This is a genomic window from Pseudomonas sp. AF32, from assembly GCF_022342325.2.
GTDB lineage: Bacteria > Pseudomonadota > Gammaproteobacteria > Pseudomonadales > Pseudomonadaceae > Aquipseudomonas > Aquipseudomonas uvaldensis.
Genome location: NZ_RQJK02000010.1, coordinates 114411 through 172081, shown reverse-complemented (window position 1 = coordinate 172081; position 57671 = coordinate 114411). Strand labels below are relative to the sequence as shown.

General features: G+C 62.3%; 46 protein-coding genes (2 of these 46 cut by a window edge). 30 read left to right on the top strand and 16 right to left on the bottom strand.

Annotated features, from left to right (window positions below; translation table 11 throughout):
• The 5 genes from EGM97_RS11945 to mqo form a co-directional block, all read left to right on the top strand.
• Positions 1–1696 carry part of the coding region annotated (locus EGM97_RS11945; RefSeq protein WP_477788805.1) for a non-ribosomal peptide synthase/polyketide synthase on the top strand (this coding region is incomplete at its 5' end). The annotated region extends 19489 nt beyond the left edge of the window, so 1696 of the 21185 annotated nt are shown.
• An 80-nt stretch (positions 1697–1776) separates the two neighbouring features.
• A complete protein-coding gene (macA, locus tag EGM97_RS11940; protein WP_238964590.1) occupies positions 1777–2928 on the top strand; it encodes a macrolide transporter subunit MacA in 1152 nt (383 codons plus the stop codon).
• 2 nt (positions 2929–2930) lie between these two features.
• Positions 2931–4892, top strand: a complete 1962-nt coding sequence (locus EGM97_RS11935) for a MacB family efflux pump subunit (RefSeq protein ID WP_238964591.1) — start codon at positions 2931–2933, stop codon at positions 4890–4892.
• Positions 4893–5033: 141 nt separating this feature from the next.
• Positions 5034–6251: an acetyltransferase domain-containing protein gene (locus EGM97_RS11930; RefSeq protein WP_238964593.1), complete on the top strand. Its 1218-nt coding sequence runs from the start codon at positions 5034–5036 to the stop codon at positions 6249–6251.
• A gap of 389 nt (positions 6252–6640) precedes the next feature.
• Positions 6641–8284 (top strand): malate dehydrogenase (quinone), encoded by a 1644-nt coding sequence (gene mqo / locus EGM97_RS11925; protein WP_238964595.1) that lies wholly within the window; start codon positions 6641–6643, stop codon positions 8282–8284.
• Between the two features lie 153 nt (positions 8285–8437).
• Here mqo and EGM97_RS11920 read toward each other — a convergent pair whose 3' ends face one another.
• Entirely contained in the window at positions 8438–9289 is an 852-nt protein-coding gene (locus EGM97_RS11920) for a CAP domain-containing protein (RefSeq protein ID WP_238964597.1), read from the bottom strand.
• A 254-nt stretch (positions 9290–9543) separates the two neighbouring features.
• Between EGM97_RS11920 and EGM97_RS11915 the strand changes: the two genes are divergently transcribed.
• Positions 9544–10770 (top strand): RtcB family protein, encoded by a 1227-nt coding sequence (locus EGM97_RS11915; RefSeq protein WP_238964605.1) that lies wholly within the window; start codon positions 9544–9546, stop codon positions 10768–10770.
• An 11-nt stretch (positions 10771–10781) separates the two neighbouring features.
• Positions 10782–11411 carry a hypothetical protein gene (locus EGM97_RS11910; RefSeq protein WP_238964607.1) on the top strand — a complete coding sequence of 210 codons (630 nt, stop codon included), beginning with the start codon at positions 10782–10784 and terminating at the stop codon, positions 11409–11411.
• A 22-nt stretch (positions 11412–11433) separates the two neighbouring features.
• Here EGM97_RS11910 and mhpT read toward each other — a convergent pair whose 3' ends face one another.
• Positions 11434–12645 carry a 3-(3-hydroxy-phenyl)propionate transporter MhpT gene (mhpT, locus tag EGM97_RS11905; RefSeq protein WP_238964608.1) on the bottom strand — a complete coding sequence of 404 codons (1212 nt, stop codon included), beginning with the start codon at positions 12643–12645 and terminating at the stop codon, positions 11434–11436.
• A gap of 309 nt (positions 12646–12954) precedes the next feature.
• On the opposite strand from mhpT, the gene EGM97_RS11900 reads away from it, so the two are divergent.
• Positions 12955–14262 carry an OprD family porin gene (locus tag EGM97_RS11900; protein ID WP_238964609.1) on the top strand — a complete coding sequence of 436 codons (1308 nt, stop codon included), beginning with the start codon at positions 12955–12957 and terminating at the stop codon, positions 14260–14262.
• A gap of 59 nt (positions 14263–14321) precedes the next feature.
• Here the strand turns inward: EGM97_RS11900 and EGM97_RS11895 are convergent, their stop codons facing one another.
• Positions 14322–14810 (bottom strand): MarR family winged helix-turn-helix transcriptional regulator, encoded by a 489-nt coding sequence (locus tag EGM97_RS11895; protein WP_238964611.1) that lies wholly within the window; start codon positions 14808–14810, stop codon positions 14322–14324.
• 213 nt (positions 14811–15023) lie between these two features.
• On the opposite strand from EGM97_RS11895, the gene EGM97_RS11890 reads away from it, so the two are divergent.
• The 4 genes from EGM97_RS11890 to EGM97_RS11875 all read left to right on the top strand — a co-directional run bounded on the left by EGM97_RS11890 (position 15024) and on the right by EGM97_RS11875 (position 20354).
• Positions 15024–15854: a p-hydroxycinnamoyl CoA hydratase/lyase gene (locus tag EGM97_RS11890; protein WP_238964612.1), complete on the top strand. Its 831-nt coding sequence runs from the start codon at positions 15024–15026 to the stop codon at positions 15852–15854.
• Between the two features lie 84 nt (positions 15855–15938).
• Positions 15939–17387: an aldehyde dehydrogenase gene (locus tag EGM97_RS11885; protein WP_238964613.1), complete on the top strand. Its 1449-nt coding sequence runs from the start codon at positions 15939–15941 to the stop codon at positions 17385–17387.
• Between the two features lie 111 nt (positions 17388–17498).
• Positions 17499–19376 (top strand): feruloyl-CoA synthase, encoded by a 1878-nt coding sequence (locus EGM97_RS11880; RefSeq protein ID WP_238964614.1) that lies wholly within the window; start codon positions 17499–17501, stop codon positions 19374–19376.
• A 264-nt stretch (positions 19377–19640) separates the two neighbouring features.
• On the top strand, positions 19641–20354 hold the full coding sequence (locus EGM97_RS11875; protein WP_238964616.1) for a GntR family transcriptional regulator: 714 nt from the start codon (positions 19641–19643) through the stop codon (positions 20352–20354).
• 33 nt (positions 20355–20387) lie between these two features.
• Here EGM97_RS11875 and EGM97_RS11870 read toward each other — a convergent pair whose 3' ends face one another.
• Together EGM97_RS11870 and EGM97_RS11865 are read right to left on the bottom strand one after the other, a co-directional pair.
• Positions 20388–21338 carry a PDR/VanB family oxidoreductase gene (locus tag EGM97_RS11870; RefSeq protein WP_238964618.1) on the bottom strand — a complete coding sequence of 317 codons (951 nt, stop codon included), beginning with the start codon at positions 21336–21338 and terminating at the stop codon, positions 20388–20390.
• Complete coding sequence (locus EGM97_RS11865) at positions 21335–22420, bottom strand: aromatic ring-hydroxylating dioxygenase subunit alpha (RefSeq protein WP_238964620.1); 1086 nt, start codon at positions 22418–22420, stop codon at positions 21335–21337. Before EGM97_RS11865 ends, EGM97_RS11870 begins: the two co-directional genes overlap by 4 nt.
• A gap of 214 nt (positions 22421–22634) precedes the next feature.
• Here EGM97_RS11865 and EGM97_RS11860 point away from each other — a divergent pair, with 214 nt between their 5' ends.
• The 4 genes from EGM97_RS11860 (at position 22635) to EGM97_RS11845 (ending at position 30039) form a co-directional block, all read left to right on the top strand.
• Complete coding sequence (locus tag EGM97_RS11860; RefSeq protein ID WP_053156813.1) at positions 22635–23060, top strand: GlcG/HbpS family heme-binding protein; 426 nt, start codon at positions 22635–22637, stop codon at positions 23058–23060.
• A 222-nt stretch (positions 23061–23282) separates the two neighbouring features.
• The gene (locus tag EGM97_RS11855; protein ID WP_238964622.1) at positions 23283–24119 is read left to right on the top strand and encodes an AraC family transcriptional regulator; all 837 of its coding nucleotides are present in this window, start codon (positions 23283–23285) and stop codon (positions 24117–24119) included.
• A 53-nt stretch (positions 24120–24172) separates the two neighbouring features.
• Positions 24173–24775 (top strand): LysE family translocator, encoded by a 603-nt coding sequence (locus EGM97_RS11850; protein ID WP_238964624.1) that lies wholly within the window; start codon positions 24173–24175, stop codon positions 24773–24775.
• A 137-nt stretch (positions 24776–24912) separates the two neighbouring features.
• Entirely contained in the window at positions 24913–30039 is a 5127-nt protein-coding gene (locus EGM97_RS11845; RefSeq protein WP_238964625.1) for a leucine-rich repeat domain-containing protein, read from the top strand.
• 36 nt (positions 30040–30075) lie between these two features.
• Here the strand turns inward: EGM97_RS11845 and EGM97_RS11840 are convergent, their stop codons facing one another.
• A complete protein-coding gene (locus EGM97_RS11840) occupies positions 30076–31014 on the bottom strand; it encodes a class I SAM-dependent methyltransferase (RefSeq protein ID WP_238964626.1) in 939 nt (312 codons plus the stop codon).
• A 58-nt stretch (positions 31015–31072) separates the two neighbouring features.
• Positions 31073–31753, bottom strand: coding sequence for a murein L,D-transpeptidase catalytic domain family protein (locus EGM97_RS11835; RefSeq protein ID WP_238964711.1), 681 nt, complete (start codon positions 31751–31753; stop codon positions 31073–31075).
• 165 nt (positions 31754–31918) lie between these two features.
• On the opposite strand from EGM97_RS11835, the gene EGM97_RS11830 reads away from it, so the two are divergent.
• On the top strand, positions 31919–33490 hold the full coding sequence (locus EGM97_RS11830) for a L,D-transpeptidase family protein (protein ID WP_238964627.1): 1572 nt from the start codon (positions 31919–31921) through the stop codon (positions 33488–33490).
• Here EGM97_RS11830 and EGM97_RS11825 read toward each other — a convergent pair.
• On the bottom strand, positions 33487–34128 hold the full coding sequence (locus EGM97_RS11825) for an NAD(P)H-dependent oxidoreductase (RefSeq protein ID WP_238964628.1): 642 nt from the start codon (positions 34126–34128) through the stop codon (positions 33487–33489). The genes EGM97_RS11830 and EGM97_RS11825 overlap by 4 nt on opposite strands.
• A 113-nt stretch (positions 34129–34241) precedes the next feature.
• Here EGM97_RS11825 and EGM97_RS11820 point away from each other — a divergent pair, with 113 nt between their 5' ends.
• The 3 genes from EGM97_RS11820 (at position 34242) to EGM97_RS11810 (ending at position 38218) form a co-directional block, all read left to right on the top strand.
• Entirely contained in the window at positions 34242–34868 is a 627-nt protein-coding gene (locus EGM97_RS11820; RefSeq protein WP_238964629.1) for a TetR/AcrR family transcriptional regulator, read from the top strand.
• Between the two features lie 190 nt (positions 34869–35058).
• The gene (locus EGM97_RS11815) at positions 35059–36585 is read left to right on the top strand and encodes an alpha-amylase family glycosyl hydrolase (RefSeq protein WP_238964630.1); all 1527 of its coding nucleotides are present in this window, start codon (positions 35059–35061) and stop codon (positions 36583–36585) included.
• 10 nt (positions 36586–36595) lie between these two features.
• Positions 36596–38218 (top strand): alpha-amylase family protein, encoded by a 1623-nt coding sequence (locus EGM97_RS11810; RefSeq protein ID WP_238964631.1) that lies wholly within the window; start codon positions 36596–36598, stop codon positions 38216–38218.
• Here EGM97_RS11810 and EGM97_RS11805 read toward each other — a convergent pair.
• The gene (locus EGM97_RS11805; RefSeq protein ID WP_238964632.1) at positions 38192–38605 is read right to left on the bottom strand and encodes a CBS domain-containing protein; all 414 of its coding nucleotides are present in this window, start codon (positions 38603–38605) and stop codon (positions 38192–38194) included. The two genes, EGM97_RS11810 and EGM97_RS11805, sit on opposite strands and share 27 nt — an antisense overlap.
• Positions 38606–39153: 548 nt before the next feature.
• On the opposite strand from EGM97_RS11805, the gene nirB reads away from it, so the two are divergent.
• From nirB to EGM97_RS11790, 3 genes are all read left to right on the top strand, one after another.
• Positions 39154–41715, top strand: coding sequence for a nitrite reductase large subunit NirB (gene nirB, locus EGM97_RS11800; RefSeq protein WP_238964633.1), 2562 nt, complete (start codon positions 39154–39156; stop codon positions 41713–41715).
• A complete protein-coding gene (gene nirD / locus EGM97_RS11795) occupies positions 41715–42092 on the top strand; it encodes a nitrite reductase small subunit NirD (protein ID WP_238964634.1) in 378 nt (125 codons plus the stop codon). The genes nirB and nirD overlap by 1 nt, the downstream gene beginning before the upstream one ends.
• A 149-nt stretch (positions 42093–42241) precedes the next feature.
• Positions 42242–42682, top strand: a complete 441-nt coding sequence (locus EGM97_RS11790) for a CBS domain-containing protein (protein WP_238964636.1) — start codon at positions 42242–42244, stop codon at positions 42680–42682.
• Positions 42683–42733: 51 nt separating this feature from the next.
• On the opposite strand, the gene EGM97_RS11785 is transcribed toward EGM97_RS11790, so the two are convergent.
• Genes EGM97_RS11785 through EGM97_RS11770 form a run of 4 tightly spaced genes read right to left on the bottom strand, consistent with a single transcriptional unit; the run spans position 42734 to position 47341 of the window.
• A complete protein-coding gene (locus EGM97_RS11785) occupies positions 42734–43186 on the bottom strand; it encodes a response regulator (protein WP_053156770.1) in 453 nt (150 codons plus the stop codon).
• Positions 43183–45495 carry an ATP-binding protein gene (locus tag EGM97_RS11780; RefSeq protein WP_238964638.1) on the bottom strand — a complete coding sequence of 771 codons (2313 nt, stop codon included), beginning with the start codon at positions 45493–45495 and terminating at the stop codon, positions 43183–43185. The genes EGM97_RS11785 and EGM97_RS11780 overlap by 4 nt, the downstream gene beginning before the upstream one ends.
• A complete protein-coding gene (locus EGM97_RS11775) occupies positions 45492–46160 on the bottom strand; it encodes a response regulator (protein ID WP_238964639.1) in 669 nt (222 codons plus the stop codon). The genes EGM97_RS11780 and EGM97_RS11775 overlap by 4 nt, the downstream gene beginning before the upstream one ends.
• Positions 46157–47341 carry a GAF domain-containing sensor histidine kinase gene (locus tag EGM97_RS11770; RefSeq protein WP_238964640.1) on the bottom strand — a complete coding sequence of 395 codons (1185 nt, stop codon included), beginning with the start codon at positions 47339–47341 and terminating at the stop codon, positions 46157–46159. The genes EGM97_RS11775 and EGM97_RS11770 overlap by 4 nt, the downstream gene beginning before the upstream one ends.
• 216 nt (positions 47342–47557) lie before the next feature.
• On the opposite strand from EGM97_RS11770, the gene EGM97_RS11765 reads away from it, so the two are divergent.
• The 4 genes from EGM97_RS11765 to EGM97_RS11750 all read left to right on the top strand — a co-directional run bounded on the left by EGM97_RS11765 (position 47558) and on the right by EGM97_RS11750 (position 52193).
• Positions 47558–48079: an SgcJ/EcaC family oxidoreductase gene (locus EGM97_RS11765; RefSeq protein WP_238964641.1), complete on the top strand. Its 522-nt coding sequence runs from the start codon at positions 47558–47560 to the stop codon at positions 48077–48079.
• A gap of 169 nt (positions 48080–48248) precedes the next feature.
• Complete coding sequence (locus tag EGM97_RS11760) at positions 48249–48758, top strand: sigma-70 family RNA polymerase sigma factor (protein ID WP_232775896.1); 510 nt, start codon at positions 48249–48251, stop codon at positions 48756–48758.
• The gene (locus EGM97_RS11755) at positions 48758–49702 is read left to right on the top strand and encodes a FecR domain-containing protein (RefSeq protein ID WP_238964642.1); all 945 of its coding nucleotides are present in this window, start codon (positions 48758–48760) and stop codon (positions 49700–49702) included. Before EGM97_RS11760 ends, EGM97_RS11755 begins: the two co-directional genes overlap by 1 nt.
• 67 nt (positions 49703–49769) lie before the next feature.
• On the top strand, positions 49770–52193 hold the full coding sequence (locus EGM97_RS11750) for a TonB-dependent receptor (protein ID WP_238964643.1): 2424 nt from the start codon (positions 49770–49772) through the stop codon (positions 52191–52193).
• Positions 52194–52229: 36 nt separating this feature from the next.
• Here EGM97_RS11750 and EGM97_RS11745 read toward each other — a convergent pair whose 3' ends face one another.
• Positions 52230–52631: a hypothetical protein gene (locus EGM97_RS11745; RefSeq protein ID WP_082339896.1), complete on the bottom strand. Its 402-nt coding sequence runs from the start codon at positions 52629–52631 to the stop codon at positions 52230–52232.
• Positions 52632–52893: 262 nt separating this feature from the next.
• Between EGM97_RS11745 and EGM97_RS11740 the strand changes: the two genes are divergently transcribed.
• A complete protein-coding gene (locus EGM97_RS11740; protein ID WP_238964644.1) occupies positions 52894–53955 on the top strand; it encodes a zinc-binding metallopeptidase family protein in 1062 nt (353 codons plus the stop codon).
• A 231-nt stretch (positions 53956–54186) separates the two neighbouring features.
• On the opposite strand, the gene EGM97_RS11735 is transcribed toward EGM97_RS11740, so the two are convergent.
• Together EGM97_RS11735 and EGM97_RS11730 are read right to left on the bottom strand one after the other, a co-directional pair.
• Positions 54187–54666 (bottom strand): nuclear transport factor 2 family protein, encoded by a 480-nt coding sequence (locus tag EGM97_RS11735; RefSeq protein ID WP_232775891.1) that lies wholly within the window; start codon positions 54664–54666, stop codon positions 54187–54189.
• A 41-nt stretch (positions 54667–54707) separates the two neighbouring features.
• Complete coding sequence (locus EGM97_RS11730) at positions 54708–55295, bottom strand: TetR/AcrR family transcriptional regulator (RefSeq protein WP_238964645.1); 588 nt, start codon at positions 55293–55295, stop codon at positions 54708–54710.
• A gap of 137 nt (positions 55296–55432) precedes the next feature.
• Between EGM97_RS11730 and pssA the strand changes: the two genes are divergently transcribed.
• Both pssA and EGM97_RS11720 read left to right on the top strand, forming a co-directional pair.
• Positions 55433–56776 (top strand): CDP-diacylglycerol--serine O-phosphatidyltransferase, encoded by a 1344-nt coding sequence (gene pssA / locus EGM97_RS11725; RefSeq protein ID WP_238964646.1) that lies wholly within the window; start codon positions 55433–55435, stop codon positions 56774–56776.
• Positions 56777–56787: 11 nt separating this feature from the next.
• Positions 56788–57671, top strand: partial view of an AraC family transcriptional regulator gene (locus EGM97_RS11720; RefSeq protein ID WP_238964647.1) — the 5' portion only. Its footprint extends 133 nt past the window's final position; the window shows 884 of its 1017 coding nt (coding positions 1–884); it begins with the start codon at positions 56788–56790; its stop codon lies beyond the right edge, outside the window.

Here is a 57671-nt window from a genome sequence, read left to right as displayed (position 1 = left end):
GGTGCATGAGTTCAGCGGCCTGGATCTCTATTTCCCGGCGTTGGGCAAATACATCGACGAGGACATCCCGGTCTATGGCTTGCCTGCCGTGGAGTGGGGCGAGCCGCAGTTGCAGACAATGGAGTGCATGGCTTCGCGGTTGGTGGGCATCATCCGTTCGGTACAACCGCAAGGGCCTTACCGCCTGGCCGGTTGGTCCTTCGGCGGGGTCCTGGCCTACGAGACTGCCATCCAGCTCATCGGCCTGGACGAAGAGGTCGAGTTCGTCGGCCTGATCGACAGCTACCTGCCGCGACTGGTGGACCAGGGGCGTGAACGCTGGGCCCTGGACGAAGCCCACAAGCTCCATCTGCTGGACCGCTGCGACGTGTTCTGGAGGGCCTCGTCACCGGGTGAGGAGGTGCTTGCATCGATCCTGGGCAAACTGGCCGACTTGCAAGGGCAACTGGACCATTTCGAGTTCGAAGCCCTGGTGCAGCATTGCCGCGAGCAGGGTGTACTGCCACCTGAACTGGCGGTCTACAGTGCCGCCCAGCTCTGGCAGTACCTGGATCGCGAGGTCGCCCACGGTCACGCGCTGGCCCATTACATGGTGTATCCGATTTCGATACCGGTGCACCTGTTCGTGGCCGAGGAGCGCAAGGACGACGCACCTGAACACGCCGGCTACCTGGGGTGGGACGCTGTCCTGCCGAAAACGCAGTTACATTGCGCCAAGGTACCGGGCAATCACCAGACCATGATGCAGGCGCCGCACGTGCAGGCGCTGGGCCAGGCCATAAGCGATGCCCTTCACACCGTGACGTCACGTCCGGTTTCCTCGACGAAGCGTGCGTTCCAACCATTGCTGACGATCCAGGGCGGGCGCGCTGACCGGGCTCCGATTTTCTGTGTGCCGGGCGCGGGAGACAGCGTGACCGGTTTCATTGGCCTGACCGATGCCTTTGGCCCGGACTGGCCGATCCATGGCTTGCAGCCCCGAGGCCTGGATGGCAGCACGGAACCCTTCGGCCTGGTGGAAACCGCGGCACAGGCGTACCTCGAGGCAATCGACAAAGTGCAACCCGAAGGGCCGGTGCATTTGCTTGGACATTCCTTCGGTGGCTGGGTCGTGTTCGAGATGGCGGCCCGCCTGCATGCCCGTGGTCGCAAGGTCGCTTCGCTGACCCTGATCGACAGCGAGTCGCCGGGGGGCAATGGCGTGGTGGGCAGGCCTTATACCGGCACGGGGGTGCTGAACCGACTGATCGAGGCGATGCAACTGGCCTCGGGCAAGTCGCTCGGGATCGATGCCACGGTGTTCGGTGCCCAGGACGATGCGGCACAGATGCGCCTGCTGCATGCCGGCATGGTCCGCGCCGGAATGTTGCCGCAGCGTTCGGCGGTAGACGCGATGCGGGGGCCGGCGCGGGCCTTCGGTACGGCCCTGCGCACGGTCTATCAACCGCAACACCAGTACACCGGGCCGGTGCGGCTGGTGCTGGCGAACGATCCGACCCTGGATACGGCCGGCAACCAACGCGAACAACAACAAATGATCGAAGGATGGCGCAAGCATGTGCCCGACCTGAGCATCTGGTACGGGCCGGGCAACCATTTCACGATTCTCAAGGCTCCCCATGTCCACAACCTGGCTGCCTGGTGGCACGACAGCCTGCCCGTACCCGATGAGGAGGAAGCCAGCGATCTTGTCTAGCCGTGCCCCCTTCGGGCACTTACCTGGAGCCCGGTGCCGTACTGGCCGGGCCTGAATTAAACACGCACATAGAGTCATTTATGGAAAAGTCGAAGTTTCGCAAAATCGCTATCGTGCTTGTCCTGGTCGTGGTGACCGGTCTGGTTTTCTACAGCGCCCAGTCACCGGGAAAACCGCCGGAGTATCTGACTGCCACGGTCGAGCGCACCGACATCGAGAACGCGGTCCTGGCCACCGGGACGCTGCAGGGCGTCAAGCAGGTGGATGTCGGTGCCCAGGTGTCGGGCCAGTTGAAGTCACTCAAGGTCAAATTGGGCGACAAGGTCAAGAAAGGCCAGTGGCTGGCGGAAATCGACCCGCTGATTGCGCAGAATGCGCTTCGCCAGGCACAGGTCAATGAAGAGAACCTGATGGCGCGCCGGCAAGCCACCGCGGCCCAGCTCAAGGACGCCAAAGCCACTTACGAGCGCTATAAGGTGCTGCAACCGGACGACGCGATTTCCAAGCAGGAGTACGAAACCGCCGAGTCCAACTACCGGGTGGAAGCCGCCAACCTGTTGTCTCTCGATGCCCAGATAAAGGACGCCCGGATCCAGGTGGAAACGGCACGGGTCAACCTGGCCTATACCCACATCGTGGCGCCCATCGATGGTTATGTCGTAGGCATCGTGACCCAGGAAGGCCAGACCGTGATTGCCGAGCAACTGGCGCCGGTGCTGCTCAAGCTGGCCGACCTGGACACCATGACGGTCAAGGCACAGGTCTCCGAAGCCGATGTGATCCATATCGTGCCCGGGCAGGAGGTGTACTTCACCATCCTCGGTGAAGCGGAGAAACGCTACTACGCCACCCTGCGAGGCACCGAGCCGGCGCCGCAGAACTTCCTCGAAACCCAGACCGCCGGCACGCCCAAGCAGAACACTGCGGTGTTCTACAACAGCCTGTTCGACGTACCGAACCCTGACCATCGCTTGCGCATCTCGATGACCGCCCAGGTCCGTATCGTCCTGGACAAGGCCAAGGCGGTGCTGACGGTTCCGGTCGCGGCCCTGGGCGCGAAGAACCAGGACGGCAGCTACGTGGTCCGGGTGCTGGACGCCGAAGGCAAGGCGCAGCCCCGCAACGTGCGAACCGGCATCAATAATAACGTCCGGGCCGAAATCAAGGACGGCCTGGCCGAGGGCGACAAAGTCGTCATTGGCGAGCCGACCCCAGCCGTGGCGGGGGCCTGACCATGACGCGACCACTGTTGGAACTCAAGGGGATCACCCGCAGCTTTCAAGCGGGCGAAAAGGCGTTCATCGCGCTCAAGGACATCAACCTGACGATCAACGCCGGAGAAATCGTAGCGATCACCGGAGCGTCCGGTTCCGGTAAATCCACTCTGATGAATGTACTTGGCTGCCTCGACCACCCGAGTTCCGGCAGTTACAAGGTGGATGGACGCGAGACCGGTTCGATGGATGACCATGAGCTGGCGGTCCTGCGCCGCGATCACTTCGGGTTCATCTTCCAGCGTTACCACCTGCTGCCTCACCTCAGCGCCTTGCACAACGTCGAGATGCCGGCCATCTACGCGGGCGCCGCCGAGTCGCAACGCCACAGCCGGGCCGGGGAGCTGCTCGGTCGCCTGGGACTGGAGGGCCATCTGGCCAATCGACCGAGCCAGCTCTCCGGCGGGCAGCAGCAGCGGGTGAGTATCGCCCGGGCCCTGATGAATGGCGGCGAGATCATCCTGGCCGACGAACCCACCGGTGCACTGGACACCGCCAGCGGTCGGGAGGTGATGAAAATCCTGTTGGAGCTCAATGCGGCGGGGCACACGGTCATCATCGTGACCCACGACGACAAGGTTGCCGCCCATGCCCGGCGCATCATCGAAATCCGCGACGGCGAGATCGTCAGCGACCGACCCAACCCCCAGCGTCCACTGGAAGAACTGGCGCAACCGCAGGCACGTCCGGCCAGGGTCAAGCCGACGAACCGCCTGCTCGCCAGCTTCGGGCTGTTCAGCGAGGCGTTCAACATGGCGTGGGTGGCGCTGGTGTCTCATCGGATGCGCACCTTGTTGACCATGCTGGGGATCATCATCGGTATCACTTCGGTGGTCTCGATCGTGGCCATTGGTGAAGGGGTCAAGCAGTATGTCCTGAAGGACATCGAAGCGATCGGCAGCAATACGATCGAGATCATGCCTGGGGCCGACTGGGGGGACAGTCGCTCGACCGCCATCGAAACTCTGGTGTTGTCCGATGTCACGGCCCTGAGCGACCAGTACTACATCGACAGTGCCACCCCGAACCTGGGGCGCAACCTGTTGTTGCGCTATGAAAACATCGACGTCAATGCCACCGTCAATGGCGTGAGTTCTAGCTATTTCCAGGTGCGTGGAATCAAGATCGGCTCGGGGGTAAAGTTCAGCGAAGACGATGCCCGGCGCCAGTCGCAAGTGGTGGTGATCGACCATAACACCCGCCAGCGGCTGTTTGGTCCGAACACGGATCCGCTGGGCAAGGTGATCCTCGTCGACAACCTGCCTTGCACGGTCATCGGTGTGACCGAAGATCGCAAGAGTGTGTTCAATACGAACAAGAACTTGAATGTCTGGATGCCCTATGAAACCGCGGCCGGTCGATTGCTGGGCCAGCGCTTCCTGGACAGCATTACCGTACGGATCAAGGACGGGCAGCCGAGCAAGGCCGTGGAGGATAACGTCGTCAAGCTCCTTGAACAGCGCCATGGGATCAAGGACTTCTTCACCTATAACCTCGACAGTGTGTTGCAGACGGTGCAGAAGACCAGCCAGTCCCTGGCGCTGCTGCTCTCGTTGATCGCCGTCATTTCGCTGGTGGTGGGCGGTATCGGGGTGATGAACATCATGCTGGTCTCGGTGACAGAGCGCACCCGTGAGATCGGCATCCGCATGGCCGTCGGGGCCCGTCAGTCCGATATACGCCAGCAGTTCCTGGTGGAGGCGGTGATGGTGTGCCTCTTGGGAGGGACGATCGGCATCGCCTTGTCGTTCGGCATCGGCTATGTGTTTTCGATTTTCGTCCAGGAATGGCAAATGGTGTTTTCGATGGGGTCGATCATCACTGCGGTTGTCTGTTCGACGGTGATCGGCATCGTGTTCGGCTTCGTGCCTGCGCGCAATGCGGCGCGCCTTGACCCGATCAATGCCCTGGCGCGGGATTGACAAGGACGCGGGTGACGCAGGCAAGTGCAGGGGCGAGTCTGCTCGCAAGAGATGTTTTTGTGTTATGTTATCCGCTTTCGTTTGGCAGGAATTCTCATTCCTGCCTTGCGCGGACCAACGACCTTCGCCCCGAGTACTGCCATGAGCCTACCTTCAAGCGTGACGAGCCCGTCCGGCGTCCGTGCGCCTGCGCTTGCAACCCCCGCTGCAACCTCCGCTGTAACGACCAATGCCCGCATGCTCGCCATCGACGCCCTGCGCGGTTTCGTCATGCTGCTGATGCTGGTGGATCACGTCCGCGAGACCTTCTTGCTGCACCGTCAGGTCACGGACCCCATCGATGCGCTGAGCGTGACGCCGGACCTGTATTTCACCCGTTTGCTCAGCACACTTTGCGCACCCGTGTTCATTTTTCTGACCGGTTTGTCGGCCTGGCTCTACAGCCAGAAGCACACGGCCGGCGAGACTTCGCTGTTTCTGCTCAAACGTGGCCTGTTCCTGGTGTTCCTGGAAGTCACCTTCGTGTGTTTCGCCTGGAACGCCGAATTCCCGCCCAAGACACTGTGGTTGCAGGTGATCTGGTGCATTGGCATCTGCATGATCGTCCTGGCCGCCTTGCTGCACCTCAAGCGCAGTTGGTTGATCGTCCTCGGCGTGGCCATTGTCGCCGGCCACAACCTCCTCGATGGCGTGGTGCTGGGGCCTGATTCACCGTTCTTCGTGCCCTGGTCGATTCTTCACCAGCGCGCATTCATCGACATCACCGAGTTCACCCGGGCGCGTACCACGTATCCGGTATTGCCGTGGATCGGTGTGATCCTGCTGGGCTGGGCCATCGGGCCATGGTTCGGCAAAGAGGCGGCGCCGGCCGTGCGTTTGCGTCGCCTGCTACAGGTTGGCCTCGGGCTATTGCTGGCCTTCGTCTGCATCCGCTACCTGAACGTCTATGGCGACAAGCCCTGGGTCCAGACCGGCGATGCGCTGCGCACCGTCATGAGCTTCTTGAGCGCGACAAAGTATCCGCCCTCGCTGATGTTTCTGCTGCCGACCCTGGGCGTGGGCCTGATTCTGCTGGCGCTATTCGAGAAAGCCCGGCAACGGGGCGTCATTGCGCTGTTGGCGATCTATGGTGGCGCGCCGATGTTTTTCTATCTGCTGCACCTTTACGTGCTCAAGGCGCTGTACTTGATAGCGGTTGCGATCTGGGGTACCAACCAGGGTGCCTACTACGGCTTCGACCATCTGCCGATGGTATGGCTGTGGAGCGTGCTGTTGGGTGTCGTGCTGTTTTTCCCGACGCGCTGGTTCGCAGCGCTCAAACAACGTCGTCGCGATATCACGGTCCTGAAATACTTCTGAGTGACAAGATTCCCGTGGCTCCCTCGTCGAGGGGAGCCCATCGGGGCCATCAAATTGCCCCAATTTACCCAGTGCTTTTGTCAGGAATATGAAAAAGAGGCTTCGGTCTGCTTGTTTCATTATGTAAACTCCCCCCCGCTGCGACAATCGGGCACGGCCAGGCCAGACCCGATCAAGACCGTTTTGCAGTGTCCCTCACCCAGCTGAAGCCAAGACCTACAAGAAGTCAGTGCCGGAGAGACATAAAACCGAGGCCGCTGTTACGCGGCCCTGTAGGTCCATCCTCCAGTCCATTCGAACCAGACACGCTGGCGTTGCCGGCCATGGGCGTGGTCTATCCTTGAACAGGACCGGGGGGCGGAATGGCGTTCCATCCTAGGGATACACACATGTTGAAGAAAACACACACGGCGCTGCTGGGCCTGGCGATGGCGATGGGTCTTGCGACCACGCACGCCGCCGAGCCAAAAAAAGTGGATGTCCTGCTCATTGGTGCGGGCATCATGAGCTCGACACTCGGCGTTTGGTTCAATGAGCTGGAGCCGGGCTGGACCATGGAAATGGTCGAGCGCCTGGACGGTGTTGCGGAAGAAAGCTCCAACGGCTGGAACAACGCCGGTACGGGTCACTCCGCCCTGGCCGAGCTGAACTACACGCCGGAAGACAAGAACGGCAAGGTCGACATCTCCAAGGCCATCGAAATCAACGAAGCCTTCCAGATCTCCCGTCAGTTCTGGTCCTGGCAGGTCAAGCAGGGTGTGCTGAAGAACCCGCGCTCGTTTATCAATTCCACACCGCACATGAGCTTCCTGTGGGGCGACGAGAACATCGCCTTCCTGAAAAAACGCTATGAAGCTCTCCAGGCCAGCCCGCTGTTCGCCGGCATGCAGTACTCCGAAGACCCTGCGCAGATCAGCAAGTGGGTTCCACTGATGATGCAAGGGCGTGACCCGAGCCAGAAGGTGGCCGCCACCTGGAGTCCCCTGGGTACCGACGTGAACTTCGGTGAAATCACCCGTCAGTTCGCTGCTTATCTGCAAACCAAGCCGAACTTCTCGCTGAAACTGTCCAGCGAAGTGGAAGAGATCACCCGCAACGAAGACGGCACCTGGCGCGTTTCGTACAAGAACCTGAAGGACGGCACCGAAACCGAGACCGACGCCAAGTTCGTCTTCATCGGCGCTGGCGGCGGTGCTCTGCACCTGCTGCAGAAGTCCGACATTCCGGAAGCCCGTGAATACGCAGGCTTCCCGGTGGGCGGTTCGTTCCTGGTGACCGAAAACCCGACCGTCGCCCAGCTGCACCTGGCCAAGGCCTATGGCAAGGCTTCGGTTGGCGCGCCGCCGATGTCGGTTCCGCACCTCGATACCCGCGTGCTCGACGGCAAGCGTGTCATCCTGTTTGGGCCATTCGCGACGTTCTCCACCAAGTTCCTCAAGAACGGCTCGTACTTCGACCTGCTGACCAGCACCACCACCCACAACGTGTGGCCGATGACCAAGGTCGGTATTGAACAGTACCCGCTGGTCGAGTACCTGGCCGGTCAACTGATGCTGTCGGACGAAGACCGCTTCAACGCCCTGAAGGAGTACTTCCCCGAGGCCAAGCAGGAAGACTGGCGCCTGTGGCAAGCCGGCCAGCGCGTGCAGATCATCAAGCGTGACGAAGAGAAGGGCGGCGTCCTGAAACTCGGCACCGAAGTGGTCGCTTCCCAGGACGGCAGCATCGCCGGCTTGCTGGGTGCCTCGCCAGGCGCCTCGACTGCCGCGCCGATCATGCTGACCGTGCTTGAGAAAGTCTTCAAGGACAAGGTCGCCACCCCGGCCTGGCAGGAAAAACTGCGTCAGATCGTGCCGAGCTACGGCACCAAGCTCAACGACAGCCCCGAGCGTGTGGCTCAGGAATGGGCTTACACCAGCGAAGTCCTGCAACTGGACCCGCCGCCGGCCATCGGCAAGCCAGGCACCACCACGGCACCGGCGAAGCCCGCCGCTGCCCGCGAAAGCAACCCGGCGGCCGATATGGCGCTGTAAACCGGACGCTGTCTGGTAAGGTATAAGAACGCCGCTCATTGAGCGGCGTTTTTTATTTGGAGACGGTGGGTCAGGACCTTGATGTTGAATGTACCGCCGCAATCGCGAGCAGGCTCGCTCCCACAGTTATTTTGCGACGGCTTCAAGATTCAGCTATTGGGTACCAAACATCGCCGTCCAGTAAATCCCCGCATCGCTTTTCGGGTCCATGGCATAACCGGCGCCCAATTCCCGGTATTGCGGATTCATCAGATTGGCGCAATGCCCAGGGCTCGCCAGCCAGCCGTCCACCACCTTGAGGGCGGTGTCCTGGCCGGCGGCGATGTTCTCCCCGATCTGTTGGCCGAGATAGCCGGCCAGTTCGGCGCGGTCCCCGGGCATGCGGCCGTCCCGGTCCTTGTGGTCGAAGAAGTTATTGTTGGCCATGGCGCGGGCGTGGGTCACTCCAGCGAGGGCCAGGGTGGCGTTCCACGACAGCGGTGTGGTGGCCGAGAAGGCTTCGGTGCCGCAGCGGCGCGGCTGTGCGCGGGCACTGTTGATCAGCTTCAGCAGTTTCTGGCCTTCGGCCTGCCAGTCACCCAGGCGCGCCGACAGCAGCGGGCGCGCCAGCACAATGCGCCACTCGCGGTCCATGCGGCTGACCCCGATGTCGACGAACTGCGGGTCGAGCACGACCTGACAGAAACTCTCCTGCACGGCTTTCATCGCCGCCTGGGCATCCCGCGGGCCTGACAGGCTGATGGCCTGCACATTGACCATCGGATAGGCTGCCCGGGCCAGCGCTTGCTGCAGATCGCCGATGCCGTTGGCCGACAGGATCAGCCGCGAATCCATGGCCAGGGGTGGCAGTTCCAGCGAGGCCTGGCCGGCGCAGCTCTGGGACTGGCTGCGGTAGAGATTGATGGATTCGACCAGTTGCGTCTCTTCGGTGGCGGTGGCCCCGACGGCGAATGCCAGGCCGAGCGATAGCACGACCAGACGCATGGCGGATGAAATGGCACGCATGTAAATCTCCCTTGAGCGGACGGCGCCTATGATGCGCAATTTTTGCCCCCTTGGGGCAACGGTTTCACGCTCTATTGAAATCCCTGGAGTGACGCCGCCTGGCACCGCTCGGGATACTCCTCAAATCATGGGATCAATTTTGCGCCGAATAAGTCCGTTACCGTGGCTGCAATTTCATCTGGACGACAATCGCCCTGAATCTGCCTTCATGACCCGTGTCAAACTCGTGGAAGGCCAACGACAGAATCCGAATCATGCAAAAGAGCACCTACGAACTGCTGGAAGTCGCCAACGGCAAGCCCGTCAAGCTCTGGACCCAAGGGGTGCCGGTGGAAGCCGAGGCCCGCCAGCAACTCATGAACACAGCGAAGATGCCGTTCATCTTCAAGCATTTGGCGGTGATGCCCGATGTGCATCTGGGGAAAGGCTCGACCATTGGCAGTGTGATCCCCACCGTGGGGGCAATCATCCCCGCTGCCGTCGGGGTGGACATCGGCTGCGGCATGATCGCCGCCAGAACCTCGCTTACGGCTGCCGATCTTCCGGACAACCTCCACGGTTTACGCAGTGCCATTGAAAAAGCCGTGCCCCACGGGCGTACCGTCAGCCAGGGTGGGCGGGACAAAGGTGCATGGAACAGCGTTCCACAGCAGACCGACAGGGCCTGGGCTGCGCTGGCCGAGCGGTTCAAGGCGATCACCGACAAGTACCCGAAGCTGGCCAAGACCAATCATCGTCAGCACCTTGGCACCCTGGGTTCCGGTAACCATTTCATCGAGGTCTGCCTGGATGAGGCCAACCGGGTCTGGTTCATGTTGCACAGCGGCTCGCGCGGCGTGGGTAATGCCATTGGCAACCTGTTCATTCAATTGGCCCAGGCCGATATGCGCCAGCACCTTGCCAATCTGCCGGACCGTGACCTGGCGTATTTCGAAGAGGGAAGCCGGCATTTCGACGATTATGTCCAGGCGGTGGGGTGGGCCCAGGATTTCGCTCGTCAGAATCGCGCACTGATGATGGATGCGGTGATACACGCCACCCGCCAGGTCATCCGCAAGCCGTTCGACGTGGCGCTGGAAGCCGTCAACTGCCACCACAATTATGTGCAGAAGGAACGGCATTTCGGGCGTGACGTCCTGGTGACCCGCAAGGGCGCGGTGTCGGCGCACAAAGGTGAGCTGGGGATCATTCCCGGCTCGATGGGCGCCAAGAGTTTTATCGTCCGGGGCCTGGGCAACGAGGAGTCGTTCTGCTCCTGCAGCCATGGCGCAGGGCGGGTCATGAGTCGTACCCAGGCGAAAAAACGCTTCACCGTCGAAGATCAGGTTCGCGCCACCGCTCATGTGGAATGCCGCAAGGATGAGGCCGTGATCGACGAGATACCCATGGCCTACAAGGATATCGACCAGGTCATGCATGCCCAGCGTGAGCTGGTCGAGGTGCTGCACACGTTGCGCCAGGTGGTCTGTGTCAAAGGTTAGCGGAGCCCGTCATGTTGAATGTGATTGAAAGACACGCCAGCGCTGCCTTGCGCCAGCGCATGGAAAAGGCCGGTTGCGCCTTCGATTTCCTCGTGCTCGCCCCCGAGGCCGGCGAGGCGATCTCCCCGGCGCTTCATCGCCGGGCCGTGGATCAGTTGTTCCAGTCCATCAGGAACCTGTGGCTGGAGCGGCATCGCGAGTTGGTGCGCGATCCCCGCTTTGCCGGCGCCGCGCCTCCCGATATGAGCTGGGATCTGGACAAGGCCATGCCCAGGCCTCTGGATTCGCAAGAAGTCGCCCAACTCCTGCACGTGGACAAGGATGAACGCAATCCACCACCTTTCGCCCTGTACCAGGCCTATTGCGAGCCGCCTTACGGCACCCGTTTCGTCGATGACAGCCCACAAGCACTGTTCAAGGACTGGCTCGATCTGCTCGGGCTCGAAGTCGGTGTCGAGGTGCTGACCTGGGTCGATAACTTCAACGTCGACTGGCTGGCCAGCGACGAACCCGATCCGGCGCGCGATCCCTGGAGCAATTACTTCGAGGATGGGCTGGAGTGGTGGGGCGTGTGGTGCCTCAGTATCTGGAATCCCCGCCGCCGCCTGTTGAGCGTGCTGGCGGCCAGCACCACGGATTGAATTAACAACGGCCTGGCATGCGTCAGCGCACCGCATGCACCTCACCTGCCGGCACGGCGCGAGTCATCACGCTGATGGCCGCCAGGGCGGCGACCACCAATCCTGGCGACGTCGCCAGCAGCACACCCGTCGTGCCTGCCCCGGCCGCCAGGATCTGCCCGGCGGCCAAGGGACCGGCCACCGAACCCAGGCGTCCAATGGCAACCGCCGCACCGACGCCAGTCGCCCGTACGGCAGTGGGATAGGAGGGGGGCGCCAAGGCATAAAGCACCAGCTGCGCGGCCATGACGAACAGTCCGGCAGCGAAACCGGCCATGCTCATCGGCACGATGCCGACCGAAAAGCCCACTCCCGCCAGGGCACTCAACAAACCGGCGTAGACGAACAGCACCACCTTGATGCCATTGCAACGGTCCAGCAACAAGCCGCCGATCAGCGAACCGAGGGCTCCGCCGATATTGAACAGCATTTGTACCAGGCCAGCCTGGGGCTTGCTGAAGCCTTGTTCCACCAGCAACGTTGGCAGCCAGTTGAGCAGCATGTACATCACCGTCAGGGTGAAGAAGTAACTCATCCAGAGGGCAAGGGTGGTCCGGCTGCGACCCCCGCCGAACAGTGCCTGGCCAGTAGAGCCACGGGCTTGTGACTCAGTCGCTCGCGCCTGGCGAAAAGCGCTGGACTCCGGCAGCCACAACAGCATCAACGGCACCGCCAGCAACGGCGCCAGGCCACCGATGAAAAACGTCATCTGCCAGTGTTCGCCCGACAGCATGGCGACCACCGCCGCCAACGCTCCCCCTAGCGGAACCCCCGCGTACATCACGCTGATCGCCGTGCCACGTCGTTGTTCGCCCACGGCCTCGGCGCACAAGGCAATGAGGTTGGGCAGGGCGGCGCCAAGGCCCAGGCCGGTCATGAAGCGCACCAGTAGCAGGCTGGAGACGTCTTCTACGTGAGCGGTGCCGAGGGAAAAGACCCCGAACAGCAATACAGCACTGATCAGGATTTTCTTGCGACCGATGCGATCGGCGATCCAGCCGCCGAAGAAAGCACCCGGCAGCAAACCGATGATGCCGGCACTGAATACCCAGCCCATCATCTTCGGGTCCAGGGCAAACGTCTGTCGCAGACCGGCGGCAGCGGTGCCGGCCGATTGCAGGTCGAAACCCTCGATCAACGCAACGATAAAACACAAGGCAATGGTCAGCGTTGCACGACGCGCCGAATGGTTCATGACAAGTCCTCTTATTGTTTTTGTCGGGGCGCCGGTTATCGAACCGGCTTGCAGCGGAATTTAGATTAACAAAGATAACTAAAAAACGATTGATATTTGTCGATGCTTTATCGATGGCAATTTATTCAGGAAAATCAGTGGCTTGATTTTGGAAACCAATAAGGCGGAAAAATAAGTTAATTATATTAATGTTCGATTATCGGTCATTTCTGGTTGACGGCCACCGCGATGGATTTCCATTCTTGCGTCCGGTATCCCTGCTCGCCAGTAGGGTTTCGATCAAAAAAACAACAATAACGGACTTCGAACATGGCCAATCTTTCCCGGGGCGCTCGTGCATCGGCCCCTGTCACGCACCTCGCTCCATTGCTGGCCAGCCTCGGGCTGAGCCTGTATTCGGTCACGGCCTCGGCTCAAGGTTTTCTCGACGACAGCCATGGCACCCTGACGCTGCGCAATTACTACATGGATCGCGACTACAAGGATGATGGCGCCAAGACCGCCGCCCGGGAGTGGGCCCAGGGTGTGATCATGAACGTGGAGTCGGGTTATACGGCGGGCACTGTCGGTTTCGGCCTGGATGCCCGCGGTTTGATGGGGATCAAGCTCGACTCTTCGCCCGATCGCAGCGGCACCGAACTGCTGCCGGTGTCCAGCCGCGACAGGCGCGCTCCGGATGAGTATTCGCGCCTGGCCCTGACGGGCAAGCTGCGCGTCGGCCAGACCACCGTGAAAACAGGCGACGTATCGATCTTCCTGCCGTTTGCGTTCGCCAGTCCCTCACGGCTGCTACCGCAGACCTTCCGCGGCACGACGCTCAGTTCAAAGGATTTCGACGGATTGACGCTCAATACCGGCTACATCGACCGCATCAACCGGCGCGATTCCACCGACTATCAACCGATGAGCATTGCGTCCCCCAATCGGCGTTTCAACGGTGCGGCCACTTCGTCCCACCTGGTTTATGCCGGCGGTGATTACCAGGTCGATAAGGCGCTCAGCCTGCGGGCCTATCATGCCGAAGTGGCGGACCTGTACCGGCAGGACACTCTGGCGCTGTTGCATGACCTGCCGCTTGGAAACGGGGTGCTGACCACTGATCTGCGCAGCTTTTTCAGCGCTGAAGACGGTGCCGCCAAGGCTGGAAAGGTGGACAACCGCAACGTCTCGGCGTTGTTCGGCTACCGCTGGGGCGGACATCGCGTCAGCCTGGGCTACATGCATGCCAGTGGCGATACCGCCACGCCTTATGTGTCCGGCACCGAGCTGATGGGCTTGAGTGAAATGACCATGAGCTCGGATTTTCTCAACGCACGAGAGCGTACCTGGCAGGCGATTCATGACTACGACTTCGCCGCGGTGGGCGTGCCGGGCCTGAGGACTCGATTGCGTTATGTGCGTGGCGATCACATCGAGCTGGCGGCCTTCGAGGCCGAGGATCGCAAGGAGCGGGAGTTCCAGATGGAGCTGGGGTATGTGATCCAGAGTGGCCCGCTGAAAAACGTCGGGCTGCTGGCGCGCAAGTCGATCTACCGCAACGACTTTCCGGCGGCTGCGGCGTTTCGTGACGAGAACCAGACCCGATTCCTGGTGACCTACAGCGTGCCGATCTGGTAGGGCCCGACGCGACGGTGGCGAGGTGGTTCATACCCTCGCCAACGTGTGTATCGGGGCGTCTATGACTGATAGACCTTCTTCAGCAAACGCAGCAGTTGCTCCCGCTCCGCGCCCGAAAGGGCGGCCGTGGACTCCAGATCACTCTGGGAGGCGATCTGCTTGAGTTCCTTGAGCAGGGTTTCGCCGGTCTTGCTCAGGAATATCCCGTAAGAGCGCTTGTCCGGCTTGCAGCGCACCCGTACGGCCAGTGCCCGACTTTCCAGTTTGTTCAACAGTGGTACCACCTGTGGCGGTTCGATTGCCAGGGCCTTGGCCAGGTCGGCCTGCATCAGGCCGGGATTCTGGTCGATGATCGCCAGGGCGGAGAACTGGGCGGGCCGCAGGTCGTGGACGGCGAGCCGGCCGATCAGGTTCTGGAACAATTTCAACTGAGCGCGGCGCAAGGCGTAACCGATCAGGTCGTCCAGTGCGGAGTCCAGTGGCGCCTGCGCGCCGGCGACATCAGCCACGGCCTCGGCGGCTTCGGCAAGTTTTGCAGACTTGGCCATTGAAAAAAGCATCCTCAAGGTGAGTGATTAACAAGGCTATCCAGTTTGCCGGGGTTGTGAGGCGCTGGCTACGGTCGATTGAATATTCGTCTATCCGGCGTACAGCGAGTCGGACGTCCTGATTCAGATAAATCGATTAATAGTTAATTGACATAACTAGTTTTGCGGTTTAGCTTCTGCTCATCTTCAGCCCAGAACAAGAGAGCATGCGTCATGAGCAATTACGAAGGTCGCTGGACAACCGTCAAGGTGGACATTGAGGAGGGCATTGCCTGGGTTACCCTCAATCGTCCGGAAAAACGCAACGCCATGAGCCCGACCCTCAACCGTGAAATGGTCGACGTGCTCGAAACCCTCGAACAGGACCCAGCCGCCGGCGTGCTCGTGCTCACTGGCGCGGGGGATTCCTGGACCGCAGGCATGGACCTCAAGGAGTACTTCCGCGAGGTGGATGCCGGGCCGGAAATCCTCCAGGAAAAGATCCGCCGCGACGCCTCGCAATGGCAATGGCGACTGCTGCGCATGTATGCCAAGCCCACCATTGCCATGGTCAATGGCTGGTGCTTTGGTGGCGGCTTCAGTCCGCTGGTGGCGTGCGACCTGGCGATCTGCGCCGACGAAGCCACGTTCGGCCTTTCGGAAATCAACTGGGGCATCCCGCCCGGCAACCTCGTCAGCAAGGCCATGGCCGATACCGTCGGTCACCGTCAGTCGCTGTACTACATCATGACCGGCAAGACGTTCGACGGGCCAAAGGCGGCCGAGATGGGCCTGGTCAATGAGAGCGTGCCCCTGGCGCAACTGCGCGAAGTCACCGTGGCGCTGGCGCGCAACCTGCTGGAGAAGAACCCGGTGGTGCTGCGGGCTGCCAAGCACGGGTTCAAGCGCTGCCGCGAGCTGACCTGGGAGCAGAACGAAGACTACCTGTACGCCAAGCTCGACCAGTCGCGCCTGCTGGACAAGGAGGGCGGTCGTGAGCAGGGCATGAAGCAATTCCTGGACGACAAGAGCATCAAGCCGGGGCTGCAAGCCTATAAGCGCTGAACGGCGAGGGCTGGCGACTGTCCGTCGAGGGCCCTCGACGCTACTGTGAACGTATTCCGATAAAGACAATAAAGAGGAATCACCATGCTGGACGTGCCATTGTTGATCGGCGGCCAGTCGTGCCCCGCCCGTGACGGTCGGACTTTCGAACGTTGCAACCCGGTGACCGGCGAAGTCGTCTCGCGCGTGGCCGCTGCCACTCTGGAAGACGCCGACGCGGCGGTCGCGGCCGCGCAAGCCGCGTTTCCCGCCTGGGCCGCGCTGGCCCCCAATGAACGCCGTACCCGTCTGTTGCGAGCGGCCGAGCAGTTGCAGGCCCGCAGCGGTGAGTTCGTCGCCGCAGCTGGCGAGACCGGTGCAATGGCCAACTGGTACGGTTTCAACGTGCATCTGGCGGCCAACATGCTGCGTGAAGCCGCGGCCATGACGACCCGGATCAATGGCGAAATCATTCCCTCGGACGTGCCCGGCAGTTTCGCCATGGCCCTGCGGCAACCCTGTGGCGTGGTGCTGGGCATTGCGCCGTGGAACGCTCCGGTGATCCTCGCCACCCGCGCCATCGCCATGCCCTTGGCCTGCGGCAATACCGTGGTGCTCAAGGCTTCGGAAATCAGCCCGGCGGTGCACAGGCTCATCGGTCAGGTGTTGCAGGATGCCGGCCTGGGCGATGGCGTGGTCAATGTGATCTGCAACGCGCCGAAGGACGCTCCGGCGATTGTCGAACGCCTGATTGCCAACCCCGCGGTGCGTCGCGTCAATTTCACCGGTTCGACCCATGTCGGGCGCATTGTCGGTGAGCTGTCGGCCCGTCATCTCAAGCCGGCCCTGTTGGAGCTGGGTGGCAAGGCGCCGTTTCTGGTATTGGCCGACGCCGACCTGGACGCTGCGGTGGACGCGGCGGCCTTCGGGGCGTATTTCAATCAGGGGCAAATCTGCATGTCCACCGAGCGGCTGATCGTTGACGCGAGCGTAGCCGATGCGTTTGTCGCCCGTTTGACGGCCAAGATCGCCACGTTGCGCGCCGGCGCCCCGACATCCCCCGATTCGGTGTTGGGTTCGCTGGTGGATGTCAGCGCCGGCCTGCGCATCAAAGGCCTGATCGACGATGCCCTGGACAAAGGCGCGACGCTGCTGGCAGGCGGTCAGTTGGACGGCAGCATCCTGCAGCCGACCTTGCTCGATGGCGTGACTGCGCAGATGCGGCTTTATCACGAAGAGTCATTCGGCCCCGTAGCGGTGGTGTTGCGCGGCGAGGGTGATGAGGAGCTGCTGCGCCTGGCGAATGACTCCGAGTTCGGCCTGTCGGCAGCCATTTTCAGCCGCGACACCGCCCGAGCGCTGGCCCTGGCCCAACGGGTCGAGTCGGGCATTTGCCACATCAACGGTCCGACGGTGCACGACGAGGCGCAGATGCCCTTCGGCGGCGTCAAGTCCAGCGGTTACGGCAGCTTTGGCGGCAAGGCGTCCATCGAGCATTTCACCCAGTTGCGTTGGGTGACGATGCAGAACGGACCCCGGCATTACCCGATCTGAAATCCGCCGCATCGCCGGCCATCCCTAATAACGACAAGATCGCAGCCAGACGCTGCCGCGCTCCGCTCGTGTGAAATGCGACCCGAGCGCGCCTTGGTGGAGGAAATGTACGTGAGTTCCGAGTTCAGATCGTCCTCCCGACCCGGCCCCGGGCGTTATCGCCAGGTGTCGATTGGTCACCCCGCCGTTGAGGTCAGCGAGGAGCAGGGCATCCTCCATATGCGATCCCTGGAAACCCTGGCCCCGTTGCCGGCGCGTTTGCTCGATCGGTTGGTGCATTGGGCCGAGAGGCGCCCGCAAGAGACCTTCATCGCTGCCCGCGTGGCCGGTGGTGAGTGGCGCCGGGTCAGTTATGCCCAGATGCTCGACAGCGTCCGGGCCATTGCCCAATGCCTGCTGGGCTACGGCTTGTCCGCCGACAAGCCGCTGGTCCTGCTTTCAGGCAACGACATCGAACACCTGCAAATGGCCCTCGGCGCGATGTACGCCGGCATTCCCTATTGCCCGGTGTCGCCGGCCTATTCATTGTTGTCCCAGGATTTCGCCAAGCTGCGGCATGTCTGCGACCTGCTGCAACCGGGGCTGGTATTCGTCAGCCAGGCTGCGCCTTTCGAGCGGGCGATCAACGCGGTGTTGCCGGCAAACATTCCGTTGGTCACAGTAAGCGGCGAGATACCTGGACGAGCCCGGACAAGCTTCGCCAGCCTGCTGGCGCAACCCGGCGGTGCCGAAGCCGAACGGGCCTTCGCCGCGACCGGCCCCGACAGCATCGCCAAGTTTCTCTTTACCTCGGGCTCCACCAAGTTGCCCAAGGCCGTGATCACCACCCAGCGCATGCTCTGCGCCAACCAGCAAATGCTGTTGCAGACCTTCCCGGTGTTCGGCGAAGCCCCGCCTGTGCTGGTGGACTGGTTGCCGTGGAACCACACGTTCGGCGGCAGTCACAACGTCGGTATCGTGCTGTACAACGGCGGCACGTTTTACCTGGACGACGGCAAACCCACCGCCCAGGGTTTCGCCGAAACCCTGCGCAATCTCAAGGAAATTTCCCCCACGGCTTACTTGACCGTGCCCAAAGGCTGGGAGGAATTGGTCAGCGCCCTGGAGCAGGACGGCGAACTGCGCGAACGCTTTTTCGCGCGCATCAGTCTGTTCTTCTTCGCGGCGGCAGGGTTGTCCCAGAGCACCTGGGACCGGCTCGACAGAGTGGCTGAACAGCACTGTGGCGAACGGATCCGCATGATGGCGGGGCTGGGTATGACCGAGGCGTCGCCGTCCTGCACCTTTACCACCGGGCCACTGTCCATGGCCGGCTACATCGGGCTGCCGGCACCGGGTTGCGAGGTGCGCCTGGTGCCGGTGGACGGCAAGTTCGAGGGGCGCTTTCGCGGGCCGCACATCATGCCCGGCTATTGGCGCTCGCCACAGCAGACCGCCGAGGTGTTCGACGCGGACGGCTTCTACTGTTCGGGCGATGCGATCAAGCTGGCCGATCCAGGAAACCCACAGTTGGGGCTGATGTTCGACGGGCGAATCGCCGAGGATTTCAAACTGTCTTCCGGTGTCTTCGTCAGCGTGGGACCGTTGCGCAATCGGGCAGTGCTGGAGGGCACCCCGTACCTGCTGGACCTGGTGGTGACCGCGCCGGATCGCGAGTGCCTGGGGGCGTTGGTGTTCCCGAGATTGCCCGAATGCCGACGCCTGTCGGGCCTGCCGCCGGACGCCAGCGACGCCCAGGTGCTTGCCAGCGAGCCGGTGCGCCAGTGGTTCGCCGATTGGCTGCAACGCCTGAACCGTGAAGCCAGCGGCAATGCCAGTCGTGTGGAGTGGATTGCTCTGCTCGACGAACCGCCGTCCATCGACCGGGGGGAAATCACCGACAAGGGCTCGCTCAACCAGCGTGCGGTGTTGCAGTGGCGAGCGGCGAAAGTCGAGGCGCTGTATCGCGGAGAAGATGCCTCGATCCTGCGGGCGGGGGACAGCGGCTGAACATCAGGGGCCGGCCAACGCTTCGGGAGCAAGGCTTGCCCGCGATGGCGGTGGGGCAGCAACATTGATGTTGACTGATGTTCTGCTATCGCGAGCCTGCTCGCGATAGCGGTCCGCCGGACAAGCTGATCTACCTGCCCCACCGCCATCTCGGGCAAGCCTTGCTTCCACAACGATTTCCTCCACGTCTATTACACCCCCGCCGTGACACCCAGTCCCAGGCCTTCTACTATGGCGGCTGTCTTTTTCCCTGGAAGTCTGTGGATGAGTAAGCCCGGCCAAACGGTGCTGGTTGCATTGCGCAAGATGATCGCCTCCGGTGAGTTGGCGGCCGGTGAGCGGCTGATGGAGATTCCTACCGCGCAGTTGTTCGGTGTTTCGCGGATGCCGGTGCGCATGGCGTTCCGGACCCTGGAGCAGGAAGGGCTGCTGGTGCGTTTTGGCGGTCGGGGTTTCCAGGTGCGTTCGGTCAGCGCCGAGGACATTGCCGGTGCCGTCGAGGTGCGCGGCGTGCTGGAAGGCCTGGCGGCCCGGCAGACGGCCGAGCGCGGCCTGTCCGAAGAGGCTCGTGCCACGCTCGAACGATGCCTGGTGCAGGGCGATGAGTTGTTCGCCAAGGGTTATGTGACCGAGGAAGACCTGGAGGTCTATCACGACCTCAACATGCGCTTTCACCAGGTGATCGTCGAAGGCAGCCACAACCCGGCGATTGCCGACGCGCTTGCCCGCAACGACCATCTGCCATTCGCTTCGGTCACTGCACTGGCGGTAGACCGGCAGAACATGGCCGGCGAGTATCGTCGTTTCAACTATGCCCACATGCAGCATCACTCAGTGTTCGACGCCTTGATCCATCGCCAGGGCGCACGGGCCGAGGCGATCATGCGCGAACATGCCAACGCCACCTTGCGCTATGCCGAGGTATTCGGTTCGACCCTGGCCGATGAGCGGATGAAGGTGATCCTTCGTCCGGAGTGAACATGGATGCCTTTGTGGGGGGTGTTCAAAGGGTTAAAGATCCAACACCAGCACCGCTGTCTTCGATCGCGAACAGCAAGGCGTGAACTGATCGTTGCACGCCTGTTCGGCCTCGGTGAGGAACAGGTCGCGATGGTCCGGCACGCCTTCCAGCACCCGGGTCAGGCAAGTGCCACAGACCCCTTGTTCGCAGGAGATCGGAATGTCGATGCCATGGCTTTCCAGCACCTGCACCACGCTGCGGTCCGCCGGGATCTCGAACATCTGGCCACTGCTGGCAAGCTTCACCGAAAAGCGCCCATCGTCGCGTGTGTCGGTGGGCGTGGCGGCGAAGTATTCGCGGTGCAGGCAGGTGTCTTTCCATCCCAGGGCCCTGGCGGTGTCCAGTACATGTTGCATGAAACCGCCGGGGCCGCACACATAGAGATGCACATCGTTATCGGGTGCTGACAGTATCCGGGCGGCATCCAGCGCCGTTTCAGGCGCTTCGTCGAAATGCAGGAACACCCGGTCGGCATACGGCGACTGGCGCAGGCGCTCCAGGAAGGCCGCCCGTTCCCGGGACCGGGCGCAGTAATGCAACTCGAACGATGCGCCACTCTGGGCCAGCTGCTCGGCCATGCACAGGATCGGCGTGATGCCGATGCCTCCGGCAAACAGCAGATGGCGTCGGGCCTGGGGGGCGAGGGGAAACAGATTACGCGGTTCGCTGATGTGCAACCGTGCGCCCGGCAGGATCTGTTCATGCAAACTGCGGGAGCCGCCTCGCGACGTCGGGTCCTTGAGTACGCCGATGAGGTAGCGATGCCGTTCCTCTGGATGGTTGCACAGCGAGTACTGGCGAATCAGGCCGCCGGGCAGGTGCACATCGATATGGGCGCCGGCGGTGAACGTCGGCAGCGGCCCCCCATCGACAGGTGCCAGCTCGTAGCTGCAGATGTCCAGGGCTTCGTCGCGCCGGGCAGTGACCTGGACCTCGATCATGGCCGCTGCTCCCCGAGTTGAGGTTGGCGGGTGTTGGCGATCAATGCGGCCTGGGTCTCCTGTTCACGAGCGATCCAGCGCTCCAGCACCCGCCGCGATTGTACGCCGCCGGCATCGATGTTCAGCTTGAGCAGGTTGCGTTGCGGGTGATCCAGCAGATTGCGCTGTTGACGCTCGAGCATTTCCAGGTCTTCGCTGAAAATCTTGCCCTGGCCCTCACGAATGGTGGCAGTGAGGGCTTCGTCCTGAGGCTGGAAATGCCGGGCCATGCCCCAGAAGTACCAGATGGACGTCTCGGTTTCCGGTGTAATGAAATCCACCACGATGCTCGACGCCTTGAACTGTGGCGCCGCGTGGTAGCCCCCGTTGCCGGCATGGGCGACGCCGACTTCGATCATGACATGGCTGGGTGGGGTGAAGCGGCAGATCTGCCAGCGGTCCACGGGCACGTCGTCTGCCAGGTTGTTGCCACGCAAGGCCATGCGCCAGAAGGGCGGGGCCATGATTTTTTCCATGTGCCGGGCGGTGATCACCTCGTCGCCTTCCACCGTGGTGACCGGTGGCGCTTCATCGATTTCCTTCTGGCCGATGCTCGACGCGTGCACGTAGGTTTCGTGGGTCAGGTCCATCAGATTGTCGATCATCAGACGGTAATCGCAATTGATATGAAACAGGCCCCCGCCATAGGCCCATTCGTCGTTCTCTGCCCATTCCAGCGGATGGATCAGCGCCGGATCGGCCTGTGCCTGGTCACCGGGCCAGACCCAGATAAACCCATGACGTTCCTGCACCGCAAAGGTCTTGTTGCAAGGGAAACCGCGTACGCGCTGTCCCGGCATCTCGACGGTCTTGCCGTCGCACCCCATCACCAGGCCGTGATAACCGCACACCAGATTGCCATTCTCGACATACCCCAGGGATAGCGGGGCGCCACGGTGAGGGCAGAAGTCTTCCACGGCAGCGACGTTGCCTTCGTGTCCACGGTAGAAAACCATTTTTTCACCGCAGATCTGTCGACCCAGTGGTTTGCCGGCGATTTCATCGGGGGTGCACGCAACGTACCAGGCGTTCTTGGGATACATGAGGGATCTCCAGGGCGATTTTGTTTTTGTGGATCCATTAAGTCTCTTAACTAGTTTTGATGTCAATGGTTTCCTGATGCAATCGAAGTTTTTCATCTTTTAATGGATCCATTGGCGCAAAACCGACTTGTTGAACCAATTCGTACGGGGTTGGCTCGAAAGGGTGCGAGGGCCATACTTTCACGCACCCTTGCGTTGCACTGCGGAGTGATTGATGAAGAATCAAGCGGTACTGACTGAACAGGATGTCGCGCAATTGCTGGTGGCTGCCAAGGAGCTGGCGCACCAGCGTCAATGGGCCGTGTCGGTCTGTGTCGTGGACGAAGGAGGCCATCCGTTGGGGCTGTTGCGCCTGGACGATGCGTCACCGTTATCGACCTACATTGCCCTGGAAAAAGCCCGCACCGCTGCCATGGGCCGGCGGGACAGCAAGTTTTACGAAGACATGATCAATGGGGGGCGCCACGCCTTCCTCAGCGCACCGCACCTGCATGGGATGCTCGAAGGTGGCGTGGTCATTCGGCACGACGGACGGTGCATCGGCGCCATTGGTGTGTCCGGGGTCAAGGCTGAACAGGACGCCGAACTGGCGCGGCTGGCGGTAGGGACCGTGTTGCCGATGCTTTCGCCCGATGCTTGATGAGGCATCGACAGGCGTCGATCTGTGGGAGCAAGCCCTGCTCGCGATGGCGGAGGGTCAGCAAAGATGTGACTGATACAACGTCATCGCGAGCAGGGCTCGCTCCCACAGAATTTGCTTTTATAGAATTCGCTTCCACAGCGCGATTGCACAAATGTTCCAGACGCCGTCCCCCGCAGCGGTTAATCTGCTGCGAGCCGATGACTCAAGACAGGGCGACTCATGACTTCGCGTAACTGGATCGATCTCAAGCAGGACGCCACGTCCGGTATCGAGACCGTGCGCGCGCATTTCGAAGGGCATGCGTACGACCCCCATTGGCACGATGCCTACCTGGTGGGCGTGACCGAGCAGGGCGTGCAGCAGTTCCATTGCCGTCGCCAGCAGCACAACAGCACGCCAGGCCAGGTGTTCCTGCTCGAGCCGGGCGAGATTCACGACGGCAACGCCCCCCACGCCAGCGGTTTTACTTACCGTACGTTGTATCTGCAGCCCCACTGGTTAGAGCGGGAGCTGCGCTCGCTGTTTGACGTGGCGCCGGATAACGCGCAACTCGGCTTCGCCGCCACGCTTGCACAGGATCCGCAATTGGCCCACGCCACGGCCGTTGCGTTCCAGAGCCTGCACCAGCAGGAAATCCGCATCGTGCGCCAGACCGCCCTCGACACCTTGCTGGCTGACCTGACCCGGCATCTGCACTGGCGGGCACGGATCAATCCCGATCCACGGCTGCCATTGGTGGCGCAGCAAGCGCGTGATTATTTGCACAGCCACCTGAGCGATGACATCGGCCTGGATGACTTGGCACGGGCCACCGGCGTGGATCGCTTTCGCCTGACCCGTGCCTTCAAGGCCGCGTTCGGACTGGCGCCCCATGCTTATCTGATCCAGTTGCGACTGGCCCGCGCCAGGCGTTTGCTGGCACGCGGCGAGAGCGTCGTGGCGGTGGCCGCCTCGCTCGGGTTTGCCGATCAGAGTCACTTGGGCCGCTGGTTCCAGCGTGCCTATCGCATGACTCCCGCGGACTACCGCAAGCGCTGCTCAAACGTTCCAGACTGAACGACGCCTCATCGGGATGATCGAGCCACGATCATTCACCGAGACGTTGTTCCATGGACCAGTTACTGCCGTTTGCCTTGTTCGCGTTTGTCGCCTCCATCACCCCGGGCCCCACCAATATCCTGGTCTTGAGCCACAGCTCGCGCTTCGGCCTGCCGACTACCGTGCCGATCATCCTGGGGGCCTGCGCGGCAGCGGCGTTGCTGGTGCTATTGGTCGGCACCGGGCTGGGGGATGTGTTGACGCGCCATGGGACGATCCAGGCAGTGCTGTCCTGGGCCGGCATCGCCTGGTTGAGTTGGATGGCCTGGCAGATTTTCAGCGCACCGGCCCAGGCCATCGACCCCGAGCAACCCGTCGAAGGCCCTCGGCTCGGGCTGGCTGGGGCGGCGGCGTTGCAGTTGGTCAACCCGAAGACCTGGATGATGGCCCTGGCGGTGGTCAGCGTTTTTGCCGGCAGCGAGATCGAACGCACAGCGCGGGTGCTCTGGTTGTCCCTGGCGTTCTTTGTGATTTCGATTCCTTGCATGACCGTCTGGGCCTACCTGGGACTCGGCGCTGCGCGATTCTGCCGCTCCGCCGAGGCGATGGGCCGGTTCAACCGGGTCATGGCGGTGTTGTTGCTGGTGTCGGCGTGGCTGACGCTGGTGGTGTGAGGGACGGGGTGGTCTGCAACCCCTTGCAACGGTTGGAGGGTTCCCAAGGACAGGTGTTTCCGAGAGCATCGTCCGCGCCTCGGCTCAGGTTCGTGACCTGACCGATTCCCAATCGCCCCCAAGGATGGAGGTTCACCATGTCTACCCTCGATACCCATGTCGAGTTTATCCAGGCCAGGCTGCCCGCCTGGCTGAAGAAAGCCTCACGGCCCCGGCAGGAGCGCTTCAGGACGCTTGCCCGGCAATTGCAGCGCGACAGCGACGCGCTCAACGCGTTGCTGATCGGCCTGACGCCTCCGGAGATTTTTGCCGCGAACCTGTTGCAGGCCCAGCCGGAGGTGCAGGCCTGGCGTCCGTTCAATGGCAGCCGGAGCGCGGCGGCCGCGGTACGTCGGGCGCGGGTCAAACGCGGTCCCTACGTCACCGATTCATCGCTGTCGGTGATCGAGGCTGCCATGCGCAACTATCCGCCGGCCGATGCGGTTGCCGGCAGTGATTTCGACAAAAAGGGTGAGTTGTACATTCAGGGCCGGCGTGGCGAGTTTTATCGCTGGGGCGCGCCCTCTGACACGACGGCGCTGCCGACCACGCCCGCCGGCTTCGCGGCGCTCTGCCGGCGTGTGGATGTGGGCGGCGCGTACCAGCGCCTTCTGGAAGACCATTTGCCACGTATCGGCACCGAGGTTCCTGCCGTTGCCAGGGCCTACATCACCTATGCGCGCAGCCTGCTGGCCTATGACGCTTATGAAGCGAAGCTGGACGGACGCCTGGACGAAACCGGAGAGCGCCTGCTGGCCCATGCCGGGGTGCGGCTGCACGACGCCGTTGTCGCCCTCGGCTGTGAGGTCAAGTCGCTCCAGGTGCTGACGGTGCCGCTCTTCGGTGCCCGCGTGTATTGGGGGCTGGAAGGGGACGCCCAGGGCAATCGCCCTGTAGTCCTGCACTTGCCCCATGATGCGGTGGCGCCCGTCAAGCAGTTCCACAGCGTCCAGGCCATGGCGGCGCATTTGACCGAACGGCTGCGCAAGCGCAGTTACCGCGAGAGCTTGATGCGTTATTTCCCGGAGCGCCTGCGGGCGCGTATCGGCGCGACCCTGCACGATCAGGTGGAGTGGGAGATCAAGGATAACCCCAATCTCTTCCAGGAGATTCACGCCCGTATCGAAGGATGGCGCGAGGGCGAACCGGGAGAGGGGGGAGACAGTCGTCGCGTTCGCGTGCCAACTCCCCGTGTAGCCTGGGACGTGGGCGACGTGCGCGGGGATCACTGGCACGACCGCTACCGTGAATGGCGCGCCCACACGCTGGCCAACGCTTCAGCGCTGATGGTGCCGACCCGTGACCTCGACTGGCAGGCCTGGATGGCCCGGCTCGAGTACTGGGAAAGCCTGGCCGAGCGCTCGCTGATGCTCGCCGCCAGCTTCATCCCGTTTTGTGCCCCGGTGGGGATGGCGGCGGCAGCGGTGGGCGGCGTCCGCCTGATCTATGAAGTATTCGAGGGCATTCAGGCCTTCAACGAAGGACACGCTCAGGAAGGCATCGATCATATCTTCAACGTGTTGTTCGGCATCGCCCAAGGCGCTTACCTGGGGTTCGTCGGCGGCGCAATGGAGCCCATGCCGATGCGTGACGGTAGCACGCGACTCTGGAATGGCGATCTCACCCCTTACCGGGCACGTCGCTTGCCGCCTGTGGAAGCCGAGCAGGATGCCTGGGGGGTCTGGCGCACCGAGGACCAAGCGTGGGTACAGGTCGAAGGGCATTATTACGAAGTGCAGGGCAGGCGCGATGCAATGAGCCTGCGCTTACCCGCCGAGCACCGGGGCGTGACGCCGCTTCTGGAATGGAGCCGTAGCCGCGGCTGGCAGTGGGCGCACCGCAACCCGCTGCAGCGGAGCAGTCTGGAGCTGCTGCGAAATTTTGCCGAGACGCCCGGCGAACTGGACGACGACAGAATGCTTATTGTGCAAAGGCAGGCCGGCGCCAGCGAAGAGCACCTGCGGTACTTGCAAATGAACGGGCAGCCGATGCCGGCGCTGCTCGCCGATGCCCTGGATGAAGCCCGTAACTGGCAGTGGGTGCAGCAGGCCATCGGGCATTTGCGCCGCGGCGAATCGCCTGGGGCCTTGCATTATCAGATCGCCCATACACTTGCGGACTTGCCCGGCTGGCCAGGAAAACTGGCGCTGCGCTACCGGGATCGCCTGGGGGAGCATCTCAGGGGGGAAGCCGCCGCTACGCGAATCCTGGACCTGAGCAGCATGGATCTGGCGCAGGACGCCTGGGCCGATCATATCCTCGCCGGCCTGAGCGTGGATGAGCGGGACAGGTTATTGGGGCAAAGCACCATTGGCCCGCGCCCGGCCGAGCTCAGCGACCTGTTGGCGGGGCACTGGGCCGATCATCTGGAGCGCCACGCCGGGCAGTTGAGTTCGGCCATGGTCCGACCCGATGAACTCGATCCGCTGGCGGCCCCCGTGGCCCAGGCCTTCAAGAGCCTGTCGCGTTCCATGGCCAACGAACTTGCCCGGCAATCCCATGGCCAGGAGCGGTTGCGTCTGCGGGAGGGCCGGGTAACGGGAAGCCTGGGCAAACTGTGCGCGCAGGCCCAGGATGAACTGCGCCTGACCCGAGTGCTGCGTAACCTGGAGCGCGGCGAAAGCAGTGCCGACCGGGACCGGATCGTCATGGGACTGCTGGGCGATCTACCGGAATTGCGAGGCAAGCTGCACCTTCGCCTGTTCTCGCGAGAGCTGGAGCAGCCGCTGGAAATGGGCGTGGACGGGCCGTTGAAAGTCATTCGTCAGGACGGCGGAGAATACCTTTCTTTCGACGAGGAAGGCGTTGAACTGGCTGCGGTCCCGAGCCTGGAGGAAGCCTTGCTCAGGGCAATGTCGGACGAGGCTCGCAATGCGCTGGGCTTGAACATCTGGGACGCGGCACGGTTTCGCAGGAAACTGCTCGACCTGGCCCTCGACGATCGACAAGGCCTACGGCCGTACCTGTCGCTCAAGCGCCTCGATAGCGGTGCATACTCCCCGCAATGGCTGAACGGGAGTTTGGGTTATCCGCTCAGCGGCCGTGGGCGGTTGCCATTGCTGCGTTGGCGCGCGAGCCTCGCGGCGCGTCTGGAACAGTTATTTCCCTACTACGCCGGTGATGCCCTGGAAAGGCTTCAGTGGAGCCTGAACGAGCAAGCCGAGCGCGAAGGTATCAGCCTGGATGATCTGGTTACCCGGTTGAGCAATGAGTGGGCCACCCTGGATACCGCGTTGCAACAATGGGAGCTTTTCGAGGGCGTCCATCATCCCGTCGAAAATGAGTACGCACGTGCGGATGTGCTCTTCAGTCGCCAGAGCGTGGCGAAGGAAATCCGTCGTGCGTGGCGGCGTGAACCCGAGCCGGGCAGGGACGACAGTGAACTGATACTGCGCCTGTCCGGATGGGACATCGGTCGGCTGCCTCCCGTCAGTGTGCGTTTCGACCACATCGAGGAATTGACCCTGGCCCATATGAACCTGGACCAGGACCCCTCGGATTTCCTGAGGTTGTTCCCCAATCTCGATACTTTGCGCCTGCATGGCAATAAACTGACCGCGGTGCCCGTGGCGGTGGGAGAGTTTGCGTCGTTGATAGAGCTTTCGCTGGGGGCGAATCCGCTCAACATGGATGCCAGTGTCTTTGCTCCGCTCCTGGGTGAAGACCGTGCCGTCAGCCTGCGGCAGTTGCACTTGTCGCAGATAAGCAGTGCGGGGGACGTCGTGGGCAGCGCACATCTGGTCGTGGCGATACGCCGTCTGGCTGAGCTGCCTGCCCTGCGTGAGCTGGTCTGGTCGGACAACCTGAACTTCACCCTCGAGGAGCTGCAGGCCATCACCGCTTTGCCCGGACTGCAGGGTTTGGACCTGGTGCGCTGTGGCCTGCGCCTGGATGAAGAGGGCAGCGCGTTTCTGCGTGCCGCCACGGACCTGCAGGATTTGCGCTTGAGTGGCAATAATTGCCGCGAACTGCCTGACCTGCCGGAACTCACATCCCTCACTGAGCTGGAGCTGGCTAACGCAGGGCTCGACCGGGTACCGCCCCTGGCGCTGAGGGTGCTCTCAAGGCCCTCGAGCGATCCGATTTTCGTTGACCTGAAAGGGAACCGCATCACCCACATCCAGGATGATCTGATCCCCGCCCTTGAGGCCATGCCAAGGGAGAATGTGCTCGGGTTGTGGTTGGAGGATAACCCGTTGCCCAGCGCGCAGATTCAGGCTCTTCGTGCCTTGGACGCAGAAGCTTTCCGTTATACCGTCGATGACTGGCTTAACCTCTTTCCCGATCTTCAGCGAGCCCTGGAAGCCGCTCGCGACGACGCCGGGGGACGCCGTTTCATCGATTGGTTCAGCGGGGCCATCCGCGATGCCGATGCCGAAGCGCCCGGCGGACTGTCACTTGGCGAGCGCCAGAGGGCCGCGGCCATCCTGCAGTTCTATATTGGCTCCCCGGCGATTTACCCGGAACTGGTCACACGGCTGGCGGATTTCGATCTACAATTGGGCCAACTGCGTACGCGCCTGCAAGCGCGCGTCCTGGACAGGCAACAACCGGATATCGCCGAACTGGAGCTGCATTTCCTATCGTTCGAGTCGATCCAGCGCTCGCGACTTGAACCCCAGAGCGTACCTTTCGCGGGGTTCCTGGCAGACCACTACAGCTATTGGAACCAGGTGCTGACGACCCGCTATCCAGAGGCCGCGCAGCGTTACGCAGCGATTACCCGCGAGGCCTACATCGACTGGCTCAGTGACGCTCAGGACACCTTCAACAGCAACGACCAGACGCCTCGGGTAGGGGAGATGACCTGGCGTCCCTACCTGGGCTTGATGTCTCATGAATGGCCCGAAGGACTGGCTCTCTGGGACCGGGTGGAGGAGGATCTGGTGGATGCTTTCAGCGAGCCCGTGGACCCGTCCCGTTGGCCTCGGGTACTGCTGGATAATCTCGTCCGGCCGGAAGCGGACCTGCCCAGTGCCCTGGAAGAAGTACCGCAAGCCAACGGAACCGTGTGGCGCCGCGTCGGCCTCGAAGGCGTGGCGGATGTGAACTGGGCCGCCGGGGAGCCCGTAATGCTCACCGAAGACCAGTTGCGGCGAACCATGGCGATCTATCGTTCGGTCAAGAGCCGGGAGATCGAAGTGCTGGTGCGTCGCCTGACCACTGAGCTGGTGGATCCCTGGTGGCCGTTGCGACCGGCACCGCCGCCAGCGGCAACCGTCTGATGGAGCTGCCTGGCTATCGCCCATGGGCAGCGGCTGTCAGGTGGCCTGGAACACCAGGGCTTTCAGGCCACAGGCGATATCCGCATCGGGAAACTCCGGCGGATTCTCCAGGCGCCGCACGAAGGCCAGCCCCGGTGCTTCCCGGGTAACGCCTTCGATGAGGAAGTCCGGGCCTGTGGCCGGATCGTTGCTGCAGGCCAGGACCGTCCCCAGGGGCGCCAGCAGTTCCGGTAGCCGGCGCAGGACGCGTTGGTAGTCCTTGGTCAGCAGGAAGCTGCCTTTCTGGAACGTCGGCGGGTCGATAATGACCAGATCGTAGGGGCCGCTGTTGATCACCTTGCCCCAGGACTTGAACAGGTCATGCCCCAGGAAGCTGACCTGATTCAGGTCATGGCCGTTCAGGCGATGGTTGTCGCGGCCACGACTCAGGGCCGCACGGGACATGTCCAGGTTCACCACATGCCGGGCGCCCCCTGCGATGGCCGCCACCGAGAAGCCGCAGGTGTAAGCGAACAGGTTGAGCACCCGCTTGCCGTCAGCATTGGCCCTCACCCAGTCGCGACCGTAGCGCATGTCCAGGAACAACCCATTGTTCTGCTTCTTGCCCAGGTCAATCCTGTAGCGCAGGCCACCTTCGGTGAGGGTCCATTCGTCGATCGGCTCGCCCACCAGCCATTGGGTAAGGCTTTGAGGGAGGTAGCGGTGTTGCACGGCCAGGGTATGGGCCGTGCTGTACTCCCAGGCAGGCGAGGCGGCGAGGCTTTGCAGCATCGAGAGCAGCTCCTCCAACTGCGCCGGCTCGGGCTCCTTGAACAGCGAAACCAGCACAATCCCCTGCAGCCAGTCGACGGTAATCTGCTCCAGCCCAGGCCAGCAACGACCACGACCATGGAACAGACGCCGGGTTTCTTCGGGTACGGACGCCAGGGCCGTCAGCAAATGCGATTGCAGGGTTTGAAGGGCTTGAGGGTTCATCAGGCGACACCAGCGATTCGAAAGGCCGGCATTTTAACCACCGGCCGTTCAGGTGCAATCACCCGCCGCTGGTGGCGAGGATACTGGCGACCTGCTGTGGCTGGCAGTTGAGATAGGCCGACCGCTTGAGCCAGCCCGGATCCGGGTACCAGGAAAACATGAATTGCCCACCCTTGAGCTTGTCGATGACCTGGCGTGCCACCTGGGGCCGCACGGCAGGGCAGCCCTGGCTGCGTCCGATGCGCCCCTGGCGCAGGCTCCAGAGGGGATTCACGTAGTCGGCGGCATGGATCACGATGGCGCGATCCCGGGCCTGGTCATTGAAGCCCGGTTCAAGGCCATCCATGCGCAGCGAATAGCCATGGGCGCCTTGATAGCTCTCCTGCGTGCGAAACAGTCCGAGGCTGGACTGGTAACTGCCCAGGCGATTGGAAAATTGCGTGGCGAAGTTTTCCCCGGATTTCTGCCCGTGAGCCACCAGGTCACGCAGGACCAGCTTCTTCTGGCGCAGATCAAAGATCCACAGGCGCCGGGCCGTGGACGGTTGGGAGTAGTCGATCACCGCGAGGTGGCGAGCCTGGCGCGCACCGTTGGCAACTGCGCACTGCATCGCACTCAAGGCACTTTTGAGCGCTTGGGGATTGAGTTCCGGCGCGGCGTGGGCGAGGCTGTTGTAAAGCGTTTGAGAACTTGCCTTATCGGCCAGTGCCGGACCGCACAAGACACCGAGGCCCGTCACGACCAGACAGAGTCGGCGAATGAAAGTCAGCGCGGATGAAAGGTTTCCAGGCAGAGAGAGAGTCGCGGCATCCCGTCCGTATTCGTTGGTTTGCATCATGATGGCGGGTCTTACCTGTCGCAAAGTTCACCGTCAACGAGACGGCCATGGATTGGAGTAAAGCAGTTGTTCAAAAAGTCCGTATGTTACTTGAGCCTTTTATGGCTCGCTTCGCCATTGGTCGCGACGGCCGGTGACGTTTCGTTTGGCGATCCGGTCCCGGTGAGCACTACGCTGGCGCAATTGTCGGTTAACTGTCCGGCGCTGGCGGCGGGTGTCGACTTTCCGACGATGCTGAGTTTGCAGGCGTTCTATGAGCAAAACGCAGGCCAGGCCGTCTGGTCGGGCGACGAACGACTGGCGGCGCTGCGAACCCAATTGGAGCAACTGGCCGATGATGGGCTGGAACCGTCCCGCTACAGTTGGCCGGCCGCAGACGCGTCCGGGAGTGCTGCCTGCATGGACATCGCTATCAGCCAACGTTACCTGCAAGCCTTGCACGACCTGCGTTTCGGCTACTTGCCTCAGGACCGGCTGGAGCCGGTATGGAAAGCCAATCCGCAGCCACAGGACCGTCAGGCCACGGTGCTGGCAATCGCCTCGGTAGGGTTGCAAGACCTGGCCGGCGCCTTCGAGCAGGCCCGGCCGAGCCTGGCGTTGTATCGCAACTTGCGCCAGGTTTATGCCCGGCAACGGCAGCAGCCTATTGCCGACTGGCAGCCAGTACCCAGTGGCGCGCTGTTACAGCCGGACAAGCGCGATGCCCGCGTCCCGGTCCTGGCCCAGCGGCTGTTCAACGAGGGGTATCTGAGTGAACTGCCACTGGACCTCGACGAGCACTACGGGCCGACGCTGGTCGAAGCAATGAAAAGCTTTCAGCTCCAGCATTCGCTGCAAGCCGACGGCGTGGTCGGACCGTGGACCGTGACTGAGTTGAACATCAGCCCGGCCATGCGACGCGAACAGCTGCGTATCAACCTGGAACGCATGCGTTGGATGGCCCAGGACCTGGAGCCGGACAGCGTTCTGGTCAACGTCGCCGCAGCCCAGTTGACGGTCTACCAGGGCGGGTCCCCGGTCTGGCAGACCCGTACCCAGGTCGGGCGGGCGGAGCGGGAAACGCCCTTGCTCAAATCCCGGGTCACGCGCCTGACGCTCAACCCCACCTGGACCATTCCCCCGACGATCCTGCGTGAAGACAAACTGCCCGAGATCCGTCGCGATCCGGAATTCCTCGGCCGGCAAAACCTGAGGATAATCGACAGGGACGGTCTGCCGCTGACCGCCACCGATATCGACTGGGACCATCCCGGCGACCTCATGCTGCGCCAGGATCCCGGACCGAAGAATCCGCTGGGCAAAATGGCAATCCGTTTTCCCAATCCGTTTTCGGTGTACCTGCATGACACTCCCAGCCAGGCCCTGTTCAGCAAAGGGCCGCGGGCGTTCAGTTCGGGCTGCGTGCGAATCGAACAAGTGATGCACCTGCGGGACTTGCTGCTCAGTCCCGCCGAACGCGCCCGCACCGAAACGCTGTTGGCCAGCGAACAGACCCATGAGTTCAGGCTGGCCAGGCCCGTGCCGATCCTGATGGGCTACTGGACAGCGCAGGCCGACAGTCAGGGGCAGCCGGTGTACATCCCGGATATCTACAAGCGTGACGCTGCCCTGTCTGCTGCCGGGAGTCGCGCGCTTTAAACGGACTGGACGCATTCGGCATCGGCGTGAACCCATGCCGTTGCGTCCGAGCGTATGAACAGCCGCTGGCCGAGGGCAAAGGCCGATTCCAGATGAATCGAGGGATCCAGGGTTTCCGATTCGAGCAAACGCTGAGAGCTCATCACTTGGGCACCGCAATAATCGAAGATGCCATGGTCGATCTGCGTGGTCATCGCCTCGTCGTAGCCATGACGTTGGAACGAATCGGCATCGGCACCACCGACGCCCACCAGGTGCACCCGCAAGCGTTGCAGTTGTTTGATGAACGGCTTGTCCATACTGAAATCGAACGCCCAGCCGTTGGAGAAAACACGGTCGATCCAGCCCTTGAGCAACGCCGGCATCGACCACCAATAAATCGGATACACCAGAACCAGCGCATCGGCACGGTCGATCCTGGCTTGTTCGGCCAGTACATCCGCGGGCGGCGGGGCTTGGCGGTGATGTACCGCGTGATCGGCGAACCCGAACCGTGGATCGAAGCCTTCGGCGGCCAGGTCAGCAATCTCGAAGGTATCGGCGGGGTTGGCGTGGGCAATGCCCTCGGCGATTCTTGTAGCAATGCTATGGGTCAGGGAGCGAGGGTCGTGATGGGCCACCACAATGAGTGCATGCATGGCGAAACTCCTGCTGTCACGCAAACCGCAAAGCGGTATGCTGGGGTTAAGTTACGTTTGGTAAGCTACTATAAGTAAGCTACGATTAGTAAGTTACGGTTGGTAAAGTAAGCATGTCAAGTCATGAGCAAAATCCATCTTCCGCTCCCCCTCGTCGTCGCCTCTCCAGGGAGGACCGGCAAAGGCAACTGCTGGACGTCGCTTGGCGATTGGTTCGGGAGGAAGGCAGCGAAGCCTTGACCCTGGCGCGGCTCGCTGAGCAGGCGGGGGTGACCAAGCCCATCGTGTATGACCATTTCCTTACCCGACCGGGGCTGCTGGCGGCGCTTTATCAGGATTACGACGCGCGCCAGACGGCGCTCATGGACGCCGCCCTGGAGGCGAGCGAAGCCACCCTGCGGGGGCGGGCCGCAGTCATTGCTTGCTCCTATGTCGATTGCGTGCAGCAACAGGGGCGGGAGATTCCGGGGGTCATCGCTGCGCTGGACAGTTCGCCGGAGCTGGAGAGCATCAAGCGCGAATACGAGGCGATTTTCCTGGATAAGTGTCGTGCCGTGCTGGAGCCGTTCGCTGGCCCCAGGGGCATCGGCCAAGCGGGATTGCGGGCGATGCTCGGCGCCGCCGAAGCGTTATCCGATGCAGCAGCCAGTGGGGACATCAGCACGGACGAGGCCAAGCAAGAGCTGTTCCTGAACATTGTCGCGATGGTTGAGCGGACCATCGACATTCCCGTCGCCTGACCCATCGCTATAGCGGACAAGCCTTGCTTCCACTGGCTTGCTTGCACAGCCAGCGCGCACAGGCCTGGGAGCGGGCCAGAAAAAACGAACCCCGAGTGCGTTTCCCGGTTCTTAATTATGTCCTGCAACACGGGGACACCTGGCGGGGCTGCGGTCTTGCCCATCCGACACCGCGACCAGAGGAGGCGAAATGCCCAACTCCTTCCCTTCGCCCTGGTGGAAGAGCGCCGTGATCTATCAGGTGTATCCGCGCTCGTTTGCCGATGCCAACGGCGATGGCATGGGGGACCTGGCGGGCCTGGCTGCGCGCCTGGACCATCTGCAACACCTGGGTGTGGACGCCTTGTGGCTGTCGCCTGTCTTTCGTTCGCCCATGTGCGACGGCGGCTACGACATCTGCGACTACACCGACGTCGACCCGCTGTTCGGCACCCTCGCAGATCTGGACGAGTTGATTGCCCAGGCCCACGAGCGCGACCTGAAGGTGCTGCTCGATTTCGTGCCCAACCACACCTCCGACCAGCACCCATGGTTCATCGAGTCCCGGTCCAGTCGCGACAACCCCAAGCGCGACTGGTACATCTGGCGTGACCAGCCCAACAATTGGCGCGCCTCCATTGACGGTGGCAGCGCCTGGACCTGGGACGAAACCAGCCAGCAGTATTACCTGCATTTTTTCCTGCCCCAGCAACCCGATCTCAACTGGCACAACCCGGAGGTGGTGGCGGCCATGCACCAGGTGCTGCATTTCTGGTTGAAGCGCGGGGTGGACGGGTTTCGCATCGATGTGGTGCATTGCGTGGGCAAGGACCCGAGTTTCGCCGACGATCCGCGTTGCCTGGCGGGTGAATCCATGGTCAAGATCAATGACCAGCCCTACAGCCATGAAGTGTTGCGCGGCCTGCGTCGGCTGGTGGATAGCTACCCTGGCGACCGGGTCCTGATCGGTGAGGTGAATATTCGTTCCACCGCCCAGGTAGCCGCCTATTACGGCGCGAGCGATGAGTTGCACATGTCCTTCAACTTTCCGCCGCTGGATGCGCCTTGGGATCCAGTGATTTTCCGCATGTGCATTCGTGAGGTGGAAAACGACCTGGGGCCGTTGCAGGCGTGGCCGACCTGGGTGCTGTCCAACCACGATAGCAGTCGCCATCGCAGCCGCTATGGCGGGTCTCTGCGCCGGGCCAGGGCGGCAGCGGTCATGTTGCTGGCCCTGCGCGGCACGCCGTTCATTTATCAAGGTGAAGAGTTGGGGCTGGAGGACACTGTGGTCACGGCGCAGACCCGCGTCGATCCGGGTGGACGGGACGGCAGCCGTGCCCCGTTGCCGTGGACTGTCCAGCCACCCCACGGTTGGCGAGGACAGACGCCGTGGCTGCCGTTTGCCCCACAGGCCGGCGTCTTGTCCGTACAGGCCCAGGAAAACGCCAGTGACTCCACCCTGGCGTTGTACCGCCGGCTGTTGGCCTGTCGTCGCCGCAGTCCGGCGTTGCGCCTGGGGGACTGGGAAGAGCTGCCGTCGCACCCGCAAGTCCTGGCGTGGCGGCGCTATTGCGACGATGACGAGCGGCTGGTCTGCATCAATTTCGCCGACAACGAACACACGTTTCCCCTGGCGGCTTGCTGGCGCGTTGAAGTCGCCAGCGACGGTCAGGGCGAAGGCCAGCCGTTCAGCGGCCGATTGAGCGCCGAGCAGGCCGTGATCCTGTGTCGATGAGGACCGCACAATGAAAGCCAACTGGCACCGCAACACCCTGATCTACCAGATCGACCCTTCGCTGTTCTACGACAGCAACGGCGACGGCCAGGGGGATATCAAAGGCATCATCGAGAAACTCGATTACTTGCAGGCGCTCGGCGTCGGCGCACTCTGGCTGATGCCGCTGTACCGTTCGCCCTTCAAGGATGCCGGTTACGATGTCAGCGACTTCCTGGGCCTGGACCCTCGTTTCGGCAGTGAAGAGGACCTGCGGCAGTTAATCGTGAAGGCTGCAGAGCGGGGCATCCGGGTCATCCTCGAACTGGTGGTGCAGCACACCTCCGATCAGCATCCCTGGTTCCTTCGGGCGCGACGTGACAAGAACAGTATCTACCGCGACTATTACCTGTGGTCCGACACACCTGTGGACGATGGCAACCAGCCGATCTTTCCCTCTGTGGAGGACAGCATCTGGCAATGGGACGAGCAGGCCGGGCAATTCTATCGGCACCTGTTCTATCGCCACGAACCGGACCTCAACCTCGCCAACCCGCGGGTCGTCGAGGCCATCGAACGCGTCATGGTGCATTGGCTGGAGCTGGGGATCGCCGGGTTTCGCCTCGATGCGGCCTCGCACCTGGTGGAGCAGGCCGGCGGTGGGGAGGAAAAACGGGGCGTCTGGCTGCTGGAGCGGTTGTACAAGTGCATGACCCGAATCAATCCCGAAGGTGTGCTGATGGGAGAGGTGGATGTCGAGCCGGAGCGCTACCGCCATTATTTCGGAACAGGCGAGCGGCTGGGGCTGGTGCTGGATTTCTGGGTCAATAACCACTTGTTCCTGGCGCTGGCACGAGGCGAGGCCGAACCGTTGCAGCGGGCCATCGATCGACGCCCGACGCCGCCGGATGGCGCCAACTATGCGGTGTGGCTGCGTAACCATGACGAACTGGACCTGGAGAGACTCACCGCAGAGGAGCGTGAGGAGGTGATGCGGGCCTTCGCTCCGCAAGCGAACATGCGTTTGTATGGCCGGGGCATCCGTCGGCGTCTGGCACCGATGCTCGAAGGTGATGTACGCCGCCAGGCGATGGCCCAGGCATTGTTGCTGTCGCTGCCCGGCACGCCCATCGTGCGGTACGGAGAAGAAATCGGCATGGGCGATGATTTGTCCCGTCCCGAGCGTTTGTCGGTGCGCGCTCCGATGCAATGGAACGACTCGACCAACGCCGGTTTTTCAACGGCCCGTTGCCTGCCCGCGCCGTTGATCGAGCAAGGGCCGTTCGCCTACACGCAGTTGAACGTTGCGCGCCAGCAGGACGACCCCCAATCGCTGTTGGCCCGCACCCGACGCCTGCTCTTGGCGCGGGCCGGGCTGGAAGAGGTGGGCAACGGCAAGCCTGAGTGTCTGGCGTCGGATCATCCGGCGGTGCTCGCCATTGCCCATGTGTGCGCAGCCACTTCGGTGATGATTACCAACCTCTGCGACGAAACCGTCAGCCTGAAACTGCGAGGGCTGGACCTGTCCGGTTTCGAGGAAATCGTTTCGGACGGTCCCTATGCGGCTCCGACAGACCAGCGCCTGGAACTGCAGGGCTACGGCTACCGCTGGTTTCGCCGCAGGGCCTCAGTGGGGCCGCGCCACGCCGCGTAGCAGGTTCGCACTGAGCTTATCGGCGTTGCAACTGGCGACGTTGGCCAGCGATACCATGCCCACGAGGCGTTTGTCGCGATTGACCACGGGCAACCGACGTTTTTCGAGCTGGGCCATGTTCTTGGCGACATGATCGATTTCTTCGTCTTCGAAGCAATAGCGCACCTCATCGCTCATGATCCGGCTGACCGGGGTGTCCAGGTCCATGCCATCGGCCATGGCGCGAATCACCAGATCGCGGTCGGTGATCATCCCGGCCATCCGGTCATCCTGGTTGATGATCAGCGCACCGATATCGGCCTGGCGCATGATTTGCGCGACTTCGCGCAGCGGTGTGTCGGGTGAAACGGTGCGGATTTCCCGGCTCATGATTTCATTGATTTTCATCGTTGAATCTCCTCTTTCGGGTTGATCAGCAAGCCTGAGGCCGGGCGCTGCGAAGGCTCCATGCAGTGCCGTGGCCGGCTCCTGTCTATTGTGAAAATCCTGGGTGGCGATGGTTCAGCATTTTTATCCCAGGGTCTGGAGGGGGTGCACTTTTATGAAGCCGGGAGGGGCAGGGCGCACCATGGGAATGCAAGAGTCAGGGGCGGGGAAGCGAAGGGCTGGAGCCGGGAATCGGGGCGAGGCGTTCGCGAGCAAGCCCGCTCCCACAGGGGGATGCAGCCGGCGAAAGCCTGCATGAATCTTTGAAAGCGTGGTTTGGCACGCTCGCTGCAAGAGGCTATCCAGGCCCACCGTGAACGCAATCGAGTGGGCAGCCCCGTCGGTCAACGAAGATCGAATGCCAACAGGTCGGGGAACATAACGGTAGTTCGAGGCGCAGGCGCCAGGTCGATACCGTACAGAACAGGCAAAGACGCCTGGAACCGCAAGGTTTCAGGCGTCTTTTTTTGCTTCCAAGAACCGTGATGGGCTTTTGTAGGGTGCTTTATATGAATTCCAACGTCGCTTCCCTGAACAAGCTGCAAACGCTGATCGTGATCGGCAATGGCATGGTCGGCCATCACTGCGTCGAACAACTGATCGAACGCGGTGCCCTCAACCAGTACCGCTTGCATGTGTTCAGCGAAGAGCCGATGCGTGCCTATGACCGCGTGCACCTGTCCGAGTATTTCTCCGGCCGTGATGCCGAGTCCCTGGCCCTCGGCGAAGCTTCGTTGTATCAGACCCCCGGCGTTACGCTGCACCTGGGCGTACCGGTGCTGGAAATCGACCGTCAGGCACGCCAGGTGGTCACCGCCGGCGAGCGCATCGGTTACGACAAGCTGGTGCTCGCCACCGGTTCCTATCCGTTCGTGCCACCGATCCAGGGCGCCGAAGGCGATGCCTGCCTGGTCTACCGCACCCTCGAAGACCTCGACGCGATCCGTGCCGCCGCCAGCAATGCTCGCCGTGGCGTGGTGGTCGGGGGTGGCCTGTTGGGTCTTGAGGCGGCCAACGCCCTCAAGACCCTGGGCCTGGAAGCCCATGTGGTGGAATTCGCGCCGCGACTGATGCCGGTGCAACTGGACGAGCAGGGCGGCCTGGCTCTCAAGGCTCGCATCGAGTCGCTGGGCGTCGGCGTGCACCTGTCCAAGGGCACTCAGTCCATCAGCCCCGGTGAGCAGTACCGCTATCGGATGAACTTCGGCGACGATGATTTCCTGGAAACCGACCTGATCGTGTTTTCTGCCGGTATCCGCGCCCAGGATGCCCTGGCTCGCCAGAGTGAATTGCAGATCGGCCCACGGGGTGGCGTGGTGATCGATGACCAATGCCTGAGCAGTGACCCGGACATCTACGCCATCGGCGAATGCGCGGCCTGGAATGGCAGCATCTTCGGCCTGGTTGCGCCGGGTTACCAGATGGCCCGCAGTGTCGCCGCCCGGTTGTGTGGAGAAAACAGCGAGCCGTTCACCGGCGCCGACATGTCCACCAAACTCAAGCTGCTGGGCGTGGACGTCGGCTCGATCGGCGATGCCCACGGCAATACCCCCGGCTCGCGCAGCTTCCAGTTCATTGACCAGACCAGCGCCAGTTATCGACGATTAGTGGTGGACGCCGATGGCAAGCGGGTGATCGGCGCGGTGCTGGTGGGCGACAACAGCTACTACGACACCCTGCTGCAATACATGCAGAACGGCATCGCCTTGCCCAAGGACGCCGCGAGCCTGATCCTGCCGTCGTCCGCAGGCGCACCGACACTGGGCCCGGCCGCGCTGCCAGAATCCGCCACTGTCTGCTCGTGCCACAACGTCACCAAGGGTTCGATCTGTTCGGCCATTGACGGCGGCTGCACCGATCTTGGTCAGTTGAAGTGCGACACCAAGGCCGGCACCGGTTGCGGGGGCTGCGCTGCATTGGTCAAGCAGGTCTTCGAACACGAACTGATCGCCCGGGGCGTCAGCGTCGACAAGAGCCTGTGCGAACACTTCGCCTACACCCGCCAGGAGCTGTACGCGCTGGTGCGGGTGGAGGGCATCATCAGTTTCGAAGAACTGCTGGCCAAGCACGGACGCGGGCACACCGGTTGCGACCTGTGCAAACCGGCAGTGGGCTCGATCCTGGCGTCGTGCTGGAACCAGCCGATCATGGATCCGTCGCTGGTGCCGTTGCAGGACACTAACGACACCTTCATGGCGAACATGCAGAAAAACGGCACCTATTCAGTGGTGCCGCGCATTGCCGGAGGGGAAATCACCGCCGACAAGTTGATCGCCATCGGCGTGGTCGCCAAGAAATACGACCTCTACACCAAGATTACCGGTGGCCAGCGCATCGACCTATTCGGCGCGCAGTTGCACCAGTTGCCGGACATCTGGGCCGAACTGATCGAAGCCGGTTTCGAAACCGGTCATGCCTACGGCAAATCCACTCGCACGGTGAAATCCTGCGTGGGCAGCACCTGGTGCCGCTACGGTGTGCAGGACAGCGTGCAGATGGCCCTGACGATCGAAGATCGCTACAAGGGCCTGCGTTCGCCCCACAAACTCAAGTTCGCGGTGTCGGGTTGCACCCGTGAATGCGCCGAGGCCCAGAGCAAGGACGTTGGCGTGATCGCCACCGAGAAAGGCTGGAACCTGTACCTGGCCGGTAACGGCGGCATGCGTCCCCGCCACGCGGAGCTGTTCGCCACCGACCTGGATGACGCCACCCTGATCCGCTACATCGACCGTTTCCTGATGTTCTACATCCGCACCGCCGACAAGCTGCAACGCACCTCGGTCTGGCGCGAAAGCCTCGAAGGTGGGCTGGATTACCTCAAGGAGGTGATCATCGACGACAGCCTGGGCCTGGGCGCCGAGCTTGAAGCCCAGATGCAATTGGTGGTCGACCGCTATGAATGCGAATGGGCCAACGCTCTCAAGGACCCGGAAAAACTCAAGCGTTTCCGCACCTTCGTCAACGACGGTCGCGGCGACCCGGATGTTCATTTCGTCAGGGAACGCGGTCAGCGCCGGCCGGTTCATGCTGGCGAACTTCACCTGATTCCCGTCACCGAGGAGGTGCTCTGATGAGCCAGTCAAACGTCGTTCGTATTCCCGTTGCCGAAGCCCAGGTGCAGTGGCGTCCGCTGTGCAGCCGCCAGGACCTGGTGCCCAACTCCGGTGTGGTCGCCTGGCACGACGGTAGTCAGATCGCGCTGCTGTACCTGCCGGAGCAGGCCGACAAGCCGCTCTACGCGATCGACAACCGCGACCCCAAGTCCGGCGCGAACGTTATCGGCCGCGGCCTGCTGGGCAGCATCAAGGGTGAGCTGGTGATTGCGTCGCCGATGTACAAGCAACATTTCCGCCTGGAAGACGGCCATTGCCTGGAGTATCCCGAGCAACGCCTGCGGGTGTGGCCGGTGCGGCTCAATGGTGATGTGGTGGAGATCGGCGAAGACTGATCAATGCCTGCAACCTTGTAAGGAACCTGTGGGAGCGAGCCTGCTCGCGACGGCGATATTGACTGACATACCGCTATCGCGAGCAGGCTCGCTCCCACAAGGATGATGGTCATCGACGGCATGCCTTTAACTGAAGCTGGGGATTAGCAATGAAAACCGCCGCTCAACTGGTGAAACTCAAAAGTGTGCAGAACCAGCAGGTCCACAGCATTGCGCCGGAGCAGACGGTGCTCGAAGCACTGCGGATCATGGCCGAGAAAAATGTCGGTGCGCTGCCGGTGATCGAAGACGGTCAGGTGATCGGGGTGTTCAGTGAGCGGGACTATGCGCGCAAGATGGTGCTGCAAGGGCGCTCCTCGGTGGGCACGCCGGTACGCACCATCATGAGCGCGCCGGTGGTCACCGCTGACAGTCAGCAGAGCATCGACCGTTGCATGGAAGTGATGACCGACAGCCATCTGCGGCATCTGCCGGTGCTGGATAACGGGCAGTTGATTGGCCTGTTGTCGATTGGCGATCTGGTCAAGGAGGCAATTGTCGAGCAGGCGGATCTGATCCGGCAGTTGGAACACTACATTCGCGGGCATTGACTGCAAATTTTCCACACCAGGAGATAGCTGACTTGCCCGCGATGCTTTTCGTCATTTGCGGTGCTGTCGCAACAGCTCGATCTGCTGGGAGGGCACCCGTGCCCGCAACGCCTTGTAGAGCGCACGGGTTTCCAACAGGTTCCAGATGCGCAGCATGGTTTCCAGCGCATCCAGGGGCTTGCTGATGAAGTCCCGGGCGCCCAGGGCCAGGGCACGGAGGCGGGTGTCGCGGGTCGCATCGGCGGTCAGGACCAGGATCGGCAGGTAGTCGTTGGCCGGGATGCGTCGGTTGAGTTGTTCCAGCACGGCGAAGCCGTCGAATGCCGGCATGTGCAGGTCGAGGATGACCAGGTCCGGCTCGAAGCTGTTGAACAAATCGAGGGTGCGCAGGGGCTCGGTGCTGCTCAGCACGTTATGCAACCCTTCACGGGCCAGCAGTTGCTCCATCAAGTCGAGGTTGGGGCGCTGGTCATCGATGATCAGGATGCGCAGGTCGCGGTTCATGCGGGCTCCGGCAAATAGCGTTCAAGGTGGCCCAGGAAAGCCTGGATATGAATGGGTTTGGTCAGGATGGCCGTGGCGCCGGCGTCCTGCAGGGTCCGATGGGTCAGGTCGCTGGCGTCGGCGGTGATCATCAAGATCGGGGTTGCCGCGGTGGCGGGCGATTGCCGCAGGCGACGCAGTACTTCCAGGCCTTCGAGGTCCGGCAGGGTCACGTCCAGCAGAATCAGTTGCGGTGCATGCTGGCGCGCCAGATCCAGGCCCATCTGACCTTGCATGCTCGACAGCAACTGGATCCCCGGACGGCGCTGCATCAGCGTTTCGATCAGGGCCAGGCTCGACAGGTTGTCTTCGATGCACAAGACCCGGCCGTGGTATTCGACGGGTGGGCGCGTCACCGTCAGCGTCGCGACGGGAACCGATGGTGTATTGGCGACCGTTGCTCCCGGCAACTGCAGGGTAAAACAACTGCCTTGTCCCGGCACGCTGTGCACTTGGAGGCTGCCCTGCATCATCTCCAGCAGGCTCTTGCTCAGGGACAATCCAAGGCCGGTACCCTCGACCTGGGGATCGGCGTCCAGGCGCTCGAATGGCTTGAACAGTCGGGCCAGTTGTTCCGGTGCGATGCCATGGCCCGTGTCACTGACGGCGATGCTGATCCGTTGGAGCTGCGTCGTTACCTCGATGCGAACTTCACCGCCGGGCCGGTTGTACTTGATGGCGTTGGACAGCAGGTTGAGCAGCACCTGGACCAGGCGCTGGCGGTCGGCCAGCACACCGCTGCCGTCGGGCAGCGGCGACAGCTCGACCAGGCGGATACCGGCGTCGGCGGCCATGGGTGAAACCAGCGTCAGTGCTTCGTGGAGCACCGCCGACAGGGCGAGGGGCTCGATGTTCAGTGGCAGGCGACCGGCCTCGATCCGGGCGATGTCCAACACTTCGTTGATCAATGCGAGCAGGTGCTGACCGGCACGCAGGATGTGGCTGACCTGGGGGCGCTGGCCGGCCGTGGAGTCCATGTCCAGCAGTTGCGCGAACCCGAGGATGGCGTTGAGTGGCGTGCGCAGTTCGTGGCTCATGCGTGAAAGAAACTCGCTCTTGGCCCGACTGGCGCTTTCCGCTTCCTCGCGAGCGGTGCCCAGGGCGATTTCGGCGGCACGCCGGTCGGTGATGTCGCGGGTGATCTTGGAGAAACCGCGCAGGGCGCCGGTGTTGTCGTATTGGGCGGTGATGACCACACTGGCCCAGAACCGACTGCCGTCCTTGCGACAGCGCCACGCTTCTTCCATGTAATGACCGTCGCGAGTGGCTTCGCGCAGGGCCATGTCCGGGTGCGCCGGGCATTCTTCGGGCAGGTAGAACAGGGAAAAATGCCGGCCGAGGATTTCCTGCTCGGTGTAGCCCTTGATCCGTTCGGCACCGGCGTTCCAGGTAATCACATGGCCCTGGGCATCCAGCGCGAAGATCCCGTAGTCCTTCACACCGTCGATGATCAGCCGCAAGCGCTCCTCGTTGTCGCGCAAGGCTCGCTCGCGCTCGGCAAGCAATTGCCCGGCTTCCACCAGCCGCGTGCCCAACTGACCGATTTCATCCTGTTCCGGCGGTTGCGGCAACAGGGGCTGCCCCAGGGCGAGGCGCTGGGCATTGCCTTGCACCTGTTGCACCCGGGCGACGATGCCCTTGGACAGGAACAGCACCGCGACAATCGCCCCGAACAGCCCGCACACGGCTGCCAGCAATGTGGCAAACAACAGGCGCATGCGCGTGGCCGAGGCTGCGGCGCTGCGCTCGTCGAGCAGGGCGTCCTCGCGGATGCGCATGGCATTGATCTGCTCGCGCAGTACGTCCAGCACTTGTTTGTTTTCGATCAGGATCGCCGTGATGGCTTCGGTGTCATCGCCCTTGCCGTTGCGCAATGCGATCAGGCCATGGAGTTTTTCGTCGATCAGCGGGGTGATGTTCTGCAGGTGTTCACGCACCTTGGCGTCGCGGATGTTGTGGTCCAGGCGTTGCAACGCGGCCTGGATCAGTGGCGTGGCCTGTTCATAGCCGGGCAGGAAGTCTTCGCGGCGGGTCAGCAGATAGCCGCGTACACTCGCCGCGGCTTCGGCCAGCAGCGTATGGACCGCCTGGATATCGCCCTGGACTCGCAGCACCCGGCGTACGTCTTCCTCGGCCCGGGCGGTCTGGCGTTCGGTGATGTAGATCAGCACCAGTGACAGCAGCAGCACCACCAGCGGCAGGGAAATCACCACCAGCGCCTTGCCCCGCAAGGGCAGGTTGGCCCATCGACGGGCAGCGACGAACCTCATGGCCATTGCCCGGTGGGTTGCGCCACCAGGCCCAGGGCGACACCACGCACGGCAGCCTGAGTCCGGTCGGCGGCGCCCAGCTTGCCGATGACCCGCTCGACATGGGCCTTGGCGGTGCCGGGAGCGATGCCGAGCTTTTCACCGATCTCGCGATTGCTGAAGCCACCGGCCACCAGTCCCAGCACCTGGCGCTCGCGCGCGGTCAAGGCCTGGAGCTGTGACGCGCCACTGGCGCCGCGCTCGGCCATGCGCCGCAACAGTCGTGCACTGACCGAACTGTTCAGTGCTTCTTCGCCACGGGCCACCCGTTCAAGGGCATCCAGGACCTCGTCCCGACTGGCATCCTTGAGCAGATAGCCGACCGCGCCGGCACCGATGGCGGCCTCCAGGTGATCGGGGCTGTCGTCCATGGTGAAGATCATCACTTTGATCCCGGGCTGGCGCTGCCTCAGGATGCGTGCCGCACCCAGACCGTTGAGCACCGGCATGCGGATATCAAGGATGGCGATGTCCGGTTGCAGCCGTTCGCACAGATCCAGCGCCTCCTGGCCGTCGCGGGCCTGGCCGACAACCTCGAAGCCCGGTAGGCCGGCCAGCATGGTGATGAAGCCGGTGCGGGTGACTTCGTGATCGTCGGCCAACAGCAGGCGTAATGGAGGCGTCATGGGTGTACTCCATGGGGCGGCAGCGGTACTTGGGTCAACAAACGGGTTCCACCCTCCGGCTGGCTGAAACAGGTCAACTGGCCGCCCAGGAGGCTGGCGCGTTCCTGCATGGCGGCCAACCCGAGATGGCAGCCGCCATGGGTTTCGATGGGTTGTTCGAGGGCAAAGCCACGGCCGTCGTCCTCGACCCGCAGGGAAGCCTGGTCGTCATTCACACAAAGCCCCAGGCAGACGTGACTGGCCCGAGCATGCTTGAGGACGTTGTTGATGCCTTCCTGGGCAATGCGGAACAGGGCGATCTCCACCTGCCCGGGCAGGCGAGCCGTGCTGTGTTCGACCCAATCCACCGTCAGGCCGGCCTCTCGCAGGCGGTCGGCTTCCTTGTCGACCGCTTTGTACAGGCCGAAATCGTCCAGCACATGGGGGCGCAGGCCGCTGATCAATTGTCGGCCTTCACCGACGCAGCCCTTGGCGAGGGCGAGGATGTTGTGCAGCTCGTTGGCAAGGTCCGGCGGCAGGGCCGGGCAGCGACCGGCAAAACCCTGCAAGCGCTGATGCAGGCCGGCCAGATTCTGCGCCAGCCCGTCGTGCAGGTCGTAGGCCACGCGCTTGCGCTCGTCTTCCTGGGCGCTGAACAGACGATGGACCAGCTCGGACATGGTGCGCTCACGGGCCTGGAGCGCTTCGAGCAGCCGATGGTTTTCCAAATGCGCCGCCAACAAGGTCGAGAGCAATTGCAGCGAGTCGATGTCTTCACTGTCCGGCGCACTGATGTTCACGCTATTGCCCAGCAGCAGGACGCCGAACACCGTCCCGTCGGACGCACGCAGCGGCACCCGCAGCACTTGGGGCAGGACGCTGCCGGGATACTCCAGCCATTGTGGGTCGGGCCAGGGTGCATGGGCCAGGCTGGCGAGCCAGGCAAGCCGTTCGCCGCTGCCGTGGCTGGCCAGGGTTTGCACGGGTTTTTCAGGCGTCCACGCCAGCAGCAGGCCATGGTCCATCGCCATGAACGCGCATGCCCGCAATACGACACGCTGGCGCATCTGGGCCAATGGCAAGCGGGTCAGCTCATGACCGGTTCCCAATAACAGACCCAGGCGTGCGGCGCGGCTTTGCGACTGGCGATATTGGGTACGGATGGCCAGGGCGCTGCCGGGCTCATGGGGTGGGCTTTGCATGAGGGGCTCCAGCGTGAAAGGGGACCGGAACGGTCGTGGTGCCGATATTAGAACGTGTCATCGATGCCGGGCGTATCTGCCGAACGGCATAGGCGATCGACACCGGATGGCCGATGGCGGCGGCACGGGCGGGCGGCAAAGTAGGGCCATCGAAACCCATGCGTTTTGAACCCCTTGCATTTAAACCCCTGCATTTAAACTCAGAGAAACGCCACGATGAAAATGAAAACCCTCGCCCTGGCCACTTTTTTCGTACTGACCACACCCTTCGCCCATGCCGTCGACGCCACGCCTTACGTGTATCGCACCGTCGCCGAACAACCGAAAAACGAAAAAGACCGTGAGATTGCCGGGCTGTTCGACAAGTGGAACGCTACCCTGAAGACCGGCAGCGCCAGCGCGATGACGAACCTTTACGCGCCGGACGCCATGCTCCAGCCGACGCTGTCCAACAAAGTGCGCACCACGCCGGCCGAGATCCAGGATTACTTTGACCACTTCCTGATGGGCAAGCCGGTCGGCACGATCAATTTTCGGGAAATCCATCGCCTGGGCCCCGATGCAGCGATGGACAGTGGCGTCTACACCTTCACCTTGACCAATGCCGACGGCAGCAAGAAGGACGTCCAGGCGCGCTACACCTTCCTCTATGAACGCCTGGACGGGCAGTGGAAGATTATCAACCACCACTCTTCGGCCATGCCGGAAGTGCCGAAGGTGCTGCACGCCAGCCACTGATTGCCGCGTTACACAAGCGCCCCTGACGTCAGGGGCGCTTGTCTATGCCGGAAAAAAACCTCTGCAACGTGTACCTGCACGTTTGCCAGCACAAAGGACTTGGAATGGGACATGAACATTAATTAGAATCAGTCTCATTTAAGTCATTCCAGGTGCAGGGCTTCTTGACATGTCTGACGCAGTTACGCCGACGGAGCATTCCCTGCATGCGTTGTACCGTGATCACGGAAGCTGGCTGGAAGGCTGGTTGAGACGACGCATGGGCAATGCCTGGGATGCGGCGGACCTGCGCCAGGATACCTTTTTACGAGTGATGGCCAGCGCTCAGCCCTTGGTTGACCTGCACGAACCGCGCGCTTACCTGCTGACGGTCGGCAAGCGGTTGCTGAGCAATTTCTACACCCGGCGCAACCTGGAGCAGGCCTATCTCGATGCCTTGGCGAGCCTGCCCGAAGAATGCGTACCGTCGCCCGAACAACGCTGGTTGCTCCTGGAAACCCTGCACGCCCTGGACGAATTGCTCGATGGCCTGCCGCCTCTGGTGCGGCGGGCTTTTTTGTGGAGCCAGCTCGAAGGCCTGGGCTACCGCGAGATCGCCGAGCGCATGCAAGTATCCGAGCGCACCATCAAGCGTTACATGGCCCAGGCTTACGAACATTGCCTGTTGGTGGACTTCTGATGAAGCCGGCTCCTTCGCTCGAAGCCCGGGAAGTGGCCCGAGCGGCGGCTCGCTGGCTGGCCATGATGGAGTTTGACGACGGCGAGTTCGATTCCGCCGGCCTGCAACGCTGGCGTGACAGCAGTGTTCAGCATGAGGCGGCCTGGCAAAAAGCCCTGCGATTGCGCCAGCGATTTGCCGGGGTGCCGCCCGCGTTGGGCATGGCGACCCTGGATCGTCCAGCCCTGCCTCGTCGCGACGTACTCAAGCGGGCCCTGGGCGTCGCGGCGTTGGCCCCGACCGCCTGGATGCTGGGGCGAGAGCTGCCGCTGCAAGCCTGGCGGGCCGATTTGCACACCGCCACCGGCGAGCAGCGGCGCTGGTCGCTGGTGGGCGGCAGCCTGTTGCGGTTGAATACCGACAGCGCCGTGGACTTGGACCTCAAGGCACGGCGCTTGACGTTGGTGCAAGGGGAAATCGCCCTGACGGTCGCGGGCAATACGCCGCTGACCGTCGAGGCACCCTATGGGGCGATCACGCTCAATCGTGGCGAAGTCTGCGTCCGGTTGAGCGCGCGCAACTGTCAGGTGTCGGTGCTCGGCGGTTCAGTGCAATTGCAACCGCTACAGGGGCTTTCACTGACGTTGGAGAAGGGCCAACAAGTCAGTTTGCAGACCGCCGGCGCTGGCCCGGTGAGTACCTTCGATGTGGCTCAGTTGGGCTGGCGAGACGGTGTGCTGGTGGCGCAGAACCAGCCGCTGGGGGATTTTCTCCGTGAGCTGGACCGCTATCGTCCGGGCGTCTTGCGCTGGGACGAAACCCTGGAGTCGCTGAGGGTGACCGGCAGCTTCCGCCTGGAGAACACCGATCGGATCCTTGGGCTGCTCGCGGCCAGCCTGCCGCTGGAGGTGCGAATGCGCACCCGGTACTGGGTCACGCTGGTGCCTCGTAAAAATATTGCCTGAAGCCTGTCCCCTTTTTTTGTCTCGCTTGTCATTCAAGGCAAGTGAACAAAAACGAGAGCTCTCTCCCATGTCCGTAGCAGTACCTTTGCGCTTTCGCCCGGCCTTTGCCGGCTGGCGTCCGCTGTTGAGCCTGAGTCTCATGCTGAGCCTGAGCGCCAGTCCCTTCTTGATTTCATCCAGCCAGGCTGAAGAAGCCGCCCGGCGCAGCTATCAGGTGCCGGCCGGTAGTCTCAGCGCCGCGCTGACCCGGTTCGCCGGCCTTGCCGGGGTCAATCTTTCGGTGGACCCGTCCCTGGTCGGTGGCCGCAACAGCCCCGGTCTTTCAGGGGAATATGGCGTGGAGGAGGGTTTCGCCCGGCTGCTACAGGGCTCCGGTCTGCAATTGCAGCCGGTGGGTGAGCAGGCCTACATCCTGATGCCCGTGCCGCAAGGCAGTAGCCTGCAACTGGCGCCCACCTCGATTCTCGGCGTTGGCGCTTCCACGGATGGCGACGTATACACGGGCGGCCAGGTGGCGCGCCGTGGTTCACAAGGTTTGCTGGGTTCGCGGGATTTCATGGAAACACCCTTCAGCATGACCACTTACACCAGCGAAGCGGTCAAGAACCAGCAGGCGCGGACCCTGGGCGACTTGATCGCCAGCGACCCTTCGGTTCGTGCGACCAACCCGGCGGGCGGCCGGTATGAACAATTCACCATCCGCGGTTTCAGCCTGTTCAACAGTGATGTGGCCTATAACGGTCTCTACGGCGTCTTGCCGACTTACACCATCGACATGGAAATGGCCGACCGCGTCGACATCCTCAAGGGCCCGACCCAGCTGATCAACGGGATATCGCCACGGGGTAGCGTGGGTGGCGGCATCAACGTGGTGCCCAAGCGTGCGAGCGACACACCCATCACCTCGTTCACCGGCAGCTACGCGTCCAACAACCAGCTGGGCGGTGCCGTGGATGTCGGTCGGCGTTTTGGTGAAGGCAACCAGTTCGGCATTCGCTTCAACGGCGTGAAACAGTCAGGCGACACCGAGTGGGATCACCAGAGCGTGGACCGCGAGATGGCTGTGCTTGGCCTGGATTACCGCGGCGAACGCCTGCGTCTGTCCACCGATATCGGGCACACCGAACGCGACACTGACGCGCCGCAGGAACGCGTGCAGGTTGCCGCCGCAGCACCGATCCCCCATGCCAGCGACGTACGCAGCAACTATGCGCAACCCTGGAGCAAGGCGCGCACCGAGGACACCTTCGGTACTGTGAACGCCGAATACGACGTCAGCGATTCCGTGATGCTGTATGGCGGGGTCGGCGCGCGCGAAAGTCGCCATGACTTCCTGCGGCACAACGTTCTGATCACCAACGCCGCCGGCGATTTCACCGTGTCTCCCCGCGATTTCACCCGTGACGAGAGTGTCCAGACGGCTAACGTCGGGGTACGCAACTGGTTCCATACGGGCCCGGTGAGTCACGAGGTCAACCTGGCCACCAGCTATTTCTACATGGACTTCACCAATGGCGGTGCTCGATACGCCAACGGTCGCAGCAACCTGTATGACCCGGTGGAAACACCGACCCCGAACGTCCCTACGCGCCCGGATCCAAAGGTCTACACCGAGAACCACTTCAGTGGCGTGGCGTTGTCCGACACGCTGGGTTTCTTCGATGACCGGTTGCTGCTGACCCTCGGTGCCCGCTGGCAACGTGTCGAGGTTGACGACTGGTCGGATGGCGTCAAAGGCCGTACCGCTTACGATGAAGAAAAGGTTTCGCCATCGGGCGGTATTCTGTTCAAGGCCACCGACAAACTGTCGCTGTATGCCAACTACATGGAAGGTCTGAGCCAGGGCAAGATCGCGCCTTCGACCTCGGTCAACGAGGATGAGATCTTCCCGCCGTTCATCAGCCGTCAGGTCGAGGTCGGTGCCAAATACGATGCCGGCCCGTTCGCGTTGACCGCCGCGTTGTTCCGAATCAAGCAACCGGCCTACGCGACCGATGCAACGACACGTGTCTTCGGCCCGAACGGCAAACGCGAAAACACGGGCGTGGAGCTGAGTGTCTTCGGGGAGCCGCTCAAGGGCACTCGCTTGCTCGGCGGCGTGATGTACATCGACAGCGAACTGACCGATACCACCGGTGGCGCTTTCGACGGCAACCGCGCACCGGCCACGCCGAAATACAATGTCAACCTGGGCGCAGAGTGGGATGTGCCGACCCTGCAAGGCTTGACCCTGACCAGTCGCGGCATCTACTCCAGCTCGCAGTACCTGGATCAGTCCAACGATAAGGCCATCGATTCCTGGTTCCGTTTTGACGTCGGCGCCCGCTACGGATTCAAGCTCGACGAAAAGAACATCACCCTGCGCGCCAATATCGAGAACGTCGCGGACAAACGCTATTGGAGTTCGGCCGGGGCCTCGGATGACAGTGAACCGGGCTTGACCCTGTCGACACCGCGTACGTACCTGCTGTCAGCGACCATCGATTTTTAAGCGTCGTACGGCTCCAGGGATGGAGCACGCCGAGGGTCAGGCATCGCGGAACAGATCGTGGGCGTCCAGCAACCGCCAGGCGATTTCCGGGCGTTTTTCGAGGCCACGGCGAATGGCGGCCGGGATCGACTGGCGGATCTTGCGGCACAGGCCGGGTTGCGGCTGGAACTCGATGGCAATGCCGCGCATGGTCCGTACTTCGTTGTAGCCGGGCTCGATGGTCAGGCGCACCCCGAGATTTTCGTAAAGACGCTGTTGCAGTCGCTCCAGTTCGGCCAGGTCCTGGATGTTTTCCAGGCGTTCGAGCAGGCGTTTTTCTTCCTGGCGGTTCAGGCAAAGAATGCGCAAATCGCCGCCGGGGGTTTCCAGCAACGCATCGCGCCCGCAATCGCAAACGCCGGGCGGGCAGGGGGGACGGATCGGGATCGACGCGGTCATGGGCTCCACAAACTCTGTGACACAACGCAACCGCCGCCGGATCTGCCGGCGGCTCAGGCAATGTGAAGCCTGATGGTATTGGGGTCAACCCCATCATCAGGCCGCTTGTCTGCCGCCGGACATGACCCGCTCGTCTGCTTATGTTCGGATCTGATCAAATCTTTCAATAGCAAGGACCTCTAGAAATGCACCTACGTTGCGGTGCGCTCCGTCATAGAGATGACGAGCAAGCCCACAGCAAGCATTAGAAGGAGTCCGATCGATGCAAGTGAACCCGTCTACATGGCCTTTGCTGGAAGAGCTGCTGATGGCCCGTGGCCCTGGCGGCCAGGAACATGAGGTCCGGCAGATCTGCCTGCGAGAATTGGAACCGCACTGTGACGAGACCTGGATCGATCCGGCCGGCAATGTGATCGGCTTGATCAAGGGGACCGCCAAGGCAGACGAAACCCGCACGCCCATCAGGATCATGGCTCATCTGGATGAAATCGCCATGCTGGTCAAGCGCATCGAACCGGATGGCACGTTGCGGGTGGTGGCGTTGGGTGGAGCCAATCCGATCAACTTCGGCGTCTGCCCCGTGGACATCCTGGGCGACCAGGATTTCATTCCTGGCGTATTGTCGTTCGGCTCCATGCACAGCACGGGTGAAACGCACCAGGGCGCGGATGTCTTGTCCGGGAATGTGCACTGGGGGGATGTGCATGTCATTACCCGGTGTTCGCCCGAGCAATTGCGCGAGCATGGCGTGCGCCCCGGTACGCGGGTGGTGTTGAGCCAGCATTGGCGCCGGCCGTTTCGTGTGGGAGATGCCATTGCTGCGCACTTCCTCGATGACCGCGCACCCATGGCCGCCACGCTCCAGGCGGCGGCGTTGCTGGCGGGACGCCGTGAAGCGTTGGTCGGCGAAGTGTATTTTGTCTTTACTACCCAGGAGGAAGAGTCCAACGCCGGGGCGCTGTACGCCGCCAGTCATCTGCCGGGGGAGGTGACCGTGGCCGTGGAAGTCGGGCCGGTGGTGCAAGAGTACGGGACTCGACTGAGCATCGATCCGATCATCAGCACGGGGGATCAGAACGGCTGCTACAGCCGTGAGATCGCCGATCGGCTGTACCGTGCCGGCGAACGCTGCGGATTGAGCCCTCAGTTTGCGTTATTGGTGGATTTTGCCAGTGACGCCAGTGCGGTCATGGGTGGCGGGATCTCGGCGCTGGGCGGTTGCATCGCGATTCCCACCGAAAATACCCATGGGTATGAGCTGATCCTGGAGGGCAGCATCGAGGCTTGCGCGGCTACGCTGCTGGAGTTTCTGGTTAGTCATTGAGGTTCGCGGCGCATCTGACAGGAACATGTCGCCTGTGGGAACAAAGCTTGCCCGCGATAGCGGTCTTTCCATGCCGGATATGTTGGCTGGGCTGGCCTCATCGCGAGCAGGCTCGCTCCCGCAGTGGTTCGCGGTGCAGCTGACGAACCGCCGTTTCTGTGGGAGCGAGCCCTGCTCGCGATAGCGGTTTGTCTGTGTCGGTGGTGTTGGACCCCACAGGTTTGAATGGGTCTACAGCCCAAGCTCGGACAATCCGGGATGGTCATCCGGGCGGCGCCCCAGCGGCCAGTGGAACTTGCGCTCGCTGGCCTGGATCGGCAGGTCGTTGATGCAGGCATAGCGGTTGCGCATCAGGCCATTCTCGTCGAATTCCCAGTTTTCATTGCCATAGGAGCGGAACCAGTTGCCCGAGTCGTCGTGCCATTCGTAGGCGTAGCGCACGGCGATGCGGTTGTCGGTGAAGGCCCAGAGCTCCTTGATCAGGCGATAGTCCAGCTCCTTGGCCCATTTGCGCGTCAGGAATGCCTTGGCTTCTTCCCGGCCATGAACGAACTCGGCGCGGTTGCGCCATTGGGTGTCGAGGGTATAGGCCAGGGATACCCGCTGTGGATCGCGGGAGTTCCAGCCGTCTTCGGCCAGGCGGACTTTCTCGATGGCTGACTCACGGGTGAACGGTGGCAACGGTGGGCGTACTTCGGCGGTGGACGACATGGCGAATCTCCAATGGCTGATGGATTGAATTTCACAACGGTTCAACGGGGTGCGTTTTCAGACTTCTTTTCGATCAACAACGTGTCCACTACCGCCCGGGCGTTATCGGCGGCACTGGGGTCGCCCATCACCAGCGCGACAGTAATAGCGCCATCGATCAGGATCAGTAATTGTCGGGCCAGGGCATCCGGATCTTCGGCGCCTTGTTCGACGCAAAGTCGGGTGACATAGTCGAGCAACTTCTGTTTGTGCAACTTCGCCACTTGGCGTACCGGGTCGTTCGGGTCGCCGGTTTCGCCGCTGGTGTTGATAAACGCGCAGCCACGAAAACCTTCACTGTCAAACCAGCCCCTGAGTACGGTGAACAGGTTCAACAGCCGTGCCCTCGGGTTCGGGGCCTTGTCGACTTCCGTGCTGAACCAGTGCATCCAACGCTCGTCCCGTCGCTTGAGGGCAGCCACGATCAGGTCGTCCTTGTTGGCGAAATAGCGATAGATGCTCTTCCTGGAGACGCCGGCGGTCTTTACCAGAAGGTCCATGCCGGTGGCGGCGATGCCACTTTTATAGATCAACTTTTCGGCGACATCGAGGATGATGTCTCGTGTTTCATTGTTAATGATTTCGTTCATGGCGCAACAGTAGAACGATCGTTCTCCTTGGTCAAGTTTAATTTCTGTGAAAACTCGCTTGCCGACGGTGGCTCCAAAACCCGCCCATCATGGTGTAAGCTCATCGGCTCTTCGGAACCGACCTTTTGCGAGCCTTAATGCCGTCGCTCTTCAAACGCACCTTGCTGCCAAAATTGCGCAGCTTCGCACTGACCGCCGATGCCGTGACCATCCTCGATGGCGCCGCCGAGTTCCGCCGTTGCCTGCTGGAGAAAATTGCCCAGGCCACCCAGCGTATCTACATCGTCGCCCTGTACTTGCAACAGGACGAGGCGGGCCAGGAAATCCTCGATGCCTTGCATGCTGCCAAAGCCGCTCGCCCGGAACTGGATGTGGTTGTGGTGGTGGACTGGTTGCGGGCCCAGCGCGGGCTGATCGGTGCCAAGAAACAGCCGGGCAACTCGGCGTGGTACCAGGAGCAGACGCGTCTGCACGCCAGCGAAGTGCCGATCTACGGCGTACCGGTGCAAACCCGCGAGCTGTTCGGCGTGTTGCATCTGAAAGGCTTCGTGATCGACGATTGCGTGCTCTACAGCGGCGCCAGCCTCAATAACGTTTATCTGCACAAGTTCGAGAAATACCGCTACGACCGTTATCACTTGCTGCAGAACGCTGCGTTGGCCGACTCCATGCATCATCTGGTGGAGCATGGCCTGGTGGCTTCCAAGGCTGTTCACCGCCTGGACCTGCCGAACTTGCCCAGCACCCGCAGTTTGCGCAAGGACATCGGCGACTTGCGCAGCCGCCTCAAGTACGCGGCCTATGACACCACGGCCGGTAGCCTCGACAAGAGTGGGTTATCGGTGAGCCCGCTGCTGGGCGTCGGCAAGAACAATCCGTTGAGCCGGGTCATCATTGAATTGATCGCCAGCAGTCGCCAGCAACTGACCATCTGTACACCGTATTTCAACCTGCCGCTGGCCGTGACCCGCGAGCTCAACCGCGCCCTGGCGCGCGGGGTGAAAATCGACATCATCGTCGGCGACAAGACCGCCAACGACTTCTTCATTCCACCGAGCGAGCCGTTCAAGATCATCGCGGCGCTGCCGTACCTCTACGAAATCAGCTTGCGGCGCTTCGCCAAACGGCATCAGCGCTACATCGACAGCGGCCAGTTGAACCTGCACCTGTGGCGTGACGGCGACAACAGCTACCACCTCAAGGGCATGTGGGTGGACGAGCGCTACACCTTGTTGACCGGCAACAACCTCAACCCGCGTGCCTTTCGTCTCGACCTGGAAAACGCCTTGTTGCTGGACGACCCCAAGGGCGAGTTGCTGACGCCACGCCGGGCCGAGCTTGAGCAGATCTACCGGCACACCCGTCGGATAGCACGCTACCTGGACCTGGAAACCCTGCCGGACTACCCGGCAGCTGTAGCCAAGTTCCTGAAACGGGTCAGCCGGGTACGGATAGAACGGCTGCTTTACCGGATCCTGTGAATACTGGCGCCATGTCCGAGAAAGACACCATCTCTGTCCAGTTGGTGCGTGAAGCGCTGTTGCAGAGCTGCGCCCCCGGCCCGGCGACGGACGAGGTCTTGAACAAGGTCGGCATCGCTCCGGCGCTGCTCGCCGATCCCCAGGCGCGTGTCCCGGCCCATGCGTACGCACGGCTCTGGCGTTTGCTGGCCCGACGTACCGACGACGAGTTTTTTGGCATGGACCCGCGCAAGCTCAAGTCCGGAAGCCTGGCGTTTCTCTGCCAGTGCGCCATGGCCCAGCCGACGCTGGCGGCCGGGTTGACGGTAGGGCTGGGCTTTCTGTCATTGATGCTCGAATGCTTGCCGGCGCAGTGGGTCCGTCAGCAGAGCCTGGCGGAAATCGTTCTGCTGGAAGATGACCGGGAACCCCGTCGGGCTTTCACGTATTTCACTTATTGGATGATCGTCCATGGAGTGGCCTGCTGGTTGGCCGGACGGCGCATCCCGATTCTGTCTATCGAGTTGCGCTGTAGCGAACCGGATTTTTGTGACGACTACCGGGTGATGTTTTCCCAGAACCTGCGCTTTGGCCGGCCCCGTACACGGATGATCCTTGCGGCCGACTGCCTGGACCTTCCCATCCGGCGCAACGCCGATGAACTCAAGCGTTTCCTCGCCCAAGCCCCGGCCAATATCCTGGTCAAATACCGCAACCCGCAAAGCCTGGCCAGCCGTATCCGCCACGACCTGCGGCAATTGCCCGCCCAACAATGGCCGGAAACCGAAGCCCTGGCCCAGCAGCTGTGCGTTTCCGCTTCGACCCTGCGCCGACGTCTGGCGGACGAGGGGCAGACGTACCAGGGGCTCAAGGACAGTGTGCGCAAGGAACTGGCGATTGCCTGGCTGGCCGAGCC

What these genes read in the sequence shown, in the direction of transcription:
- macA (WP_238964590.1), top strand. Translation starts at nt 1,777, where the DNA reads ATGGAAAAGTCGAAGTTTCGCAAAATCGCTATCGTGCTTGTCCTGGTC.
- EGM97_RS11935 (WP_238964591.1), top strand. Translation starts at nt 2,931, where the DNA reads ATGACGCGACCACTGTTGGAACTCAAGGGGATCACCCGCAGCTTTCAA.
- EGM97_RS11930 (WP_238964593.1), top strand. Translation starts at nt 5,034, where the DNA reads ATGAGCCTACCTTCAAGCGTGACGAGCCCGTCCGGCGTCCGTGCGCCT.
- mqo (WP_238964595.1), top strand. Translation starts at nt 6,641, where the DNA reads ATGTTGAAGAAAACACACACGGCGCTGCTGGGCCTGGCGATGGCGATG.
- EGM97_RS11920 (WP_238964597.1), bottom strand. Translation starts at nt 9,289, where the DNA reads ATGCGTGCCATTTCATCCGCCATGCGTCTGGTCGTGCTATCGCTCGGC.
- EGM97_RS11915 (WP_238964605.1), top strand. Translation starts at nt 9,544, where the DNA reads ATGCAAAAGAGCACCTACGAACTGCTGGAAGTCGCCAACGGCAAGCCC.
- EGM97_RS11910 (WP_238964607.1), top strand. Translation starts at nt 10,782, where the DNA reads ATGTTGAATGTGATTGAAAGACACGCCAGCGCTGCCTTGCGCCAGCGC.
- mhpT (WP_238964608.1), bottom strand. Translation starts at nt 12,645, where the DNA reads ATGAACCATTCGGCGCGTCGTGCAACGCTGACCATTGCCTTGTGTTTT.
- EGM97_RS11900 (WP_238964609.1), top strand. Translation starts at nt 12,955, where the DNA reads ATGGCCAATCTTTCCCGGGGCGCTCGTGCATCGGCCCCTGTCACGCAC.
- EGM97_RS11895 (WP_238964611.1), bottom strand. Translation starts at nt 14,810, where the DNA reads ATGGCCAAGTCTGCAAAACTTGCCGAAGCCGCCGAGGCCGTGGCTGAT.
- EGM97_RS11890 (WP_238964612.1), top strand. Translation starts at nt 15,024, where the DNA reads ATGAGCAATTACGAAGGTCGCTGGACAACCGTCAAGGTGGACATTGAG.
- EGM97_RS11885 (WP_238964613.1), top strand. Translation starts at nt 15,939, where the DNA reads ATGCTGGACGTGCCATTGTTGATCGGCGGCCAGTCGTGCCCCGCCCGT.
- EGM97_RS11875 (WP_238964616.1), top strand. Translation starts at nt 19,641, where the DNA reads ATGAGTAAGCCCGGCCAAACGGTGCTGGTTGCATTGCGCAAGATGATC.
- EGM97_RS11870 (WP_238964618.1), bottom strand. Translation starts at nt 21,338, where the DNA reads ATGATCGAGGTCCAGGTCACTGCCCGGCGCGACGAAGCCCTGGACATC.
- EGM97_RS11865 (WP_238964620.1), bottom strand. Translation starts at nt 22,420, where the DNA reads ATGTATCCCAAGAACGCCTGGTACGTTGCGTGCACCCCCGATGAAATC.
- EGM97_RS11860 (WP_053156813.1), top strand. Translation starts at nt 22,635, where the DNA reads ATGAAGAATCAAGCGGTACTGACTGAACAGGATGTCGCGCAATTGCTG.
- EGM97_RS11855 (WP_238964622.1), top strand. Translation starts at nt 23,283, where the DNA reads ATGACTTCGCGTAACTGGATCGATCTCAAGCAGGACGCCACGTCCGGT.
- EGM97_RS11850 (WP_238964624.1), top strand. Translation starts at nt 24,173, where the DNA reads ATGGACCAGTTACTGCCGTTTGCCTTGTTCGCGTTTGTCGCCTCCATC.
- EGM97_RS11845 (WP_238964625.1), top strand. Translation starts at nt 24,913, where the DNA reads ATGTCTACCCTCGATACCCATGTCGAGTTTATCCAGGCCAGGCTGCCC.
- EGM97_RS11840 (WP_238964626.1), bottom strand. Translation starts at nt 31,014, where the DNA reads ATGAACCCTCAAGCCCTTCAAACCCTGCAATCGCATTTGCTGACGGCC.
- EGM97_RS11825 (WP_238964628.1), bottom strand. Translation starts at nt 34,128, where the DNA reads ATGCATGCACTCATTGTGGTGGCCCATCACGACCCTCGCTCCCTGACC.
- EGM97_RS11820 (WP_238964629.1), top strand. Translation starts at nt 34,242, where the DNA reads ATGTCAAGTCATGAGCAAAATCCATCTTCCGCTCCCCCTCGTCGTCGC.
- EGM97_RS11815 (WP_238964630.1), top strand. Translation starts at nt 35,059, where the DNA reads ATGCCCAACTCCTTCCCTTCGCCCTGGTGGAAGAGCGCCGTGATCTAT.
- EGM97_RS11810 (WP_238964631.1), top strand. Translation starts at nt 36,596, where the DNA reads ATGAAAGCCAACTGGCACCGCAACACCCTGATCTACCAGATCGACCCT.
- EGM97_RS11805 (WP_238964632.1), bottom strand. Translation starts at nt 38,605, where the DNA reads ATGAAAATCAATGAAATCATGAGCCGGGAAATCCGCACCGTTTCACCC.
- nirB (WP_238964633.1), top strand. Translation starts at nt 39,154, where the DNA reads ATGAATTCCAACGTCGCTTCCCTGAACAAGCTGCAAACGCTGATCGTG.
- nirD (WP_238964634.1), top strand. Translation starts at nt 41,715, where the DNA reads ATGAGCCAGTCAAACGTCGTTCGTATTCCCGTTGCCGAAGCCCAGGTG.
- EGM97_RS11790 (WP_238964636.1), top strand. Translation starts at nt 42,242, where the DNA reads ATGAAAACCGCCGCTCAACTGGTGAAACTCAAAAGTGTGCAGAACCAG.
- EGM97_RS11785 (WP_053156770.1), bottom strand. Translation starts at nt 43,186, where the DNA reads ATGAACCGCGACCTGCGCATCCTGATCATCGATGACCAGCGCCCCAAC.
- EGM97_RS11780 (WP_238964638.1), bottom strand. Translation starts at nt 45,495, where the DNA reads ATGAGGTTCGTCGCTGCCCGTCGATGGGCCAACCTGCCCTTGCGGGGC.
- EGM97_RS11775 (WP_238964639.1), bottom strand. Translation starts at nt 46,160, where the DNA reads ATGACGCCTCCATTACGCCTGCTGTTGGCCGACGATCACGAAGTCACC.
- EGM97_RS11770 (WP_238964640.1), bottom strand. Translation starts at nt 47,341, where the DNA reads ATGCAAAGCCCACCCCATGAGCCCGGCAGCGCCCTGGCCATCCGTACC.
- EGM97_RS11765 (WP_238964641.1), top strand. Translation starts at nt 47,558, where the DNA reads ATGAAAATGAAAACCCTCGCCCTGGCCACTTTTTTCGTACTGACCACA.
- EGM97_RS11760 (WP_232775896.1), top strand. Translation starts at nt 48,249, where the DNA reads ATGTCTGACGCAGTTACGCCGACGGAGCATTCCCTGCATGCGTTGTAC.
- EGM97_RS11755 (WP_238964642.1), top strand. Translation starts at nt 48,758, where the DNA reads ATGAAGCCGGCTCCTTCGCTCGAAGCCCGGGAAGTGGCCCGAGCGGCG.
- EGM97_RS11750 (WP_238964643.1), top strand. Translation starts at nt 49,770, where the DNA reads ATGTCCGTAGCAGTACCTTTGCGCTTTCGCCCGGCCTTTGCCGGCTGG.
- EGM97_RS11745 (WP_082339896.1), bottom strand. Translation starts at nt 52,631, where the DNA reads ATGACCGCGTCGATCCCGATCCGTCCCCCCTGCCCGCCCGGCGTTTGC.
- EGM97_RS11740 (WP_238964644.1), top strand. Translation starts at nt 52,894, where the DNA reads ATGCAAGTGAACCCGTCTACATGGCCTTTGCTGGAAGAGCTGCTGATG.
- EGM97_RS11735 (WP_232775891.1), bottom strand. Translation starts at nt 54,666, where the DNA reads ATGTCGTCCACCGCCGAAGTACGCCCACCGTTGCCACCGTTCACCCGT.
- EGM97_RS11730 (WP_238964645.1), bottom strand. Translation starts at nt 55,295, where the DNA reads ATGAACGAAATCATTAACAATGAAACACGAGACATCATCCTCGATGTC.
- pssA (WP_238964646.1), top strand. Translation starts at nt 55,433, where the DNA reads ATGCCGTCGCTCTTCAAACGCACCTTGCTGCCAAAATTGCGCAGCTTC.